We start from the raw sequence: 48,461 nt of genomic DNA on the forward strand, positions 1-48,461 counted from the left end.
TCTGACCAACCGCTACGTACACACACTTAACGCCTGTGTCTTTTTGGTTGATGATGGCATCGATTGCTAATGCTGTTTTACCAGTCTGACGGTCACCGATAACTAGCTCACGCTGACCACGACCAACTGGGATCATCGCATCGATAGATTTATAACCAGTTTGTACTGGCTCGTCTACTGATTGACGCTCGATTACGCCAGGTGCGATTTTTTCTACAGCTTCGAAGCCATCGTTATCGATAGCGCCTTTACCATCGATTGGTGCACCTAGAGTGTTAACAACACGACCAAGTAGACCGTTACCAACAGGTACTTCAAGGATACGACCAGTAGATTTAACTTTTACGCCTTCTTTAAGGTCTGCGTATGGACCCATAACTACTGCACCTACTGAGTCACGCTCAAGGTTCAATGCAATAGCATAACGGTTGCCAGGAAGCTCGATCATCTCACCTTGCATACAGTCAGCTAGACCGTGGATGCGGATGATACCGTCGGTAACAGATACGATAGTACCTTCGTTACGCGCTTCACTTACAACTTCAAACTGTTCAATGCGTTGCTTGATCAGTGCAGAAATTTCTGTGGAATTAAGTTGCATGCTCTTTTTCCCAATTACGATTGTAGCGACGTAGTAAGACGTTCTAGTTTGCCGCGCACAGAACCGTCAATAACGGTGTCGCCAGCTTTAATTACTAGACCACTTACGATAGCTTCGTCGATGCTACAATTCAGCTTAACTTTGCGTGCGAAACGTTTCTCAAGTGCCGCGACCAATTTTGCTTGCGCGTCATCGGCAAGCGCTGTTGCTGAAACCACATCTACTTCGATTTCTTTTTCATAGTCTGCTTTTAATTCAGCAAACAACTCTGCAACAGCTGGAATGGCGGCTAAACGCTCATTTTCGGCCATCAGCTTGATAAGATTTTGACCTTGTTCATTGAGTTGCTCAGCACATAGCTTGATGATGACATCAGACTGCTCAGCTTCAGTAGCAATGCTACCTAATAGCGTCTTAACCTGTTCATCGCTGGTCACTTGACCGGCGAAGAACAGCATATCATTCCAAGCTTCAACTGTGCCTTTATCAACGGCAAGTTCAAAAGCCGCTTTAGCGTATGGGCGAGCGATAGTAGTCAATTCAGACATGCTCATACCCTCCTACTTAAAGCTCAGCGACAAGTTTTTCAACGATGTCACTGTGTGTGGCTTGATTGATTTCACGCTCTAAAATCTTCTCAGCGCCAGCGATAGAAAGGGCCGCTACTTGAGTACGTAGTTCTTCTTTCACACGGTTGCGCTCAGACTCAATTTCAGAGTGTCCCTGAGCAATGATTTTTTCACGCTCTTGCTGACCACGAGTAGTCTCTTCGTCAACAATTAGCGCAGCACGCTTCTTAGCTTGTTCGATGATTTCGCTAGCCTGTGCTTTTGCTTCTTTAAGCTGCTCTTGCGCTTTTTCACGCGCAAGCTCAAGGTCTTTTTCAGCTTTGTCAGAGGCAGCTAAACCATCTTCAATTTTTTTCTGGCGAGCTTCAATCGCACCATTTAGTGGTGGCCATACGAACTTCATACAGAACCATACGAAGACCACAAATGCGATTAATTCACCTATTAGAGTGGCGTTTAAGTTCACGACCGCTCCTCCTTACTTGACAGTTGTTCGTTTCAGGTATTTTCTAAAAAATTAAAGAGCGAACAACATGTACATAGCGATACCTACACCGATCATTGCTACGGCATCGATAAGACCAGCTAGGATGAACATTTTAACTTGTAGTTGAGGCGCAAGTTCAGGCTGACGAGCACATGCTTCTAGGAACTTACCACCCATGTTACCGAAGCCTAGTGCAGTACCGATAGCACCAAAACCGATTAGTAGTGCAACAGCGATAAGTTTAATAGCAACTGCGATTTCCATTTTTATCTCCAAAGTTTTAATAGTAAATTAAAGTTAAAGTTTAAGTATAAAAAATCTTTATTATTCAGCTTGTTAGTGGCCTTTCGAGCTGGCCATGCTGAGGTATACAATGGTAAGCATCATAAATACAAATGCTTGCAATACGATTACCATGATGTGGAATACGGCCCACACAAAGTGCAGTGGTAATTGCATTAGTCCAACTGCACCGATCAAGATGAAAATCATCTCACCAGCGTACAAGTTACCGAACAAACGCAGTGCTAGCGAGAATGGCTTAGCAACCAAAGCAATTGTTTCAAGTATCAAGTTACACGGGATCAACACTAACATCATTAGTTTATTTTTCGAGCTAAATGGATGAAGTGTTAATTCTGCGATGAAACCACCAACGCCTTTGATGCGGATTGAGTAACCGATCATCAAAATAAATACACCTAGCGCAAGCGCTGCAGTCATGTTTACGTCTGTGGTTGGTACGATTTTCATGTAGACATCGTGTGGGTCCATACCAAACGCTTGCTCACCAACGAAGCCGGCGAAAGCAGGTAGGAAATCTACTGGTACCAAGTCCATCAAGTTCATTAAGAATACCCAAACGAAAATCGTTAGGGCCAACGGCGCGATTAGCTTGCTGTTACCGTGATAAGTGTCGCGTACGTTGCTAGCAACGAGCTCAACAATCATCTCAATAAAGCACTGGAATTTACCAGGAACGCCGGTAGTGGATTTATTAGCGGCACTTCGGAAGATCCATAAGAAAATAAGACCTAAACCGATTGACCATGCGAGGGTATCTATATGCCATGTCCAGAAACCACTGTCCGCACATGCTTTGTTGAAGGCAAGACCGGTGTCGGTCGAGCACATCTTGGCATTGGTCAAGTGGTGCTGAATATGGCTCGATAGAGTAACTTCTTCTGCAGCCATGTTTTATCCCAAAAGTTAATGATTAAAAAAAATCAGGACTAACCATTGTGTCAGCATCACCAGCAAGTAAGTGCCAAAAAAAGGCCACATAACTACCGAAAAGTGCTTAAAAAACAGTGCAAATAGCACAACAGTTAGTAAAAATTTTAATCCGTTTCCTCGTTTTATCGAGGAATACACTTGATTTGCCTTGCTTGCGCCCATAAACCGAAACGCATAGGCGGCAAATACAAAATTAGGGAGTACCAATACCATTCCGCCAGCTAATGCTGAAACTCCGGCTTGTACTCCCCAACCTACAAAAACGATTACTGCAGCGACTAATGCTACGATACCCTGAATGAAAACACCTTTTAATGCGGCTCGGCGATATGGCTGAGCTAACGAATGAGTCACTCTATATTAACCTTAATGACGTTAAATTTTATCAGGGTATGAAAACTGGCGAAATTATACTTGTTTCTACTGATTTTGCAACTTGACGGCAAGAAATGTGACCCTTTTTAGACAGGATTTTTACCCCACCCAATACCATAGCCGAAGAGCGTCCCGAGCCGTGACCGCAAGAAAAAATATAAAATCAAATTAACTGCATATTTACCCAGGGCTGGGAAAGAGAAGAGGGTGATGTCATCACAACATCACCTTAGGAAGGTTACTCAGGCGAGCCGTTCATTTCGGCATTAATGCGCCCTAAAATACCATCGAGCTCGTCCAGGTTTGCATAAGAAATCACCAACTTACCTTTGCCTTTTTGGTTATAGTTGATTTCCACTTTAGCGCCTAGGTTTTCTTGCAATTGCTGCTCTAACAACTGCACATCTGGGTCTTTTGCTTTGGGTTCTTTTTTCGCCACCGGCTCTAAAATACTGCGCACTAGCTTTTCTGTTTCACGTACCGTGAGGCCTTTCGCTACCGCGGTACGAGCGGCTTCTGATTGCGGCTCACCAGTGAGGGCTAGCAAACAACGGGCATGGCCCATCTCAATGTCGCCGTGCTCCAACAATATTTTAACATCGTCGTTAAGATTATTGAGGCGCAACAGGTTGGTCACTGTGGTGCGAGACTTGCCTACGGCATCTGCCACTTGTTGGTGAGTAAGCTCAAACTCATTAAGTAAACGGTCTAATGCGATGGCTTCTTCCATGGCATTGAGGTCTTCACGCTGTATATTTTCGATAAGCGCAATGGCAACAGCGGCTTCATCCGGTACATCCTTGATAATACAAGGAACCGACTCTTGTTTTGCTAATTGCGCAGCACGCCAGCGTCTTTCACCAGCAATGATTTCATAGCTTTGCTCTGCAACTTTGCGCACCACAATCGGCTGCAAAATGCCTTGCGAGCGAATGGAGCTAGCAAGCTCTTCGAGCGCTTGCTCTGACATATCTTTACGCGGCTGATAGCGACCAGGCTTAAGCCACTCAATCGCCAAGCGCTGTAATTCTTGTTCTGTATTATTGGTGCTTGGGGTCGGTGCTGGGGTTGCGCCAGCATCTTGCTCAGGCTGCTCAGAAACTGCTTTAGGTGTCGTTGGGTCAGGTTTGGCAGAACTCAATAGGGCGTCCAATCCTCGGCCTAAACCGCGTTTTTTAACCGACATGTTTTTCTTATCCTCTTTGGCAACTTACGCTACAGCGGCTGCTTGTTTTTCTTTACGTCTTAGCATCTCTCCAGCTAACGCAAGGTAAGCTTTAGCGCCACTGGAAGCTCTATCATAGTACATCGCAGGGGCACCGAAGCTCGGTGCTTCCGCCAACCGCACATTACGGGGGATCACGGTGCGGTACACTTTATCACCGAAGTGCTGCTTTAGCTGTTCAGAAACATCATTAGCTAGGCGGTTGCGCGGGTCATACATAGTGCGCAAAATGCCTTCAATTTGCAATCCTGGGTTAACCAGTTTGCTTAACTGAGTAATGGTGTCCATTAAAGCGGTTAACCCTTCCAGTGCATAATACTCACATTGCATCGGCACTAATACCGCATCGGCTGCTGCCATGGCATTAACGGTTAACATGTTCAAAGAAGGAGGGCAGTCAATAAAAATAAACTCGTATTTATCTTTTACTGCTTCAAGGGCGTTTCGCAACCTAACTTCTCGGGCAAACAGTTCCATTAACTTTACTTCGGCGGCCGTAACGTCACCATTGGCAGCAATAAGGTGATACTCACCACTGGTTTCAGTAGAGATCACCTCATCCATTGGTTTTTCATCGATCAAGAGATCGTAAATAGTGGCTACGTCGTCATACTTATCAACGCCACTGCCCATTGTAGCGTTGCCTTGCGGATCGAGATCGATCAATAACACTTTACGTTTAGTCGCCGCCATGGACGCGGCTAAATTCACCGCGGTGGTTGTTTTGCCAACACCACCTTTTTGGTTTGCGATTGCAATGATTCTTGCCACAATGTCCTCGACTATTAATCTTTAGAAAGAATGATTAAATGGCGCTCGCCTTCAAGTTCAGGCACTACCAAACTAATATCTTGCGCTAAACTGATGCCGCTAGGTAGTTGCTCTAGCTCGTCACTAGGATACTGTCCTTTCAGTGCTAAAAAGGCACCTTGGTTATCAATCAGGTGCGAACACCAGTCAATCATATCTTGTAGGGAAGCAAAAGCGCGACTTAGCACTCCGTCTAATTTAACACTTGGCTGATATTCTTCAACTCGAGACTGGACTGGGGTGACATTTTCGATGCCAAGGCCATGTTTTACCTGCATTAAAAAACGAATGCGTTTGCCTAAGCTGTCGAGCAAAATAAAATTGATGTCCGGTCGAGCGATTGCCAGCACCATGCCAGGGAGACCTGGGCCAGTGCCAACATCGATATACTCTTTACCAGTTAAGTGTGGCGCCACCACCAGTGAATCCATGATGTGTTTTACCATCATTTCTTTGGGATCGCGCACAGAGGTTAGGTTGTAGGCCTTATTCCATTTGTCCAGCAGCTGGACATAATCAACCAGCTGCTGTTTCTGCTGTTCCGTCAGCTCAATGGTTGTTTTGCTTAATAAGTAATTCAGTTGTTCTAGTAACACAGCGTTCCACTGCTATTACGCCGACTTGCGCAATAGCCCTTGCTTCTTCAGATACACTAATAATAGCGAAATCGCAGCAGGGGTGATACCAGAAATACGTGAAGCTTGGCCAATTGTTTGTGGTTTGGCGTCGGTTAGCTTTGCCACCACCTCATTAGATAGACCACTGACTTGGCTATAATCAAACTCGACTGGGATCAAGGTTTCTTCATGACGAAGTTGTTTATTGATCTCATCTTGTTGGCGAGCAATGTAGCCTGCGTATTTGGTTTGAATTTCAACCTGCTCCAGTGCCGCAATATTATCCGAATCCGCTGCAAAGCCCTCAATGGCCATCAGATCATGATAATTCACTTCTGGACGACGGATCAGATCTTCTAAACTGGCTTCACGGGTCAACGGCGATTTTAATAACGCGTTTACTTGCTCAAGGGCAGGATGATCTTTGTGGATCCAAGTGCTACGCAAACGTTGCGTCTCTTGTTCCATTACCTCTAATTTTTGGTTGTAGGCAGCCCAGCGTTCATCATCTACAAGGCCTAATTCACGGCCTTTTTCAGTAAGACGAAGATCAGCGTTGTCTTCACGCAGTAATAAACGGTACTCAGCACGGGAAGTAAACATACGGTACGGTTCTTTTGTACCTAGCGTTGCTAGATCGTCAATCAATACGCCGGTGTAAGCTTGATCACGACGTGGTGTCCAGGCCTCTTTACCTTGCACTTGCAATGCGGCATTGGTACCAGCGATTAAGCCTTGAGCTCCAGCTTCTTCATAGCCAGTAGTACCATTGATTTGTCCGGCAAAGAATAAGCCATTAATAAACTTAGTCTCTAACGATTGTTTTAAATCTCTGGGGTCAAAAAAGTCGTATTCAATGGCATAGCCAGGACGACAAATATGTGCATTTTCAAAGCCTTTGATCGAACGCACAATTTCTAGCTGGATATCAAATGGTAAGCTGGTGGAGATACCATTCGGATACAGCTCATACGAATTTAAGCCTTCCGGTTCAACAAAGATCTGATGCTTTTCTTTATCGGCAAAACGAACAATCTTATCTTCAATCGATGGACAATAGCGCGGACCCACACCGTCAATCACACCTGCATACATGGGTGAACGATGCAGGTTTTCACGAATAACGTCGTGAGTTTGTTCATTAGTATAAGTGATGTAACACGGGATCTGAGTCGGGTGATCCGCTGTTTTTCCCATAAACGAGAATACCGGCGTTGGATTATCACCTGGCTGCTCTTGCATCACAGAGAAGTCTACCGTTCTGGCATCAATACGCGGTGGTGTACCGGTTTTTAGGCGATCCACTCGAAAAGGCATTTCTCTTAGTCGGTCAGCCAAGGCAAGAGAAGGAGGATCGCCAGCACGACCGCCTTTGAAGTTTTCCAAACCAATATGAATTTGACCACCTAAGAAGGTGCCTACAGTGAGTACTACCGAAGCTGCACTAAAGCGCAGTCCCATTTGGGTTACTACGCCTTTTACTTGATCGCCTTCAACAATAAGATCATCACACGATTGTTGGAAGATCTTAAGGTTTTCTTGCTGTTGTAAAATGTCTTGGATCGCTGCTTTGTAGAGCGATCGATCCGCTTGCGCTCGAGTAGCTCGTACCGCAGGGCCTTTAGACGAATTTAGCGTTCGAAATTGGATCCCACCTTTATCAATCGCTTTGGCCATGGCGCCACCAAGGGCATCAATTTCTTTTACCAAATGGCCTTTACCAATGCCACCGATGGCTGGATTACACGACATTTGGCCGAGTGTATCCATATTGTGGGTCAACAACAGGGTGTTCATACCCATGCGTGCTGCAGCAAGTGCTGCTTCAGTGCCTGCGTGTCCACCACCAACAACGATGACATCAAAATGTTCATGATAAATCATTTACGGGATCCTACTTAAAACAACCGAGCAAATTTAGAAAGGATGCGTATTCTACCTAGAATTAACCAGAAGTGAAATGGTTAAACTTTGTACAAAGCAAAAAAGAGATCTTTTAATATAAATAAGGATCTTTTAAAGATCTTTGTTATTCTTACTACTACTGCAGTTTAGATCTGTGAATACTTTTATATTCCTCATTAGATCCAAAGGGTTAATCCAGATCAAATGATGTGAATTAGATCGGATCAAGTGGGGTTAAACCTCTGATCAACTTACCTAGTTATACACATCTCATTGTTCATCGATTTTTATCCAATGGATAACTAGGGTTAGATCAGCAACTAGATCAAGGGTTATCCACATTCAGATCTTAAAAACCATAAATATGTGTATAACTTATGTGTATCTCCGATCGCGTTATTCAGCTGTGCTATCAATAAACGTTGGCAGCCAAGCTAAAGCGGTATCTTCTGGCAGTTCTGGTTCTAATACATCTATCTTTATTACGTCTAAGAGCTGAGTGGCCCCTTTATCTTGTAATAAAGAAGCAATATTGCTCGCAGCATGATTAAAGGTATCGTAGCTGGAATCGCCAATACCAACCACTGCGAAACGCAATCCAGTTAGATCTGGTGCGGCTTGTAACGCCGCAACAAAGTTCAGCAAGTTATCGGGATAATCTCCTGCGCCATAGGTGGATGTGACCACCAGCCATAGTTTTTGTTGGCAATGACTCAGCTCTGGCTGTTCGTGAAGATTTATTGTAAAGCCTTGATCTTCCAGAGACTCCTGCAGCTGCTCTGCAACATACTCTGCGGATCCCATTTGGCTACCAACAATTATGTCTAGCGCTTGCATGATGACCTAACCTCATTCTTAGATGCGCGCCATCTTAGCGTGTAACTTGTATAAGTAAAGAGGCGGAGAAACATTTTGGATAAAAAAGATAGGTTACTAATCCATCAAAATAAAGGGTTTTAATATAAGTTTATGATTTATATATATTAAATAAATTATTCCAATGAGTAACTCGGTGCTAAAGTTGTGGATAATCTCTGGGGTAGATGCGTTTAAGTGTTGTGATAAAAAGCTTATTTCCCTGGATAAGCGATCGAAATTAGGGCGTTGCACTCATAACTTGAGGGGCTGTGGATGGCGGATTGTGGATAAGGATCTAAGTAGGGATATTCGATCCTGATTTATAGATCTATATCATTAGATCCATATAACAAAAGAATCTAAATATTAGGGTTTTTTCTTCACTACTGGGCATATAGTTACCCTTTGCTACACAGCTTACGCATACTAAATGAGCACAAATGCTAGCTATGCAGCTCGATTTTCAACCTTGAAGATAGCTAACTAAGCACTTAGTGTAGCTAGTTTAATGAATCACTTAGCCAGATTTTAGCAGTAAGCCAAGTGCGATCGGGTTTTATCCTGCGAAACACTTAGGGTATCGAGCCTGTGAGCGAAGGTGAGTGCGGAGAAAAGGTGATTGAGAAGTAATGTGAAGCAAGCTTTGCTAGCAATGACAAATGGGCCTAAGAAGGCCCATTTTATGGTGTTATTTACCGATACAGAACGAGCTAAATATCTTACCTAAGAGATCATCGGAGGTGAATTCTCCGGTGATTTCATTAAGGTATTGCTGGGTAAGGCGCAGCTCTTCCGCTAAGATTTCACCGGCCACATGCATTTCTAGCTGCGTTTGGCCTATTTCTAGGTGTTCTGCGGCGCGCTCTAATGCATCTAAGTGCCGACGTCGTGCCATAAAGCCGCCTTCGCTAGCACCAGTGAAGCCAATACAGGCTTTAAGGTGCTCACGCAATATATCCACGCCCTTTGTGTCTTTTGCGCTTAAGCGGATCAGAGTATGTTCTGCGGTTGTATCGGTACCGACCGTTTCACCGCTTAAATCGACTTTATTGCGGATCACCGTGATGTCCATTCCGCTCGGCAGTTGCTCGATAAAGTCTGGCCAGATCTTGGCTGGATCGGTTTCTGCGGTTTCTGTGCCGTCGACCATAAACAACACATGATCGGCACCACGGATTTCATCCCAAGCGCGCTCTATGCCGATTTGCTCAACTTTATCAGGGCTTTCACGTAGACCTGCGGTGTCAATAATATGCAGTGGCATACCGTCGATATGAATGTGTTCACGTAAAACGTCACGTGTAGTACCGGCAATATCGGTCACAATCGCAGCTTCGCGGCCAGCTAAGGCATTGAGTAGTGATGATTTACCGGCATTAGGGCGACCTGCGATCACCACGCGCATACCTTCACGCATAATACTGCCTTGTTTGGCTTGCTTACGTACTTCACTGAGCTGGCTGATGATGGCACTGAGATCGCCGGCGACTTTACCGTCAGATAAGAAATCAATTTCTTCATCGGGGAAGTCGATTGCGGCTTCAACATACATGCGTAAGTGAATGACCTTTTCCACCAGCGCATTAATGTGTTTGGAAAAGTCACCTTGCAGTGAGTGTAGGGCGCTTTTGGCTGCTTGCTCACTGGTGGCGTTAATTAAGTCAGCGATGGCTTCTGCTTGAGTGAGATCGAGCTTATCGTTCATAAAAGCACGTTCAGAGAACTCGCCTGGCTTGGCTAATCGCACCTGTTCAATCTGACTAATTTCTTTTAGCAGCATGTCGAGTACTACCGGGCCGCCGTGGCCTTGTAGTTCTAAGACGTCTTCACCGGTAAAGGAGTTGGGTCCTTGAAAATACAGTGCAATGCCTTGATCAAGTTGCTCACCCGCTAATGTATTGAATGGCAAATATTCGGCATAGCGCGTTTTTGGGCATTTGCCTAGGATCTGCTCGGCAACGTATTTTGCTCTACTACCTGATACGCGGATAATACCCACGCCACCACGACCTGGTGCGGTGGCCTGTGCTGCTATGGTGTCTTGTGTGAACATGATGACTCTATAACTAACCTTTAATGTGCTTAATTGTACAGCAACTGGGCTATCTCAGTATAGTCAGGTATCAAGCCTTATGGCTTTATTAGCAGGCGTGTTGGGCTAGTATCCCATAGACTATTGTCTTTATTCCACTTGCGACTTTGTCACACGTTAAAAACGATTACAGTAGGGTGAGTATGATGAGGGTGTGCCTAGTCACAGTATTAATGTATTAAAGATCGTTCCGGCGGGAAAAAGTGGAGTAAATAAGCTTCAATCTGAAAAGCGAGTTGTTAATAATAAACAACCCGGTTCGAGTTTTAACTTGCCATAAAATCGCTATCAAATTTTATCAGCTGATGTTTTATAGGCATAAAAAAACGGCTCAACAGAGAGCCGTTTTTATCTTATGAGGTTTGCGTTAGCCGCGAACTTTCATGCCTTTTTTCTCCATACCGCGGTAGATGATCAGCATCTGGGCGATAGAGATAAGGTTTGAAACCAACCAATAAAGTACTAGACCTGACGGGAACCAGATAAAGAAGATAGAGAATACCACTGGCATGTAGGTCATTAGCTTTTGCTGCATTGGATCTGTTACTGTCATTGGTTGCAGCTTTTGAGTCAGGAACATACTTGCACCAAACAATACAGGTAATACGTAGTATGGGTCCATGGCCGATAGATCGGTTAGCCACAACATAAACTCAGCATGACGCAGTTCGGTTGATTCTAAGAATACATAGAATAAAGCAAGGAAGATTGGCATTTGTAACAACAGTGGGAAACAGCCACCCATCGGGTTCACTTTTTCTTTGCGGTACATTTCCATCATTGCTTGACCAAACTTCTGGCGGTCGTCGCCATAACGCTCTTTAAGCGCCTGCATTTTTGGTTGCAACATGCGCATTTTCGCCATCGAGGTGTATTGCGCTTTGGTCAGAGGGTACAGTGCCGTTTTAACAATAACGGTGATGGCGATAATAGCCAGACCCCAGTTGCCTAAAATACCGTAAAGGAACTTCAATAACGTCAGCAGCGGCTGTGACAAGAACCACAACCAACCATAGTCTACGGTCAGATCCAGGTCTTCTTGAATGGCTTCTAGCGCTTCAGTGTCTTTTGGACCCATGTAGTAAATTGCATGGATTTGAGCAGTACTGTTGCCTTGAATGGTGGTTGGCTCACCCTTCATGCCAATAAGGCCATTACCATTTCTTAGCGCAGTATAAATATTATTGGTGTCTTGTTGATCGGCGACCCAAGCACTAACAAAATACTTTTGTAGGAAGGCAACATAGCCACCTTGAGTATTTTTATTGAGGTTTCTGTCAGCCATATCTGAGAAGCTATACTTTTCGTATGGCTCTTCATCGGTACCATAAGCTGGACCTAGGTACGTCTGATCGACCATGCTGCCTTTTTCTTGGCGGGTGCGTTTGATTTGCGTGTACAGTTGCACTTGAATTGGGTCGGCAGTGGTGTTGTTTACCTGATACTCGAGGTCAACATCGTATTTTCCGGCTTTAAACACGAAGGTTTTAGTGAACTGCACGCCTTTTTCATCGGTGTAAGTTAAAGGAACACGTAGGGTGTCGCCATTTAACTCATACTGTTGTTGCGCAACCTCGTAAACTGGGCGACCTTTTTGGTTGGCGTCTGGACCATTAAGACCAATTAAGCCACTTTGCGATACGTACTGCTTGCCATCGAATTGGCCTAACAATAGATATGGCTCTTCGCTGCCATGGGTTTCTGCGTGTTGTAGCAACTTAGCTTCAACGATGTCACCGCCTTTAGTATCAATTTTTACCGCGAATACGTCGGTTTTGACACTAATGGTTGAGCGGCTTGCCTGCGTTGCCAAGGCTGGCACATCTGACTGGCTTGATGCCGGAACATCCATTTGCTCTTCTGTTGGGGTTGAGTTCGCCACTTGTTGTGTGGCGGCACTGGTATCAGCAAGTGGTTGGTTTTGTTCTTGTGTCCACTCTTGGAACAAAAGGAACGAAACCAGCAACAGGCCGATAAATAAAAACGTGCGTTGCGATTCCATAACAGCTCTTATTTCTCGTGTTGTTTAACTTTAGTTGACTTCACAGGTACAGGATCATCTCCACCTGCGCTCAAAGGGTGACATTTTAATATGCGTTTAACCGCTAACCAACTCCCTTTTGCAATTCCATGTAAATTAATTGCTTGAATTGCATAGCTAGAACAGGTTGGGTTAAATCGACAGTGCGGACCAAGTAGAGGACTAATCCATTTTTGGTAGCCACGGATCAATAAAATAAGTAAGCGCTTGGGTAACGATAGCACTTCCTTAACCCGATCTTTTTTCTTGCTATGCCCTGAAGTTGTTTTCATGGCACTTCGATATCAATTTCCTCAACCAAATGCCAAGTTCTAACCGTACTTGCACAGGCGGTTTTTCTATTGATATAGCTGATTAAAAGGTGAGCTAACCTTACCTTAATTGGCGTAAAAATACTATGCCAGTGGTCCTGAAAAGGCTGAGAAAAGGCGGTTATCTAAGTTATTGTGGCTTCTTTTTTGACGCCTGTTGTTTTTTTGCGCGTCTTGGGTTATTTCTTGGTTTACGAGGTGGTTTTGGGGCACCAGGCTTGCAACGTTCATTGACTTTGCGCCACATTTTTGTGAGTTGCTTGCTAATTTCTGCATTGGATTGCTCATCTACACCGGTTTTCACCATTAATACAATGTCGATGTTATCGAGCTTATGGCGATTGAGGCGAAAACTTTCTCTGGCGAGTCGCTTAATGCGATTACGTTGACAAGCTTTTTTACAACGTTTTTTAGCAACGGTTAAACCAAGGCGTGGGTGACCGACATCATTGGGTTTCGCAAGAAGAGTAAAATAAGGTGTCGTAGCGCGAGCTGGCTCTTGAAATATGCGGGAGTAATGCGAGGGAGTTAACAGACGTAACTCCCTGCCAAAGCTAAAGTCTTCCACTTATATTAAGCAGAAAGTACTTTACGGCCTTTAGCACGACGACGTGCTATTAGCTTACGACCATTTTTAGTGGCCATGCGAGCACGGAAACCGTGAGTACGCTTGCGCTTTAATACGCTAGGTTGAAAAGTTCTTTTCATAACAATTCCATCCGATCGGTTAAAAGTTAAAACATCCTATGCAGGTCGCGATCCTGGCACAGGTGCCATTGCGAGCGCGAGATATTACTGCTGAGGGGCATTAAAGTCAATCAAAATCTATCCTGAATGACTAAATAATCTACTACAGCGGTCATATTGAGCGGCTTTTGCGCTCAACTCACAGCTCACACTGACTAACACTACCTTTATAGAGGCAGCATCAAGGTGTGAAAAAGATCTGCTACGGATCTGATCATAGTGCTGGTAATTATAACATTTAGTAATAATAGGAAAAGCTCTGGAAAACTAAAATTGATCATTAATAAAGGGTGAGATCGGTGCTTTTTTTTGCTATGATCTTACTTGTGGGTAAAAAATAAAATTTCTTTTGAAACAGTGGTTTACCTTTTTGTGTTGGTGAGATCTTACTTTTTCAAAATGTCAATATTGAACTTGTGGATAAGATCACTTCATAATAGCCCGCTTCCACCAGTAATTTTGTAATAATAAATAAGTATTTCCGGCGATCCTATACATTCTGATCCAGTCATTGGATCTCATGTTGCATTTATATTCCCGGGAATCAAAACTAATTGGAGTTCAGTGTGTATCTGTCAGTTTGGCAAAGTTGTTTATATGTTTTGCAAGATGAGTTGCCATCCCAGCAATTTAGTATGTGGGTGAGACCATTACAGGCTGAAAGTACAGATGATACGCTGACCATTTACGCACCTAATCGTTTTGTGCTGGATTGGGTCCGTGAAAAGTATTTGCACCGTATTAATGAATTACTGGTGGAAATTTGTGGTGATGAAGCGCCAGAATTGCGTTTTGACGTGGGTAGCAAGCCCGCTTTAGCTACGCAAAATAATGGCCTGAGTAATGATAAAGCAACGCCTCTTGCTACTCCTGAGCAGGTTACAGCGACAGCCAACAGTCAGCCAAAAGTTGCCGAGAAGGTCGAGCCTGCCCCCAAATCCGCTCACAAATCCAATATTAAAGAAAACTATACCTTTGATAACTTTGTCGAGGGTAAATCAAACCAATTAGCAAAAGCCGCTGCTACCCAGGTGGCCGATAATCCAGGTTCGGCGTTTAACCCCGTGTTTATCTATGGCGGCACAGGTTTAGGTAAAACGCACCTATTGCATGCCGTAGGCAATGGCATCATCGAGCAAAAGCCAGATGCTAAGATTGTCTATATGCATTCGGAACGATTTGTTCAAGATATGGTAAAGGCACTGCAAAATAATGCCATTGAAGAATTCAAGCGCTATTATCGTAGTGTTGATGCCTTAATGATCGATGACATCCAGTTTTTTGCCAACAAAGAACGCTCTCAAGAAGAATTCTTCCATACCTTTAATGCTTTGTTGGAAGGCAATCAGCAAATCATACTGACTTCAGATCGCTATCCAAAAGAAATTGAAGGGGTAGAAGATCGTTTAAAGTCGCGTTTTGGTTGGGGATTAACCATTGCTATTGAACCCCCAGAGCTAGAAACTCGCGTGGCTATTTTGATGAAAAAAGCGCAGCAGAGTAAAATTAATCTACCGCACGAAGTGGCTTTCTTTATTGCCAAGAAATTACGTTCCAATGTGAGAGAGCTGGAAGGGGCGTTAAATCGGGTAATTGCCAATGCTAATTTTACCGGTCGACCTATTTCTATCGACTTCGTTAAAGAAGCATTACGTGATTTATTAGCGCTACAAGATAAATTGGTGACCATCGATAATATTCAACGCACGGTGGCTGAGTATTATCGCATTAGGGTATCTGATTTATTATCTAAGCGACGTAGCCGCTCTGTGGCTCGGCCAAGACAAGTTGCTATGGCGCTGTCAAAAGAGCTAACCAATCATAGTTTGCCAGAAATTGGCGATGCTTTTGGTGGGCGAGATCACACCACTGTTTTGCATGCATGCAGAAAAGTGAAAGAGTTACGTGACGAGAGTCATGAAGTGAAAGAAGATTATCAAAACTTAATTAGAACGCTGTCTTCTTAAGGGTTAAATGATGCAAATAACAATTCCAAGAGAACTATTTTTAAAACCACTTGTTCAGGTCTCAGGTGCCATTGAGCGCAAACACACCTTACCGATCTTATCCAATGTGCTGCTTGAAGTGAAAGACGGGACCTTATATATGACGGGGACTGATTTAGAAATAGAATTAGTTGCATCGGTAGCGTTAGAAAGCAGCACGCCAGATGGCAAAATTACTTTACCGGCAAAAAAGCTTTTGGATATTTGTAAAAGTTTACCGGACAGCTCAGACTTAGTACTCAGTTCTCAAGAGCATCAGTTACTCCTAACCAGTGGTCAAAGCCGTTTTTCGTTAACCACACTGGCAGCGGAAGACTTTCCTAACTTAGAGCAGTGGGATGGTGAAGTTGAGTTCACCATTACGCGGCTAGAGTTAAGTAAGTTATTGGAAGCGACTCATTTCTCTATGGCTAACCAGGATGTCCGTTATTACCTTAACGGTATGTCTTTTGAAGTCGATAATAATGACATTAAAACGGTTGCTACCGATGGCCACCGCTTGGCTATTGCCCAGCAAACCTTACCTGAGTCACTCAACACGCAAAGACAGCTGATTATTCCTCGTAAGGGTGTACAGGAAATCATGCGCTTATTACCAGCGGACGATGAAGCCGTGACAATTCAGTTCGGTGCTAATCATATTCGAATTATCGATACTGAATTTACTTTTACCAGTAAGCTGGTGGATGGCCGTTTCCCTGATTACCGTCGTGTGTTACCTCGTGGCGGCGATAAATTAGTTACAGCGAACCGCGAATGGTTGCGCAGTGCTTTTCAGCGAGTATCTATATTATCTAATGAAAAGTTTCGTGGTGTTCGACTCAACCTCAGCAGTGGCGTGTTAAAAATTAGTGCCAACAACCCTGAGCAAGAGCAAGCAGAAGAAACCGTCGAAGTGGGTTATCAAGGAGATGACTTAGAAGTAGGCTTTAATGTGTCATACTTACTCGATGTGCTTAACACTATAAAATCTGAGGATGTGCAATTTACTTTGTCTGACTCTAACAGCAGTGCGCTTATCGAAGCGGCTGGTGATGAGCATGCAATGTACGTAGTTATGCCGATGCGTCTATAGATTTATGAGTTTAACTCACCTTAGCCTTAATACATTTCGTAATATTGAGGCGATGGCGCTCTCTCCCTGTGATGATGTTAATGTCATTTTGGGAGAGAATGGCAGCGGTAAAACCAGTTTGCTTGAAGCCATTTACTTCCTTTCTAGCGGCAAGTCTTTTCGTACCAATCTGCAAAAGTTGATGATTAAGCATGACACCCCGCATTGCCTGGTTCATGCCAAAAAACAACTGCATAACTTGTCTATACCGCTTGGCATCAGTAAGCACACCAGTGGTGAAACAAAACTAAGAATACAAGGGCAAGCGAGCCGAAAAGTGGCCGAGCTAGCCCAAATCCTTCCGGTCCAAGTTATTACCCCAGAAAGCTACGAACTGTTTTTTGGTGGGCCTAAAGAACGCAGAAAATTTTTAGATTTAGGCGTGTTCCACGTGGAACATCAATTTTATCCCGTATGGAAAATATTTAACCAAGTACTAAAACAGCGGAACGCTTTGCTTAAATCACGCCCCGCGGATATTAAGTCGCAGCTGAACTACTGGGATAAGGAGTTTGTTCGCTTAGCCGAACAAATAAAAACGTTTCGAGAAGCGTATATAAGTAGGTTTCAGGCGCATTTTTTTGATAAGATAGGGGATATAAGCCCTTTGCTAAAAAGCCTTGAAATACGCTTTCAAGCAGGCTGGAAGGGTGAGCTAGCTGATGTGCTTGAAAAACAGTTAGAACGTGACATAAAACTTGGCTATACAACCAAAGGTCCTCACAAGGCGGACTTTAACTTTTTTACCCAAGGTCACAGTGTCGAGCAAGTTTTTTCTCGGGGGCAATTAAAGCTACTTTTATATGCATTAAAGGTAATGCAAAATAGCTTAATTGACCAAGAGAGTGATAAGCAATCGATATTGCTTATTGATGATTTACCTTCGGAGTTAAGTGATGACACAAAAGAGGCGGTATCGCGTTTATTAATGCAATGCCAGTCGCAATTGTTCATCACCGCTATCACTCCCGAAAGTATAGCAGCGGTCATCGGCCCTATGGAACGAGAAGTAAAAATGTTCCACGTGGAACATGGCAGCTTAATAACAAAATAATTGGAAGAAACCATGTCGGAAAATTACGATTCGTCGAGTATTAAAGTACTTAAAGGATTGGATGCGGTAAGAAAGCGTCCAGGAATGTATATCGGTGACACAGACGATGGTACTGGTTTACATCACATGGTGTTTGAGGTCGTTGATAACTCAATCGATGAAGCACTAGCAGGATATTGTGACGATATTTTCGTTACTATTCACACCGATGGCTCGGTATCGGTTCGCGATAATGGCCGTGGTATCCCAACTTCTATTCATGAAGAAGAAGGGGTTTCAGCGGCTGAGGTTATCATGACCGTACTGCACGCCGGTGGTAAATTCGATGATAACTCCTATAAAGTATCGGGCGGCCTCCACGGTGTGGGTGTGTCGGTGGTAAATGCACTTTCTGAAAAACTACAATTAACAATTCGCCGTGATGGCAAAGTGCATCAACAAAAATACTCTATGGGTGTGCCTGATGCGCCATTGGCCGTTATTGGTGAAGCCGATACTACGGGGACTGAGCTAAGATTTTGGCCAAGTGGTGAAACGTTTTCTGACATCAACTTTCACTATGACATTTTAGCTAAGCGTTTACGTGAACTGTCATTCCTTAACTCAGGCGTTAGTATTATTCTGACGGATGAGCGTGAAGAGAATAAGCGTGATCACTTCAAATACGAAGGCGGTATTCAAGCGTTTGTTGAATACTTAAACCGTAAAAAGAACCCATGCCACCAAAATGTCTTTCACTTTACTCATGAGCGTGAAGAAGATGGCATTAGTGTAGAAGTGTCTATGCAGTGGAACGATGGCTTCCAAGAAAATATTTATTGCTTTACCAACAATATCCCACAGCGTGATGGTGGTACTCACTTAGCTGGTTTCCGTGCAGCGTTAACTCGTACGCTAAACAACTACATGGAAAAAGAAGGCTTTAATAAAAAGCAGAAAACCAGTGCCACAGGCGATGACGCTCGTGAAGGCTTAACGGCAGTTGTGAGTGTTAAAGTGCCAGATCCAAAATTCTCATCACAAACGAAAGACAAGCTAGTATCAAGCGAAGTAAAGAGTGCGGTTGAACAAGCAATGTCTGAAAAGCTCTCTGAGTTTTTGCTTGAGAACCCAAATGACGCCAAGACCGTCGTCAATAAAATTGTCGATGCCGCCCGAGCCCGTGAAGCAGCTCGTAAAGCCAGAGAGATGACTCGCCGTAAAGGTGCCATGGATCTCGCTGGCTTACCGGGTAAACTGGCTGACTGCCAAGAGCGTGACCCAGCGCAATCAGAACTTTATATAGTGGAGGGTGATTCAGCGGGTGGATCGGCTAAGCAAGGCCGTAACCGTAAGAATCAGGCAATCCTACCACTGAAAGGTAAAATCCTGAATGTTGAGAAAGCCCGATTTGATAAGATGCTTTCTTCACAAGAGGTGGCTACACTGATCACCGCGCTAGGCTGTGGTATTGGCCGTGACGAATATGACCCAGAAAAGCTACGTTATCACCGTATCATTGTTATGACCGATGCTGACGTCGATGGCTCGCATATTCGTACTCTGTTGCTAACGTTCTTCTATCGTCAAATGCCAGAAATCATTGAACGAGGCTATGTCTACATTGCTCAGCCACCACTTTATAAAGTGAAAAAAGGCAAACAAGAGCGTTATATTAAAGACGATAACGCCTTAACGGCGTATTTGACCTCTTTAGCACTAAATGACGCGGCGTTATATCCAGCCGAAGGCGCTGAGCCAATCACTGGAAATAAACTAGAAAATCTGGTTCATGACTATCAGAAAACTATCGACACCATTGAGCGCTTAAAGCGTAAATACCCGTCGTCGATTATGAATCGCTTGCTATATCACCCAGAGCTAACCGAAGAGAGCTTAGGCAATAAAGAGAAAGTGACGGAGTGGACAGAGGCGCTAGTGGCAGACTTAGTCGCTAAAGATGAAGACGCGACCATCTTTAATGCTGAGGTGGCGTTTGATGATGAGCGCAATCTGTATTACCCAGTAATCAATATCCGTCAACACGGTGTCGATAAAGCGCATACACTTAACTACGACTTTATCTCTTCGAAAGATTATGTCCGTATTGCCAACACTGGACGTCAAATTGGTAACCTAGTTACCGATGGCGGCTACGTGCAGCGTGGTGAAAAAGTCCATAATATTGACTACTTCGAAGAGGGCCTTGAGTGGCTGATTTCAGAATCAAAGCGTGGCTTGTATACACAACGTTATAAAGGACTAGGTGAGATGAACCCAGACCAGCTTTGGGAGACCACCATGGACCCTGAAGCTCGTCGTATGCTCCGTGTAACCATTGAGGATGCCATTGCCGCAGACCAACTGTTTGCCACCTTAATGGGAGACCAAGTTGAGCCTCGCCGTGACTTCATCGAACAAAACGCACTGCGTGTGGTTAACCTAGATATTTAAAATACTATCTAATTAATAAAAAGGAGGGATTTTCCCTCCTTTTTTTATGCTTAAGAGCTTAAAACAGATTAGCGCACGCGGTATACTGAGCGTAATTTTCAATCATTTGAATTCAGCGTGAGCGCCAATCAAACAGGGTGCTGACACATGATGAGTAGCAGATAAAATAAGCCAACTATGCAAAAATACGATATCAAAACCTTTCAAGGTTTGATCCTGGCTTTACAGGATTACTGGGCGCAGCAAGGCTGTGTTGTTGCTCAACCTCTCGATATGGAAGTGGGTGCGGGTACTTTCCACCCGATGACTTTCTTGAAGTCCATTGGTCCAGAGCCAATGTCGAGCGCCTACGTCCAACCATGTCGCCGTCCTACAGATGGCCGCTATGGTGAAAACCCGAACCGACTACAACACTACTATCAATTCCAAGTGGTCTTGAAGCCATCACCAGAGAACATTCAAGAGTTGTACTTAGGCTCCCTTGAGGCTCTGGGTATCGACACCCTTACTCATGAAGTTCGCTTTGTCGAAGACAACTGGGAATCACCTACATTAGGAGCATGGGGCTTAGGTTGGGAAGTGTGGCTCAACGGTATGGAAGTCACACAGTTTACTTACTTCCAGCAAGTAGGTGGCATTGAATGTGCTCCAGTCACCGGTGAAATCACCTATGGCTTAGAGCGACTTGCAATGTATATACAAGGCGTCGATAGCATTTATGACTTAGTCTGGACTGACGGGCCTATGGGTCGCGTAACCTATGGCGATGTCTTCATGCAAAATGAAATAGAGCAGTCGACCTATAACTTTGAACATGCTGATGTTGAGGCGTTATTTAACCAGTTTGATCAGTGCGAAAAAGAAAGTGAAAAGCTGATTGCCGCAGGCTTACCATTGCCCGCTTACGAGCAGGTAATGAAAGCATCCCATGCATTCAATTTACTTGATGCTCGTCACGCTATCTCAGTAACTGAACGTCAACGCTATATATTAAGAGTGCGTGCGTTATCAAAGGCCTGTGCCCAAGCCTATTATGATGCCCGTGAAGCACTTGGCTTCCCGCTTTGTAAGGATCAATAATGTCGACTGAAAATCTATTAGTAGAAATTGGTACGGAAGAGTTACCGCCAAAAGCACTAAGAAAACTAGCTGAATCTTTTGCAGAGAACACTCAACAAGAGCTAGAAGCACTAGAGCTCGAACACCAAGGGGTAAGCTGGTATGCCTCTCCAAGACGTTTAGGCGTTAAAGTGAAAGCGCTGCAAACGAAACAAGCGGATAAGGTGGTTGAAAAGCGTGGTCCAGCTATAAAAGCAGCATTTGATGCTGATGGTAATGCCACTAAAGCAGCGTTAGGCTGGGCTCGTGGTTGTGGTATCGATATTGCTGATGCTGAGCGCCTAGAGACCGAAAAAGGGGTTTGGTTACTACATAAAGCGAAAGTCGAAGGACAACAAACGTTGGCTTTGCTGAATGACGTTATCAACAAAGCGCTGGCTAAACTGCCAATTCCAAAGCCTATGCGTTGGGGTGCCAATAAAACACAATTTATTCGTCCCGTACATACTGTCGCTGCATTGCTTGGTGACCAGCAGGTGTCAGGTGAAGTATTAGGCAAGGCGATCAGCAATGAGTTACAAGGGCATCGTTTTCATCACCCTGAGCGCGTTCGTGTGAACCATGCTGATGATAGCTTTGCGGTATTAAAAGACGCCTACGTCATGGCTGACTATGAAGCACGTAAAGCGCTTATTCGCAGTCAAATTGAAGCTGAAGCACAAAAGCTAGATGCTCAAGTGGCCATGGACGAAGATTTGCTTGAAGAAGTCACTTCATTGGTTGAGTGGCCAGTGACATTGGTTGCATCGTTTGAAGAGTCGTTCTTAGAAGTGCCTGACGAAGCACTGATTTATACCATGAAAGACGACCAGAAATATTTCCCACTGCTGGATAAGCAGGGAAATCTGATCAACAAATTCTTATTCGTTTCAAACATCGAAAGTAAAGATCCTAGCGTGGTGATCTCTGGTAATGAGAAAGTCGTGCGTCCACGTTTAGCTGATGCGCAATTTTTCTTTGAAGCCGACAAAAAGAAAACCTTAGAAAGTCGTTTAGAGTCTTTAGGCTCGGTGCTGTTCCAAAAGCAGTTGGGTACGCTAAAAGATAAGTCAGAGCGGATCTCCGCATTAGCCGGCTACATTGCCGAACAGCTTGGTGCTGATAAAGCCATGGCTGAGCGTGCAGGCTTACTAAGCAAAACCGACTTAATGACCGAAATGGTCATGGAGTTTACCGACGTGCAAGGGGTAATGGGTATGCATTATGCCCGCATTGATGGCGAAGCAGAAGAAGTTGCACTGGCACAAAACGAGCAATATATGCCTCGTTTTGCTGGCGACGATTTGCCGTCAAACCCAATTAGCTTTGCAGTGGCGCTGGCTGATAAGTTCGACACCCTAGTGGGGATCTTTGGTATTGGCCAGACTCCTAAAGGGGATAAAGACCCATTTGCGCTTCGTCGTGCTGCCATTGGTGCATTGCGCATCATGGTGGAGAAAGCGTTACCGCTGGACATTAAAGATATCGTGGCGAAAGCAATGACACTCTTTGCAGACAAGCTAAGCAACGATAATGTCGCGGAAGATGTATTCGAGTTTATGCTAGGTCGTTTCCGTGCCTGGTACCAAGAAGAAGGCTTCAGCGTTGATGTGATCCAAGCTGTGTTGGCACGTCGACCCACCAGCCCAGTTGACTTTGATCGTCGAGTGAAAGCCGTTAGTCACTTCAGAACTCTAGCCGAGGCAGAAGCGTTGGCTGCTGCCAATAAGCGCGTAAACAATATCTTAGCGAAAAATAATGTTTCAAGTGACTCTGCCGTTGACCAAGCGCTACTGCAAGAGGCTGCAGAGCAGCAGCTAGCACAACAGGTTGCCGCACTGACTACGGAACTGCAGCCGGTGTATGCCGCTGGCGACTATCAGCAAGCGTTAACACGTTTAGCGAGCCTGCGCGCTGCCGTTGATGACTTCTTCGATAATGTTATGGTGATGGCTGAAGACCAAGCGGTGAAACAAAACCGGTTAGCATTATTAAGCCAATTAAGCCGATTATTCCTTAATACTGCTGATATTTCTGTATTACAAAAATAATCGAGCATTTCAAAGCCAGCGCTAGCTGGCTTTTGTTTAATATTAAAAAGGCTATGAACTATGATCACAAAGCAAAGTTTTATTGCACTGCTTGTTGTTGCTGTTTCTGGTTGTAGTAGTAACTTTCAATTGCCAGTAGAGGTCGGAGGCGGACAGTCCAGTACCATTGCTCAACTTGATAGGACGCTATATCTGCGCGGTGATTTCACTTTATGGGATGCCGAGCCACAATATAGGTTGATACAAACGCAGCCTGGAGTCTATGCAGCAAAAGCTAATTTTCCTATTCCTGGTAAGGTGTATGAATTTAAAATTGCTGATAACAAGTGGAGCGAAGGGTATAACTGCGGTTATAAAAGTGAAGGGCAGCTAACATTGGGTGTGCCACTCAATGCCGATTGCAATACGGTGTATAACTACTTTAGTTTTAAGCCAAGCCGTAAAGGTTGGTATGAAATTCAATTTGATTACCGTAATCCACAACAACCGAAAGTACTGCTAGTGAAACTGTAATATCGATTTACTTAGTTTCAATGGTGAGTATAAAAGAGCGGCTTAAGCCGCTTTTTTATTGGCCCTTTTTAATGACATAGCGGTAGGGGGAATCGCTAATTGCTTTGGCCACTAGCGTGTGGTCCATAAATTCGCAAAAGCTGGGAATATCGCGAGTTGTTGAAGGGTCGTCGGCAATCACTAATAAGGTCTCACCCAAATTCATTTTTCTTACCATACCTCGGATCATCATGACCGGCTCAGGGCAGCGTAAGCCTAAGGCATCTAGGGTGTGATCGGTATTGTCAAAACTCATTTCAATGGCCTCACGATAGTAAAGCCGCTATTTTAAACGTTTGTGCTATGGAATAGCAATTTTGCACAATAAAAAAGGCAAAACAGCGAGGCCGTTTTGCCTTGGTCACCAAGTTGAAACTATATTGCCGGAACTAAAGCCTTAAGCCTTAGTCCCAGCGGGTTGGAACGAGTTAGCTATCAACACGCTCAAATACAGTGGCAATGCCTTGGCCTAAGCCAATACACATGGTTGCTAAACCATATTTAGCGTCTTTTTCTTCCATCAGGTTAATCAGCGTGGTGCTAATACGTGAACCTGAACAGCCTAATGGGTGGCCCAGTGCAATGGCACCACCATTAAGGTTTACCTTTTCGTCCACTTTATCGAGTAAGCCGAGGTCTTTTAGTACTGGCAGCGATTGAGCCGCAAAGGCCTCGTTAAGCTCGGCAACGCCAATATCATCAATGCTGATACCAGCTTGTTTCAATGCTTTTTGCGACGCCGGTACTGGACCATAACCCATGATAGATGGATCGCAGCCTGCAACGGCCATTGACTTAACTCGAGCACGGATGGTTAACCCTAACTCTTTGGCCTTCGACTCACTCATTACTAGCATGGCCGATGCGCCGTCAGATAGTGCTGATGAAGTACCAGCAGTGACGGTTCCCGATGCCGGGTTGAATACTGGGCGCAGTTGGCTTAATCCTTCCACACTGGTTTCAGGGCGAATAACTTCGTCATTCTCAACCAAAACCGGTGCACCATCAGCATCGTGGCCTTCCATCGGTAGGATTTCTTTGGCAAAGCGACCTTCAACCGTGGCGGCATGCGCACGCTGATGAGAACGAGCTGCAAACTCGTCTTGTTGCTCACGGCTAATACCGTGTAGTGTTGCTAGGTATTCCGCCGTAAGACCCATTACGCCAGCCGCTTGAGCAACTGAGGTGGAAAGTCCTGGGTGGAAATCATTACCGTGAGTCATAGGCACATGACCCATGTGCTCAACACCACCAATTAAATAGGTATCGCCAGCGCCGGTCATAATCGCTCGGGCAGCATCGTGCAGCGCTTGCATTGAAGAGCCACATAAACGGTTTACTGTTACCGCTGGCACTGTATGAGGAATGCCTGCTAGTAGCGCAGCATTACGGCCAACATTAAAGCCTTGCTCTAAAGTCTGTTGCACACAGCCCCAGTAAATATCATCAATTGAGTCGGGTGCGACTTGTGGGTTACGTTCAAGTAAGCCTTTCATCAAGTGAGCACTTAAATCTTCGGCACGTTTATTTTTAAATACACCGCCTTTTGAGCGGCCCATTGGGGTACGAATACAATCTACGATTACCGCGTTTTCCATGTTACTGGCCCTCCACTTGATAGAACACTTTACCTTCATCTGCCCACTGTCTAGTTTGCTCTGACACTTGGTAGATTTCACCTAGATGCGCATACTTATCAGCCATAGCAACAAAGTTGCTTAAGCCAATTTGGTCTAGGTAACGGAATGCACCGCCTCTAAATGGTGGGAAGCCGATGCCATATATGAGTGCCATGTCAGCTTCTTGTGGCGATGCCACGATGCCTTCTTGTAGACACAGCAATACTTCGTTAATCATCGGCACCATGCAGCGCTCAATGATGGTTTGCTTATCAAACTCTTGAGTGGCTTCGCAGATCTCACTTAACAGTGATAAAGCGGCTTCATCTTTGCTCTTCTTCAAGCGACCTTTTCGATCTGGTGCATATTGATAGAAGCCTTTTTGGTTCTTCTGACCAAAACGTTCCGCATCGGCTAGGAGTGCAACTGGGTCTTTATCCTTACGAGCCATACGCGTAGGGAAGCCATCTGCCATTACACCAGTACAGTGGTTAGCCGTATCAATACCGACAACATCCAGTAGGTAAGCCGGGCCCATTGGCCAGCCAAAGACATTCTCCATCACCTTATCTACTTTAGCGAAGTCAGCGCCTTCAACCACTAGTTGGCTAAAGCCGGCAAAGTAAGGGAATAGTACACGGTTAACAAAGAATCCTGGGCAGTCGTTAACTACAATCGGTGATTTACCTAGCTTAAGGGCATAATCCACAACTGCTGCCACGGTTTCATCAGACGTTTTTTCGCCGCGAATGATTTCAACCAGTGGCATTTTTGGTACTGGGTTGAAAAAGTGCATACCACAGAAGTTTTCTGGCTTGTCCAGTGCGGTAGCAAGTTCATCAATGCGAATAGTCGAGGTGTTGGACGTTAGAATGGTCCCCTCAGGCAATTGCGACTCAAGGCTCGCCAGTACCGTCTTTTTCACTTTCGGGTTTTCGACAACCGCTTCTACGATAATGTCTGAGCCAGTCAGGTCATGGTCGTTTAAGGTTGGTTTAATCTTACCTAGGGTAGCAATCATTTTGTCCATTGCCATATGGCCACGTTCAACTTTTTTACCCAGTAATTTCGCCGCTTCACCCATACCCAGATCCAGCGCATCCTGTTGGATGTCTTTCATCACGATAGGTGTGCCTTTATAGGCTGATTGATAGGCAATACCTCCGCCCATAATACCAGCACCTAGTACGGCGGCTTGTTTAATGTCGGTATTGCTTTGCTTAGCTTGCTTTTTGGCAACCGTCTTAATGTATTGATCTGCCAAGAAAATACCCGTTTGCGCAGCGGCTTCGGATGTTTTCGCCAGCTTAGCAAAGTTCTGGTTTTCGATGGCCATGGCTTCAGTGCGACCAAGTCCCGCGGCTGCTTTTAGGGTTTTCACTGCCATCATTGGCGCCGGGTAGTGGCCTTTGGTTTTCGCCATCACCATGCCTTCAGCCATACCAAAGCTCATGCCTTGCTCAACACGGTTTAGCTTTAATGGCTCAAGCTTCACTTGACGCTTAGCGCGCCAGTCTAGTTTACCTGCAATGGCTTGTTCTAGAGTGCGAACGGCAGCGTCCATCAGCTTATCTGCAGCAACCACAGCATCCACAGCGCCCACTTTTAGGGCATCTGCTGCGCGGTTCTCTTTACCTGTGGTGATCCAAGTCATTGCGTTGTCGGCGCCAATAATGCGTGGTAAACGCACTGTGCCGCCAAAGCCTGGCATGATACCAAGTTTGACTTCCGGTAAACCAATCTTCGCGGCATCAGTAGCAATACGATAATCGGTAGCTAGTAACCACTCACAACCGCCACCAAGCGCTAAACCATTGACGGCAGAAACGGTTGGGAAAGGTAAGTCTTCGATGGCATCAAATACGTCAGTGGCGTTTTTGATCCAACCAACTAGCTCTTCTTCAGGGCGTTGGAAGGTGGGAAGGAATTCATAGATATCAGCACCAACAATAAAGTGATCTTTGTCGCTGGTAAATACTAAGCCTTCGATATCATCACGTTGACTTAGCTCGATAAGGGCCTCATGGCTTTCCTTAAGTACTTGCTGAGATAATTTATTTACTGAGCCTGATAGGCAAAATTTAAACTCAGCGATCTTGCCTTTGCAAAAATCTACTACAAAGGACTCGCGTTTGATTAACATACATGTTCTCCCGTGCTTTACACTGGTACGATGAGTTGCTATTTCAATCAGTGTGGATCTTTCGGCGGCAAATTGCAATGAAAAATTTACCGCACATTTACTGAAATACCGCGGTCGGTTTGCTATGGTGGCTTGGCACACCTGGTTTTTTAAGCACTCAGCGATATCCGTCGCTGTTTACAAGCCGAGCGTCTGTTCTTCAGCGCCATCTTTAGAAAAGCACAAATCGGCTTTATTTCAATTTCGGTGTGTATTTTATTTGGCAGATTGAGAAGGCTTTACATGACACATTGGTTACGTCGTGTTGTAGTGAGCAGCTTATGCGCAGTAAGCAGCTTGTGCACTGCAGCCAGCACACTTGACGATTTTAAACAGGCTGAGCGGATCGCTTGGTCTGGCAATTACAGTAATTTTAAAGCGGCCATTGCGCAGCTCGACCATCCGTTAAAACCCTATGTTGAAATGGCGTTTTATAAACGTCATCCGCGGTTACGCTACCAACAAGAGATTGAGCATTTTCTCACGGTGTATGAACATACGCCGTTGGAATGGCCGGTGCGCTCAGCCTGGCTTGAATACTTGCAGCGGCATGAGAAAAAAGCGCGTTACATCGAATTTTATCGTGATACCAGCGATGCCGAAAAACAGTGCACGTATTTGCAATATCAGTTGGATTTAGGCGCGCCACAGAAGCCTATTTTAGAACAGGTTGCAGCAATATGGACGGTTGGTGAGTCACAGCCCCGTGCCTGTGATGAGCTTTTCTCGAGATGGCAACAAGCCGGTTATCGCACCCCAGAATTAGTGTGGCAACGGGTAACGAATGCGGCACAACATGGCCAAACATCCTTATTGCGTTACTTAGCGACTTTGCTGCCAGCAGAGCAGGCCTACTTAGCGACCCTATACAAAAAGGTGCGCCAAGACCCTAGTGCGGCTGCTGGTTTATACCGCTTTAAAAAGCGCTCTGCGAAAGAGGCTGAAATCGCAGTGTACGGAGTGCGACGTCTAATTTGGCGTGACCCAGACTTAGCGCTAAGAGCATGGCAAAAAATGCAAGGCATGTTTCGCTTTACGCAGTCGCAAAAAGACAGCGTTGCTTATCGCTTTGCGTTAGCTTTGGCATCAAAGGGTCATGAAGATGCTAAGTTCTGGCTCAACAAAGTGCCCAAACAAATGCAGGATAAAACCCTGTTACAGTGGTTGATGAGCAATATGCTTAAAGAGCAAGATTGGGCGGGGATCTCAGCCTTATTTGTTGGCCGCGAACAATTAAGTAATGGTCAACAGTACTGGCTGGCCTTTAGTTTGGCACAGCGGCAACAACTCAGCGAAGCCAATGCCATTTGGCAACGCCTTGCCAAAGAGCGCGATTATTACGGCTTTTTAGCGGCGGCACGCTTGGGGCAACCTATATCTTTGAATGCTGAGCCGTTGAATATTGCTCCTGAGTTATTACGTCAGGTATCGAATGCCCCAGGGTTTAAGCGAGCTCGGGCATTGTATGAGCTAGAGCGCTTCACTCAAGCGCGCAGAGAGTGGAACTACTTAACCAATACCTCAAGCAAAGAAGAGAAATTGGCCGCCTCCATCTTAGCGGCGGAGTTTGACTGGTATGACAGCACCATTTTTACCCTGGCTCAGATCAAGGCATGGAATTACGTCGATTTGCGTTTCCCACTGGCATTCAAAGAGTTGTTCGATAAATACAGTAAACGTAACCGCGTCGATATGGCTTGGAGTATCGCCATTGCTCGACGTGAAAGTTCATTTGCACCGGATGCCCGTTCGCGCGCTGATGCCCATGGGTTAATGCAACTACTCCCCAGCACAGCGAAGTATATTAATAACCGCAAAGGGGTTTCGAAACGGCGCTTATATCAACCCGCCACCAATATTCGATTAGGCACTAACTATTTAGAGTATCTCAAGCGTAAAAATGCCGGCAATGAGATCCTCGCCACGGCTTCATACAATGCCGGTTATCATCGCATTAAGCGTTGGTTACCGTCAGAGGCTATGCCTGCTGAATTATGGATTGAGCTGATCCCATACCGTGAGACACGAGACTACGTCAAGAATGTCATGGCTTACCGTCAGGTTTACCATACTAAGCTGGGTCGAGAGGGAAATATTTTAGCCAGCATATTGGATATGAAAATTGTCAAATAACCATCAAAGGGGCAGCTTAAGCGCATCGCGTCGTTTTTAGTTAGCAGCTATGATAGACTTTATAATATGTGAATTTTTGAAAATGGGTACACCATGGATAAGTTAGCAAATTTATACGCTGAGCATATTTCTACTTTGCAACAGCGTACTCGAACCATAGTAGAACGCGAAGGGCTCGATGGCCTAGTGATCCACTCAGGGCAGGCAAAACGCCAGTTCTTGGATGACATGTACTATCCGTTCAAAGTGAACCCGCAATTTAAAGCGTGGTTGCCTGTTATCGATAATCCACATTGCTGGCTGGTGGTGAATGGCAACGATAAGCCTAAGCTTATCTTCTATCGCCCCGTTGACTTTTGGCACAAGGTGCCTGATGAACCGCGCGACTTCTGGGCCGAGTATTTCGATATTGAGCTCTTGGTTAAGCCGGATCAGGTTGAGCAATTATTGCCATACGACAAAGCCAGCTATGCTTACATTGGTGAGTATTTAGAGGTGGCTCAGGCACTTGGGTTTACGCAAATGAATCCAGAGCCGGTGATGAACTATCTTCATTTCCATCGTGCTTACAAAACCCAATACGAGCTTGAGTGCATGCGTGAAGCAAGCCGTTTAGGGGTGTTAGGCCATCAAGCGGCTCGCGATGCATTTTACGCTGGTCGCTCTGAGTTTGAAATTCAACAAGCGTATTTGAATGCCACTCACCATATGGAAAGTGACACTCCGTACGGCAATATTGTGGCGTTAAATGAAAACTGCGCTATTTTGCATTACACCCACTTTGAACGCAAAATGCCGAATCAGCACTTATCGTTTTTGATTGATGCCGGAGCAAACTTCCATGGTTATGCATCAGACATCACGCGTACTTACGACTTCGCGCAAAAAGGCGAGTTCGCTGAATTAATCAAGGTGATGAATGCCCACCAAATCGAATTGGGCCAAGCGCTGCAACCTGGTAAGCTTTATGGTGAGCTGCACATTGACTGCCATAACCGCGTAGCTCAGGTGCTGAGCGACTTTGGTATTGTAAAACTACCAGCCCAAGACATTGTCGCAAAAGGCATTACTTCAACCTTCTTCCCACATGGTTTAGGCCATCATATTGGTTTGCAAGTGCACGATATGGGTGGTTTCATGGCCGATGAGAGTGGGGCACACCAAGCGCCACCAGAAGGTCACCCATTCTTGCGTTGTACGCGTAAGATTGAAGCGAATCAGGTGTTCACCATTGAACCTGGGTTATACTTTATTGATTCGCTATTAGAAGATTTAGCGCAAACAGACAATAAACAATATATCAACTGGGATAAGGTTGATCAATTTAAGCCATATGGTGGTATTCGCATCGAGGATGACATCATTGTGCATGAAGATCGCCTAGAAAACATGACGCGAGATTTAGGTCTCGAGTAACCTTTAAGGTGTTATGTTTATTGCCGCGCAACTGATGCGTATTGGGAGCCTGTCGGCTCCCTTTTAGTTTGGAAGAGTTATGTCAGAGTATTTAATTCCTAATGAAAGCATTAGCCATCACGAGGAAATCAAAAAAAGTACCTTTATCGTGCATCTGGCGCATACCCCCACCTTGGCCGATGCCAAGGCGTTTATTAAGCAAGTTAATGAGGACTATCCAGATGCTCGCCACAATTGTTGGGCGCATATTGCTGGCGCCCCGGGTGGCAGTCATGTGTTGGGTTTTTCCGATGATGGTGAGCCCAATGGCACAGCCGGAAAACCCATGCTGAATGTGCTAATGGGCTCTGGCATAGGTGAAGTTACGGCAGTCACCACCCGTTACTTTGGTGGGATAAAGCTAGGTACTGGCGGCTTGGTTCGGGCCTATGGCGGGACGCTCAATAATGCTCTGGCGCAGTTGCAGACCGTCAAAAAAATCCCCGCCACGACCTTGGTTGGGCAGTCGGACTATGCCATGCAAGGCAATATTGAGCAGTTATTAAGTAGTCAGTTCACGCTCTTAGACCTACATAAGGATTATGGTGCTAACATTGATTGGCAGCTATCGGTGGACAGTCGTGAAGTGCAAGAAATCATCGATGCTGTTTATGAATTGACGAATGGTGTTGTATTATTGAAAAAACAGGAGAAATAACAGGTCATGACTTGTTATTTTCGCTCTCTTAATTACTAAAAGCGCAGCATAGACATGCAATTTCGTACCATAATAAAAATACTTGGGCAGTTAGTAGCTTTATTCAGTATCACTATGGTGCCACCGGCCATTGTGTCTTTGATCTACAAAGATGGTGGTGGTGTGCCCTTTGTGTTGGCCTTTATTTTCAGTGTGTTGATGGGGTTGTTTGCCTATTATCCCAATCGCAAGCAGCGCGGCGACTTAAAAGCCAGAGAGGGCTTCCTTATCGTGGTGTTGTTTTGGCTGGTGCTGGGGAGCTTTGCTTCTTTGCCGCTGATATTTTTAGACAAGCCGAATCTGTCTTTTGCTGATGCCGTGTTTGAAGCCTTTTCAGGGCTGACCACCACAGGGGCAACGGTGTTAACCGGTATCGAACACTTGCCTAAGTCGGTGCTGTTCTATCGCCAACAGCTGCAGTGGCTCGGTGGTATGGGGATCATTGTTTTAGCGGTAGCGGTGCTGCCGATGCTAGGGGTGGGTGGTATGCAGCTCTATCGGGCTGAAACCCCGGGGCCTGTGAAAGACTCTAAAATGACACCACGCATAGCCGATACCGCTAAGCACCTGTGGTATATCTATGTGTCGCTAACGGCCGCCTGTACGCTTGCTTATTGGTTTGCTGGCATGAACTGGTTTGATGCTATCTGTCATGCCTTTGCCACCATTGCGATTGGTGGTTTCTCTACTTATGATGCCTCCATCGGGCACTTTGATAATCCGTTGATCAATATTATCTGTGTGTTCTTCCTGCTCATTGCTGCGATAAACTTTTCTCTGCATTACGCTGCGGTGTCGAGCCGCAGTATTCGCGCGTATCTACGAGACCCAGAGTTCAAAGCGTTTTTGTTTATTCAATTGGCGCTGGTGGTTATCTGCTTTGCCGTGCTGTCGTCTAATAATGTCTATGAGACCGGCGATGAAACCTTAGATCAAGCTATGTTCCAAGCGGTGTCTATTAGTACCACTGCGGGATTTGCTACCGACAGCTTTGCCAGCTGGCCGTTGTTCTTACCAATACTGTTAATTTTCTCTAGCTTTATTGGTGGCTGCGCCGGCTCCACGGGTGGGGGAATGAAAGTGGTGCGGGTATTTTTACTTTACTTGCAAGGGATCCGCGAACTCAATCGCTTAGTTCACCCAAGAGCGATTTACTCCATTAAATTAGGCCGCAAAGCATTACCCGATAAGGTCGTTGAAGCGGTATGGGGATTTTTCTCCGCCTATGCTCTGGTGTTTGTCATCATTATGATTGCGCTGCTAGGTACTGGGTTAGATAACATTACTGCGTTTTCAGCAACTGCGGCTTGTCTTAACAACTTAGGCCCGGGACTCGGTCAGGTGGCCTCTCACTACGGTGACATCAGTGACTCGGCAAAGTGGATACTCACCTTGGCGATGGTATTTGGACGATTAGAGATTTTTACCTTGCTGGTGTTGTTCACTCCTACCTTTTGGCGCGGTTAGCGCTTCTTGTTGGGCTGCTCACTGGCAGCCCAACACCTATCTAGACTCAGCCTATGGCAACAAACAATTGCTCTCCCTGACGGTTTAACAAAGCGTAGTAGGCGGTTTAGCGCAAAAATCCGTGCTTTTATCTCACTTGGTTTTAACTAATCTCTATTTTTATTAATAAAAATTTTAAAAACTCGGATTTTCGGGGTTTTCAAATGTCAATATTTTTACAAGGATTTAACTTGGAGGCGAAAACATTGCTTGCCACACGCTTTTCAGATAAAGGGTTTAAAGTGATTAAAGGATTTGCAGCGAGCCAGGAGCCAAGCTCTGGCATGCAGCTTATTGAGCGAAGCGTATTACAACTTAACAACTTAATTGATGAGGTCGGTTACTTGCACAGTAACGAAGTAGAACTTAGTAACGCTAAGACCTATGACTTATTTCATCAGATTGGTTGTGAGAGTGGTGCACGTTTCGTGGTACAAGTTATCTCAGAAAATGAGCTATGGCAGAAGCGTCAAATCCCAGCTATTGCCGATTACCAAGAGCTTGAAGGCTCTGGTTGCCTATATCGCCACGATGTTTCTGGTATTTTGTTTGTTGCTAAGCGTAATAGCGAACCCATGATGCTGTTTGTTGCGGGTGAGGAGCTGGCGATGCCACTCAGCTCACTTGAAATTCAAAGCCGCATGATGACATTACGTGATGGGGCTTTACTGCTGCGCAGCCATTTTCTAATTAAGTAAAGGTCCTTTTCTAGGAAATGGGCTGTTGTATTCGAGATAGAATCGGTTTTTAATACTCTTCTAATCGAACCGCTGCAATGCCATTGTAGCGTCGTACTCAGGAAGGGTCGCAGCCATGTTAAAAACTCAGGAAGTAGGGCAAGATACCCTGCTCACTGCCATTAATGCAGGCAGTATTATTGATTTAGAAATTTGCTTGCCGGCAAACAGTAAAAGAATAAAAACAGAATACGTCGGCATGCTAAAAGATGCTTACCTAATTCTCAACCACCCAAACCCTAAGCGATTAGGCGCGGCGCTGGACTATGTTACGGAAGGCACGACAGTGATTGTTAGAGCATTGCTCGAAAACGGTGACGGTCAAGTTATTGCCTTTAAATCGCAAATTAAAGCGGTTTCAGTCCATCCCGCGCGGCTTATTTTCCTCTACTTACCAGAAAAAATACAAACCTATAAGTTACGCTCAGAAAACCGAGTACCAACGTTAATTCCAGCTCAGTTTCACTGTGAAGGTGTTAATGATGTTGGTGTCATTAAGGACATCTCCTTAACGGGTTTGCAACTGGACTTGAATTCAGTGGCCCCGGAAAAGGTGGCTGAAGGCACAACTTGTGAGGTGTTAATTGCCGGCAAAGAGGGCAATGAAATTGCCCTCGAGGGAAGTGTTCGGCGGATTAAATCTCATGATGATATTTTGGCCCTAGGTATTCGTCTTAATTCCAAGCCTGACACCATTCGCGGTGTTTTAAAAGACTACCTTATCGACTTATCTATTTTGCAAGATCAACAAAACTAACGAAGGCCAGCTAGACAAACAGGGCGCTGACCTGGAATAGCTTTTCTACCACACCAATTTGTTTTTTATCGATCAGGAACATAATAACGTGGTCGCCAGATAAAATAACCGTGTCATCATGAGCAATAAGCACGTCTTCATCGCGCACGATGGCGCCAATGGTGGTGCCCACCGGTAGTTTGATGTCTCTGATGGCGCGGCCAACTACCTTGGAGGTGTTTTCGTCGCCGTGTGCCACCGCCTCTATGGCTTCAGCAGCGCCTTTTCGCAGCGAGTAAACGTTAACAATGTCACCACGGCGCACATGGGTTAGTAACGCTGAAATGGTGGCCTGCTGCGGTGAAATGGCAATATCAATGTCACCGCCTTGAACTAAATCTACATACGCACCGCGTTGGATCAGTGCCATGGTTTTTTGCACGCCCATGCGTTTCGCTAGCATGGCGGCCATGATGTTGGCTTCGTCATCGTTGGTGACGGCAATAAAGACATCAACCTGTTCAATATGCTCTTCAGAAAGGAGCTCTTGATCTGAAGCGTCGCCACTGAATACCACGGTATTGTCTAGCATTTCTGACAGCTGTGCGGCTCGAGACTGGTTACGCTCAATCAGTTTAACACTGTGATTTTTATCCAATGAGCTGGCCAATCCAGCACCGATGTTACCACCGCCGGCAATCATGATTTTTTTATACGAGCGTTCAAGCTTTTGTAGCTCGTTCATTACCGCGCGAATATGCTTAGTGGCGGCGATAAAAAACACTTCATCATCGGCTTCAATGACCGTGGTGCCCAGTGGCTTAATGGCTTTACCTTGGCGGTAAATGGCTGCCACTCGAGTATCGACATTAGGAATGTGCTCTTTTAATGCCGATAAAGCATAGCCGACTAACAGCCCGCCATAATAGGCTTTTACCGCGACCAAAGAGAGCATGCCCTCGGCAAACTGCAGTACCTGTAAGGCGCCTGGATAGTCAATCAAGCGGCGAATATATTGCGTCACCAGTTGTTCAGGAGCGATGTAGTGATCTACCGGCAAATCGTCATTATGAAACAGCTTTTCCCGATACTTTAAATATTGCTCGGAGCGGATCCGAGCAATTTTGGTTGGGGTATTGAAAATACTGTAGGCCACCTGGCAGGCAACCATATTGACTTCATCAGAGCTGGTTACTGCGATGATCATATCGGCATCTTCAGCACCTGCCTGGCGTAGAATATCCGGGTGTGCGCTGTGGCCTGTTACGCCTTGCAAGTCATACTTATCTTGCAGCTCTCTTAAGCGCTCGCCATCGATGTCGACGACGGTTATTTCGTTTTCTTCACCAACCAAGTTTTCAGCCAGTGTGCCGCCGACTTGGCCGGCGCCTAAGATAATGATCTTCATAGTGATTGCAGTCGATTTCTATTGTTGTTTTGTCAACTTGGCGTAGTAAAAGCCATCGTTTCGTCCTGGTAACAGTTGCAGTCCCGGCTCGCTGTGTTCACCCAGTGGCACTAATTCAGCATCGGGTGTCGCGGATAAGAACTGCGCAACTTGTTGCTGGTTTTCCTCAGGAAGTACCGAGCAAGTAGCATAGACCAGTGTGCCACCTGGCTTTAGCAATGGCCAGATATTCTGCATGATCTGGGCTTGCAAATGCGCCAAATTGGCAATATCGCTGGCGCGTCGTAGCCACTTGATGTCGGGATGACGACGGATCACACCGGTCGCTGAGCAGGGCACATCCAATAAGATGCGGTCAAATTGCTGACCGTCCCACCAACTATCAGGATCGGCGGCATCGCCCTGTTGGCAGGTGGCGCGCAAACCAATACGTGAAAGGTTTTGTTGTACCCGCTGCAATCGCTCGGGGTCAGCATCAATGGCAGTGACTTCGGCATCGGCTAGCTCTAAAATATGGCAAGTCTTACCGCCTGGGGCGGCACAGGCATCAAGAATGCGTTCACCCTTTTGTGGTGCCAATAGTCGTGCTGCTTTTTGTGCTGCGGCATCTTGCACGGAGCAAGCACCCGAGGCGAACTCTGGCAGGTTATAAACATCTTGCGGGGTGAGCAATAAAATGCCATCGGGATAGTCTTCATCGAGCTCGTATTCGATACCAGCCGCCGTCAATAGTTGAGCATATTGTGACGTGCTGTATTGCGATTGGTTTACTCGCAACCACATTGGGGCTTGTTGCTGGTTTGCCTCGAGAATAGTTTGCCACTGCTGCGGGTATGCCGCTTTTAGTTTGTTAATAAACCAGCCGGGGTGGTTGTATAAACAAGCTGGAATAGCCGCTGCGCTGGACTCAAGTGTCTCTTGTTGGCGTTGGAAGTTGCGCAAAATGGCATTGATTAGGCCTTTCATGCCCGGCGCTCTTAGCATGCTTAGGGCATTCACAGTTTCTGCCACGGCAGCGTGTGCTGGCACTCGCATATGTTGAAGTTGGTAAATACCCACATACAGTAAAAACTGGAATACTCGGCGCTTACCTTTTAGCGGCTGCTCAAGAAGCTGTTGGCAATAATGTTCTAACGAAGGCAAGTAGCGTAATACACCATAGCAGATCTGTTGTAATAGAGCTTTGTCTTTGCCATCAAGCTGGCTTGCTGCTAGTGGCAGCTGGGTGCTGAGTGAAGCGCCTTTATCAACCACTTGAAATAGGGTTTGCGCGGCTAGGGCGCGAACATTGCTCACGCGTCACCTACCACAGAGCCGGCAGCGACCCAATCGGCGCGGCCATTGAGAAAATCTTGTGCTGTCATCGGCTTTTTGCCTTGCGGTTGCAGTGATTGAATGGCGAGGGCTTGCTCAGCACAAGCGATCACAATACCGTGTTTATCGGCACGCAACACTTCACCAGGTTGGCCAGACTCATTCACCACTTCGGCTTGCCAAATTTTGACACTGTGGCCTGCCATAGAAGTAAAGCAAACTGGCCAAGGGTTAAATGCGCGAATGCTACGCTCTATTTGTGCTGCGCTTTGTTGCCAATTGATATTGGCTTCTTCTTTACTGAGCTTTTTGGCGTAGTTGGCGAGGTTATCGTCTTGTTTTTGCGCCTGGGCTTCACCATTTGCGAGCGCTGTAAGGGTATCGAGTAATGCCGCTGGACCTAATTCGGCCAATTTATTATACAAATCGGCACTGGTGTCTTGGTTGGTTATCGGGCAGCGGGCAATATGAAGCATGTCGCCGGTGTCTAAACCTTCATCCATTTGCATGATGGTAACCCCAGTTTCTGCATCTCCAGCCCAAATCGCACGTTGGATTGGGGCTGCACCACGCCAGCGCGGCAGTATCGAGCCGTGAACATTTAAGCAACCTAATTTAGGGGTGTCCAAAATCGCTTTTGGTAATAACACCCCATAAGCGACAACCACCATTACATCGGCATTGAGCGTGGCAAGCTCGGCTTGTGCTTCAGCCGTTTTTAATGACTGCGGCTGCAATACTGGAAGGTCATGTGCTTGTGCCAGTTGTTTAACTTCGCAGGCTTTTAGTTTCTTTCCGCGTCCTGCTGGGCGGTCTGGCGGACAGTAAACGGCAACGACTTGATGTTGTGATTGAATAAGCGCGTCTAAGTGGCGGGCAGCAAAATCAGGCGTGCCAGCGAAAACGATGCGTAAAGGATTACTCACGAAATACCCTAAAATCAGTTAGTGATGATTAAGCCAGCTTGGCGGCAAGCTTAGCTTCTTTTTCAATTTTCTTACGAATGCGCTGGCGCTTCAGCGGCGATAGGTAGTCAATAAAGAGTTTCCCCATCAGGTGGTCTAGCTCATGCTGGATGCACACCGCTAACAAGCCTTCAGCGTCAAGCTCATACTCTTCACCTTGTTCATTCTGCGCTTTTACGGTTACCGTTTCTGCGCGGTCGACTTTGGCGTATGAGTGAGGCACTGATAAACAGCCTTCTTCGCTGGTGGTTGAACCGTCACGCTTAGTGATCTCAGGATTAATAAGTACCCGAGGCTCGTTGCGCTCTTCTGATACGTCGATCACCACAATACGCTGATGAATATCAACTTGTGTTGCTGCCAGACCAATGCCGTTTTCATCATACATGGTTTCCAGCATGTCTTTGACTATCTGGCGGGTGTCGTCATTTATTTCTGTAACTGGCTTTGCGACGGTGCGCAAACGCTCATCTGGGAATCTTAAAACTTCTAGTTTGGCCATAATTTCTCTAACTCAATTTATGGTGTAAGCTGTTGTAAGCGAGTGTATGGTCTTATTTTAGCCATTCAAGTTCCCCTTTAACAGGTTTTGGTGGATAATAAACAAAAATAACCTCAAGGAAGCCATCATGAAATATCCTTTTGCTGCATTAATGATCGCTAGCTGTACTATTTTCTCCACTCAAGCGGATACCTTGGCGCTGAATGCTCAGGCACCAAAAAGTTATGTGGTGAAAAAAGGGGATACTTTATGGGATATTTCTAAAATGTATTTACGCTCTCCTTGGAAGTGGAAGCAGTTGTGGCAATGGAATCCAGAAATTAAAAACCCCCATCTGATTTACCCAGGTGATAACCTCAAACTTCGTTATGACAGTGAGGGAAATCCGATACTGACGGTGGAAAAGCAGTTTAAAAAGCTGTCACCACAAGCGCGAGTGGTATCGCAAAAAAGCACCGCTATTCCGACCTTACCGCTTCCTCTTATGGAACCTTTCTTACGCTTTGAGCAAACCCTTAGCGAAGAACAGTTCAGTGCTCATCCCATCGTCTTGGGAGCGAATAAAAACGTCAAAATGAAAACCGAAGGGCACTTACTGTACATTAAAGCTGATCTGGTTCTTGGCGGGCACTATGCCATTTATCGTAAAGGTGAGGTTTACACCGATCCCGACAGTAACGAAAAGCTGGGCATTGAAGCGGTATTGGTGGGCTCTGGGCGCGTTGTAGAGCAAGGGAACCTGGCAAATGGTAGACCCGCCAGATTGTTACTGGATAGCGTTAAGCAAGAAGTGAAAGCGGGTGACATTGTTATGCCGATTGCTACAGGGCAAAGTTTCCCTGCTCAGTTTGCCATGACTCGGCCAGAGCAAGCCACCACGGGTAAAATCATTGCCAGTGATAATAAACTGCGTGAGTTTAGTACCATGAGTGTGGTGGTACTCAATGTTGGTCGTAATGAACAGCTGCAAGAGGGGCACATTCTTGATATCTGGAAGCAATCGCCTACAGTGATAGAAGGGCAGCATGGGCCACGTTACATCGAAGATGCTTCTAGCCTAGAAAAGCTGATGACCGAGGTAGGGTCATGGTTTGGTGAAGAAAACGACGATGACAGCGTAGTTTGGCATATGCCCAAGGAAAAAGTGGGCGAGGTGATGGTGTTTAAGGTATACGACAAGCTTAGTTACGCCATGGTGGTCAGAACCTCGGAGCCAGTTAGGATTGGTGATAGCGTAGAGGTAATGGGGCGCGAGTAAACTCAATAGAGTGCTACCGCTCCTGGCGCTACAGCCAACAACAAGGAGCGAATATGGAGCACTCAAATTTAGCGCGTTCACTGGCGCTAATGTTATGTCCTGGAATGGGCATCAAAACCATCACGGCATTATTGCAACAAATTGAACTCGACAAATTGTTTAGCCTCTCCAAGGCGCAGCTTAGCGCCATGGGCCTCAGCGAAGCCTGTGCCCAAGGAATTGCAAAATGCAATTGGCACCAAGTGGAACAAATCATTTCGCGCTGTCAGCAGCAAAACATCATCACTATCAGTTATTTTGATGCCCAGTATCCGCCACTTTTGCGCGAAATCGCTAGCCCGCCATTAATTCTCTTTTGCTACGGTGATACTGCATTATTACAGCAACCGCAAATCGCCATTGTCGGTAGCCGTAGCTCTACTCAATCTGGCACACAATTAGCGTACGAGTTTGCCCACGGGTTATGCCGCAGTGGTTTAGTTGTGACCTCAGGTATGGCTCGCGGTATCGATGGCGCGGCTCATCAAGGGGCATTAGCGGCGCAGGGGAAAACCATAGCGGTGCTGGGTACTGGTGTCGATAAAGTATACCCCAAGCGCCATCAAACGCTGTACCAAGAGATCGCTGAGCAAGGGTTGTTAGTGAGTGAGTTTTTACCTGGTACCGCAGCTAGTAGCCATAATTTCCCGCGAAGAAACCGGATTATATCAGGCTTATCATTAGGTGTTTTATTGGTGGAGGCGGAAATTAAAAGTGGTTCTCTGATCACCGCTCGATACGCTTTGGAGCAAAATAAAGAAGTGTTTGCTATCCCAGGTTCGATCCGCAATAGGCTAGCAACAGGGTGTCATTATTTACTTAAACAAGGCGCAAAACTGACCGAAAACGTTGAGGATATTTTAGAAGAGGTGAGCTTTTTTTGTGAAAACAGTCTATATAGTATAGAAAGTGATGAGCAAAATGAGGAGTGCTGCCCAGTATTAGAAAACCTTGGTTTTGAGGTGACATCGGTAGACACCTTAACGCAAAGGACCCAGTGGCCAGTTGAGCAAGTAGTAGCAAGATTACTGGACCTAGAACTCGAAGATAAAGTAGAGCGTGTCTTAGACGGCTACATAAAACTCGCGAGGGGTTAAGAAGATGTTTGATATTTTAATGTATTTATTTGAAAACTATATTCATAGTGAGTCAGAAATCTTTGTTGAACAGAATGAGCTCACCGATGAACTCCTCCGCGCCGGCTTCAGTCAGGGTGAAATTTACAAAGCACTAGACTGGCTTGAACAACTCGCTGATCTTCAGCACAGCGATGAGTATCCTTACCTTAATGCCAAGCCCGATCACGCAACGCGAATTTACACGGAATCTGAGTGCAATATGTTAGATGTGCAAAGCCGCGGATTCTTGATGTTTGTGGAGCAAATTGGCGTGATCGATGGCACCACAAGAGAAATGGTTATGGATAGATTATTTGCGTTAGATAAAACCTACATTAGCTTAGATGACTTAAAATGGGTGATTTTAATGGTGCTATTCAACGTGCCCGGCAAAGAGCACGCCTACGCGCAAATGGAAGACTTAATTTTTACTGAGCCTGCCACCGTGGTGCACTAAGCAGCAGAATATAGATAATTGCTGAATTAATTGGCAATTTCCTTGACCCACTAGACTAGGCGATTATATTAGGCGCTGAAAAGTACCTAGGGTGGGAGGACCAATGAGCAAAATTGATCATGCTCTATTTAATGCTGACAAACATGCACTTGAAAAAGAGTATGAAGTTTGTCCGCAATGTGGCTCTGAGCTGGTGATAAAAAACAGTAAAAGCGGACCGTTTATTGGCTGTGCCAGTTACCCCCAGTGCGACTACACCCGTGCTATTGCCCATCATGATAGCCATGTGATCAAAGTGCTTGAAGACGTGGCATGCCCTGAGTGTGGTAAGGACTTAGTCATAAAAAATGGTCGCTACGGTATGTTTATTGGCTGCACTGGCTACCCTGAGTGTCATTATATTGGTCATGAGGAAGAACCTGAGCCCGAGGCTTTGCCTGATTGCCCGAAATGCCAAACTGGGCAACTGACACAGCGCAAGAATAAGTTTGGTAAGCACTTTTACAGCTGCGATAAGTACCCCAGTTGCAAATACACACTGAATTACCCGCCCGTTGCGCAAACTTGTGAGCAATGCGGTTGGCCAGTGCTGGTGGAGAAGACCCGAGCTGGCAAGGCTGTGCTACAATGTCCGCAAAAATCATGTCAAAAGGTCGTGGACAAAGCGTGAGTACTACTGCAAATGGCGACTCGCTCGAAGTTGCTAATCAACTCAGCGTCGAACAGGCATTAACTGACGGGGCTGTGATTTGCTACCCCACGGAAGCTATATTTGGCTTAGGGTGCGACCCTGATAACCAAGCCGCCGTTGCGCACCTGTTGCAGCTAAAAGGGCGGCCGCTAAGTAAAGGTTTGATCCTAATTGCTGATAATTATTCTCAGTGTTTGCCTTACGTTGCAGATGAACATATTCCTTTGCACAAACGCGCTGAGATATTTTCTAGTTGGCCTGGTGCCGTAACTTGGTTGCTTCCTGCTAAGGCTTCAGCGCCGCGTTGGCTTACCGGTGGTCGCCAGACGATTGCCATTCGAGTAACTGCGCACCCGGTGGTGAAGCGTATATGCCAAGCATTTGCAAAACCCATTGTCTCTACCAGCGCCAATTTCAGCGGTGAGATGCCTGTGACGTCACTCTCCCAAGCCAAAGCCCTATTTGCTGATCAAGTCGGCTACTATGTTGACGGCCCTTTAGGCAGCCATTCGAGCCCCAGCGTAATCAAGGACGCCATGACAGGCAAAGTGATCCGAGGAACATAATTACTATGAGTCAAGTAAATTTAGAAACAGTAAAAAGCTTTTTATTACAGCTGCAAGACCATATTTGCCAAGGTCTTGAGCAAGCTGACGGTGGCGCCAAGTTCGTTGAAGATGCTTGGCAAAGAGAAGAAGGTGGGGGCGGTCGTACCCGCGTTATCCGCGATGGTAATGTGATTGAGCAAGGGGGAGTGAACTACTCCCATGTTTTTGGTGCCTCAATGCCCGCTTCAGCCACGGCTCACCGACCGGAATTAGCAGGACGTAGCTTTCATGCTTGTGGTGTGTCCTTGGTGATCCACCCAAAAAATCCCCATATTCCTACCAGCCATGCCAATGTGCGGTTTTTTATTGCCGAGAAAGAAGGTGAAGCACCGATTTGGTGGTTTGGTGGCGGCTTTGATTTAACTCCATTTTATCCGCAAATGGAGGACGTTCAACATTGGCACCAAGTTGCAGCGGATTTGTGTGCGCCATTTGGTGAGCAGGTGTATGATGACTATAAAAAATGGTGTGATGATTATTTCTATTTGAAACACCGCAAGGAAACCCGAGGCGTAGGTGGTTTATTCTTCGATGATTTAAATCAGTGGGGCTTTGATAAGAGTTTTGCCTTTATGCAGGCGGTAGGGAATGGCTTTCTGGACGCCTACTTACCTATTATCGCTAAGCGTAAAGATACGCCCTATGGTGAACAACAGCGACAGTTCCAGTTGTACCGCCGAGGTCGTTACGTCGAATTTAATCTGGTTTGGGATCGTGGCACCTTATTTGGTTTGCAAACAGGTGGGCGCACTGAGTCTATTTTGATGTCGATGCCACCGCTTGCGCGTTGGGAATATGACTTCCAGCCTGAGCCCGGATCCGCAGAGGCAAGGTTAAACGAGTTTTTAACTCCCAGAGACTGGTTAAATAAATAAGGAGCCTTTTGGCTCCTTATTTATTACCCGTTAGTTGAGTTTAAATCCTCTTACCTGTTCATCCAGATCTCTGGCCAGTGTTAGTAGCTCTTCACTGATCTGTTTCGAGCCATGGGCATCAACGAGCGAGGTTTCAGCATTATCACTGATGGCAACAACGCTGCGATTAATTTCTTCTGCTGCAAGGTTTTGCTGTTCAGTGGCATCGGCTATTTGCAAGTTTAAAGCATTTATTTCATGCATTTGCGTTGATATGTCTTTCAGTGCTTGAGCCACTTTTTTCACTTGTCCTGCGCGTTCATCGGCTTCTTCACAAGAGGCACTCATGGCCGCAACGGTTTGCTCTGCCTCGGTTTGTAACTTATCAATGGTTCTTCTGATTTCATCAGTCGAGTCATGGGTTCTGGTGGCCAGAGTTCTCACTTCATCGGCGACCACGGCAAAACCTCGGCCCGCTTCACCGGCCCGCGCAGCTTCAATGGCGGCATTGAGCGCCAGTAAATTGGTCTGCTCGGCGATAGCACTGATCACCTCAAGCACTTTGCCCACCTCCAATGTTTGCGCTTGCAGCTGTGATACTTGCTCGGCTGCTTGGCGGACATCTTGCGCGAGTTGGTTAATGCTTTGCTCTGTATGATTAGCAACCGCCATACTCTCTTCTGCCAAGTGGTTGCTGCTGTCTGACTTCTCAGATGCAAAGTGAGTGGTGTTTTTCACTTCACTGGAAGAGCTTTCCAGCTCATTAATAGCCGCGGCTACCGAGTCAGTTCCTTGCTTTTGTTCTTGGATAGCCAACTCAGTGGTCTCTGCTGAGGCATAGATAGATTCAGCTGAACTAATTAATACCTTCGAAGAGTGAGACAGCTGCGAGATATTTTCTTTGAAGCTGTCCATCATTTTATTGTAGTTATTGGCCAGTCTTCCGAGCTCGTCATCCACGTCGTCGTCAATTCGTAAAGATAGATCCTTATTGCTGGTGGCCAGCCGCATAGTGCGACCCAAGGTTTTTAGGCGCACAATAAAGAGTTTGCGAAATAACACCCCTAAGAGCACAAAGGTGGTGATAAAAATAGCTGACAACAAGGCGGTACTTACCCAAGTGTTGTTATGCACGGTGCTGTCTATTTCTGCTAGGGAGTAACTAATTCTTACTACACCCAGCACATCGCCTTCTTGGGCCTGATGGCAACCGAGGCAATTGGTTCCTTTATAATCTTCCAATGCCACCATCGGCTTTAAGAAGGTCATGATCCGGTTACCATCGCGTTGCTCTATCACGAGGGTTTCTTTGCCGTTTAATGCGGCATATTCAGCATCTGAGCTAGGTGATTGGTTGGCATTGCCGGGACCATACAGTTTATTCACTAACTCTGAGCGAATAATATGAGCATCTTCGATATTTGGGTGATTACGGATTTTTTCACTGAGTATCTCTCGGTTGGCCATGGTGCCGGTCAGCATCATGGTGTTGATAGAGTCAAAGTAGTTATCCGCAAGTAATTTGATGTTGCTCTCGACGGTTTCTTCGGCCAACGTTTTTTGTTGACTACTACTGCTAAGAATACTTGCAATCAGCACCAGTATGCCGGTCACCGCCAGTAGGGCATATATTTTATGTTGGATAGACTTCACACGCATCGCACCTGTTCACTATAAGAACAAACATTATGCTGCTCTAGTGTAGATGGTGATTTGACCTAGCGCAAAACAGTGCTGTAATCCTTACTATCTAATAGTTTTATACTACTCTTGATTGATCATATGGGTGGCCAGTTGGGCTAGTGACTTTCTTAGGCCTTCTCTTAATAGCGGATTATCCACTTCTTCATCTAGCGCTTTGTTCATGCAGTGCATCCATTGGTCGCGCAAATCTTGGTCGATGGCAAAGGGCATATGGCGCATTCTTAATCTAGGGTGACCATACTTTTCAGCAAATAAGTCAGGACCGCCGAGCCAGCCGGATAAGAACTCGAAAAACACTAAACGGATCCGATCCAATGGTTGTGGATGCATTTCGTATAGTGGCTTAGCATAAGGATCTGTTGCCATAATGTCATAGAAGCGGTTGGCTAAATTGCGAGTCCCTTGTTCTCCACCAATAATTTCGTAAGGCGTTTCTTGTGGTGATGGGGCACTATTTGTTGCTTCTGAGGTTGCATCTTTATTGAAGATGCGTTTTATTAACTGCTTCATAATGACTCTTTATAAGGCGCTCTTTAACTATGGATAAATATGCGGTTTTCGGCAATCCGATAAAGCATTCTAAATCTCCTGCGATCCATGTGCAATTCGCACAACAATGTCGACAGCAATTAAGCTATGAGGCAATACTTACTCCACTAGAGCAGTTTCAGCAAACGGTAACCGCGTTTTTTGCTCAAGGTGGTCGTGGAGCGAATGTAACTGTGCCTTTTAAAGAGCAAGCTTATCAGTTTGCCGATAGCTTAAGTGAGCGTGCTGCGTTAGCTGGAGCTGTGAACACCCTTCTTAAAGAGGACAATGGCACAATTAGTGGTGATAACACGGATGGTGAGGGTTTAGTTCAAGACCTCCTAAATCACCAAGTGACGCTTTCAGGAGCAAGCATATTGCTAGTTGGTGCCGGTGGCGCTGCCAGAGGGTGTATATATCCACTCTTTCAAGCTGGAGTGAAACAGATCTGGGTGACAAATCGCACGGAAGAGAAAGCACAGCAACTGGCAACGCAATTCCAGGGCTTTGGCAATATTTCAGCCAGCAGCCTAGAAGCAGTATCGAATAGCGATTTTGATATCATTATTAATTCCACCTCCTCGAGCTTAAATGGTGAGGTGCCGGCATTAGACTCTAATGTGGTTGCAGATTGTAAGGTGGCTTATGATATGTTTTACAGCACGCAGCAGACCAGTTTTCTTCAGTGGGTGGCACAACATAACCGCCAAGCCCAACTGATTGACGGCATTGGCATGTTGGTAGAGCAAGCTGCAGAAGCCTTTTATCTATGGCGTGGGGTACGCCCTGATACCACTGCCAGTGTGCAACTGCTTAGAGGTGCATAATGAATCAAGCCATCTTGTTTAACGATGATGTCAGTTATCACCAAGGGGAACTACGTTTTACCGCGATGGCGAGTGGTCAGCTTATTATTTGTAAGGTAATCACTAAGCTGCCACAACAACAGGCTTTAGAACATTTTGCTCAGCACCAGTTTGACTATGAAATGCAGGCCGAGCAACTTATTGAGGACGAAATGATTAGCTCTGAAGGCGAGGTAATCCTAGACTTCCTCTAGATAATCTTGTTTAAGTTCAACATAGTTTTGTGCTGATACTTTGAGAAAGTTGAGCTCCTGTTCGCTCAGCGGTCTGGCTTGTTTGACAGGGCTGCCGACATATAAGTAGCCTGATTCTAAGGTTTTGTTCGGTGGCACTAGAGCGCCGCCGGCGATGATGACATCGTCTTCGACAATCGCATTGTCCATAACAATAGCACCCATGCCTACTAATATACGGTTACCTAGCTTACAGCCATGGAGCATCACTTTATGGCCGACAGTGACATCATCACCGATGATGAGAGGGTAGCCTTCAGGCACTGCAGCACTTTTTCTTGTTAAGTGCAGCACGCTACCATCTTGAATATTGGTTCTTTTGCCAATCTTAATAAAGTTAACATCGCCGCGTGCCGCGACTAGAGGCCAAACACTGCTGTGTTCAGCGATCTCAATATCACCCACTAATACTGCAGACTCATCGATGTAAACACCGTCTCCAAGCTGTGGTCGCTTTCCTTTATAACTTCTGAGCATCATTAAATAACCTATTAATTCTATCGTTGCTATCAGTGTAGAGCCTTGAGAATGAAATCTCTAGTCTACAAAAAGCACAAAATAAGAAGTAAAACTATACTTTTTACTAGTTTTCGGATGAATTGTGTGCAAACAACCTGTTTTTCTAAGTTTTCTTTAAAAAAGGGGTTGCATCGTTTTCGATTCTCCCTA

47 protein-coding genes are annotated in these 48,461 nt (G+C 45.7%); 21 read left to right on the forward strand and 26 right to left on the reverse strand.

What is annotated here, in order from left to right:
- From ACNKW2_RS13770 to rpmH, 16 genes are all read right to left on the reverse strand, one after another.
- Positions 1-601: F0F1 ATP synthase subunit alpha (locus tag ACNKW2_RS13770; RefSeq protein ID WP_472978006.1), on the reverse strand; the 601-nt coding region annotated here is incomplete at its 3' end.
- 14 nt (positions 602-615) lie between these two features.
- A complete protein-coding gene (atpH, locus tag ACNKW2_RS13775; RefSeq protein ID WP_419149082.1) occupies positions 616-1,149 on the reverse strand; it encodes a F0F1 ATP synthase subunit delta in 534 nt (177 codons plus the stop codon).
- 16 nt (positions 1,150-1,165) lie between these two features.
- Positions 1,166-1,636 carry a F0F1 ATP synthase subunit B gene (gene atpF / locus ACNKW2_RS13780; RefSeq protein ID WP_336568091.1) on the reverse strand — a complete coding sequence of 157 codons (471 nt, stop codon included), beginning with the start codon at positions 1,634-1,636 and terminating at the stop codon, positions 1,166-1,168.
- A gap of 51 nt (positions 1,637-1,687) precedes the next feature.
- Entirely contained in the window at positions 1,688-1,921 is a 234-nt protein-coding gene (gene atpE / locus ACNKW2_RS13785) for a F0F1 ATP synthase subunit C (protein ID WP_008222392.1), read from the reverse strand.
- A 72-nt stretch (positions 1,922-1,993) separates the two neighbouring features.
- Positions 1,994-2,851 carry a F0F1 ATP synthase subunit A gene (atpB, locus tag ACNKW2_RS13790; RefSeq protein WP_336568097.1) on the reverse strand — a complete coding sequence of 286 codons (858 nt, stop codon included), beginning with the start codon at positions 2,849-2,851 and terminating at the stop codon, positions 1,994-1,996.
- Between the two features lie 15 nt (positions 2,852-2,866).
- The gene (locus tag ACNKW2_RS13795) at positions 2,867-3,247 is read right to left on the reverse strand and encodes an ATP synthase subunit I (protein WP_336568098.1); all 381 of its coding nucleotides are present in this window, start codon (positions 3,245-3,247) and stop codon (positions 2,867-2,869) included.
- A gap of 259 nt (positions 3,248-3,506) precedes the next feature.
- A complete protein-coding gene (locus ACNKW2_RS13800) occupies positions 3,507-4,454 on the reverse strand; it encodes a ParB/RepB/Spo0J family partition protein (protein ID WP_419149083.1) in 948 nt (315 codons plus the stop codon).
- Positions 4,455-4,478: 24 nt separating this feature from the next.
- Positions 4,479-5,264 carry a ParA family protein gene (locus ACNKW2_RS13805; protein ID WP_419149084.1) on the reverse strand — a complete coding sequence of 262 codons (786 nt, stop codon included), beginning with the start codon at positions 5,262-5,264 and terminating at the stop codon, positions 4,479-4,481.
- A 14-nt stretch (positions 5,265-5,278) separates the two neighbouring features.
- Positions 5,279-5,899: a 16S rRNA (guanine(527)-N(7))-methyltransferase RsmG gene (rsmG, locus tag ACNKW2_RS13810; protein ID WP_336568104.1), complete on the reverse strand. Its 621-nt coding sequence runs from the start codon at positions 5,897-5,899 to the stop codon at positions 5,279-5,281.
- Positions 5,900-5,914: 15 nt separating this feature from the next.
- Complete coding sequence (gene mnmG, locus ACNKW2_RS13815) at positions 5,915-7,804, reverse strand: tRNA uridine-5-carboxymethylaminomethyl(34) synthesis enzyme MnmG (RefSeq protein ID WP_419149085.1); 1,890 nt, start codon at positions 7,802-7,804, stop codon at positions 5,915-5,917.
- A gap of 417 nt (positions 7,805-8,221) precedes the next feature.
- Positions 8,222-8,662, reverse strand: coding sequence for an FMN-binding protein MioC (mioC, locus tag ACNKW2_RS13820; protein ID WP_419149086.1), 441 nt, complete (start codon positions 8,660-8,662; stop codon positions 8,222-8,224).
- Between the two features lie 709 nt (positions 8,663-9,371).
- Positions 9,372-10,736 carry a tRNA uridine-5-carboxymethylaminomethyl(34) synthesis GTPase MnmE gene (gene mnmE / locus ACNKW2_RS13825; protein WP_419149087.1) on the reverse strand — a complete coding sequence of 455 codons (1,365 nt, stop codon included), beginning with the start codon at positions 10,734-10,736 and terminating at the stop codon, positions 9,372-9,374.
- 406 nt (positions 10,737-11,142) lie between these two features.
- A complete protein-coding gene (yidC, locus tag ACNKW2_RS13830; protein ID WP_419149088.1) occupies positions 11,143-12,777 on the reverse strand; it encodes a membrane protein insertase YidC in 1,635 nt (544 codons plus the stop codon).
- A gap of 8 nt (positions 12,778-12,785) precedes the next feature.
- Entirely contained in the window at positions 12,786-13,088 is a 303-nt protein-coding gene (gene yidD, locus ACNKW2_RS13835; protein ID WP_336568114.1) for a membrane protein insertion efficiency factor YidD, read from the reverse strand.
- 169 nt (positions 13,089-13,257) lie between these two features.
- The gene (rnpA, locus tag ACNKW2_RS13840; RefSeq protein ID WP_419149089.1) at positions 13,258-13,695 is read right to left on the reverse strand and encodes a ribonuclease P protein component; all 438 of its coding nucleotides are present in this window, start codon (positions 13,693-13,695) and stop codon (positions 13,258-13,260) included.
- A gap of 5 nt (positions 13,696-13,700) precedes the next feature.
- Entirely contained in the window at positions 13,701-13,835 is a 135-nt protein-coding gene (gene rpmH / locus ACNKW2_RS13845; RefSeq protein ID WP_336568117.1) for a 50S ribosomal protein L34, read from the reverse strand.
- A gap of 605 nt (positions 13,836-14,440) precedes the next feature.
- Here rpmH and dnaA point away from each other — a divergent pair.
- From dnaA to ACNKW2_RS13880, 7 genes are all read left to right on the forward strand, one after another.
- Positions 14,441-15,841, forward strand: coding sequence for a chromosomal replication initiator protein DnaA (dnaA, locus tag ACNKW2_RS13850; protein WP_419149090.1), 1,401 nt, complete (start codon positions 14,441-14,443; stop codon positions 15,839-15,841).
- A gap of 10 nt (positions 15,842-15,851) precedes the next feature.
- Positions 15,852-16,955, forward strand: coding sequence for a DNA polymerase III subunit beta (dnaN, locus tag ACNKW2_RS13855; protein WP_419149112.1), 1,104 nt, complete (start codon positions 15,852-15,854; stop codon positions 16,953-16,955).
- Positions 16,956-16,959: 4 nt separating this feature from the next.
- Positions 16,960-18,048 (forward strand): DNA replication/repair protein RecF, encoded by a 1,089-nt coding sequence (gene recF / locus ACNKW2_RS13860; protein ID WP_419149091.1) that lies wholly within the window; start codon positions 16,960-16,962, stop codon positions 18,046-18,048.
- 12 nt (positions 18,049-18,060) lie between these two features.
- Positions 18,061-20,481 (forward strand): DNA topoisomerase (ATP-hydrolyzing) subunit B, encoded by a 2,421-nt coding sequence (gene gyrB, locus ACNKW2_RS13865; RefSeq protein WP_336568121.1) that lies wholly within the window; start codon positions 18,061-18,063, stop codon positions 20,479-20,481.
- Between the two features lie 177 nt (positions 20,482-20,658).
- On the forward strand, positions 20,659-21,561 hold the full coding sequence (gene glyQ, locus ACNKW2_RS13870; RefSeq protein WP_419149092.1) for a glycine--tRNA ligase subunit alpha: 903 nt from the start codon (positions 20,659-20,661) through the stop codon (positions 21,559-21,561).
- Entirely contained in the window at positions 21,561-23,630 is a 2,070-nt protein-coding gene (glyS, locus tag ACNKW2_RS13875; RefSeq protein ID WP_419149093.1) for a glycine--tRNA ligase subunit beta, read from the forward strand. Before glyQ ends, glyS begins: the two co-directional genes overlap by 1 nt.
- Positions 23,631-23,690: 60 nt before the next feature.
- Positions 23,691-24,143 carry an early set domain-containing protein gene (locus ACNKW2_RS13880; protein ID WP_419149094.1) on the forward strand — a complete coding sequence of 151 codons (453 nt, stop codon included), beginning with the start codon at positions 23,691-23,693 and terminating at the stop codon, positions 24,141-24,143.
- Between the two features lie 55 nt (positions 24,144-24,198).
- Here ACNKW2_RS13880 and tusA read toward each other — a convergent pair whose 3' ends face one another.
- The 3 genes from tusA to fadB form a co-directional block, all read right to left on the reverse strand.
- Positions 24,199-24,438 (reverse strand): sulfurtransferase TusA, encoded by a 240-nt coding sequence (tusA, locus tag ACNKW2_RS13885; RefSeq protein WP_419149095.1) that lies wholly within the window; start codon positions 24,436-24,438, stop codon positions 24,199-24,201.
- A 172-nt stretch (positions 24,439-24,610) separates the two neighbouring features.
- Positions 24,611-25,780, reverse strand: coding sequence for an acetyl-CoA C-acyltransferase FadA (gene fadA / locus ACNKW2_RS13890; RefSeq protein ID WP_336568126.1), 1,170 nt, complete (start codon positions 25,778-25,780; stop codon positions 24,611-24,613).
- A 1-nt stretch (position 25,781) separates the two neighbouring features.
- A complete protein-coding gene (gene fadB, locus ACNKW2_RS13895) occupies positions 25,782-27,944 on the reverse strand; it encodes a fatty acid oxidation complex subunit alpha FadB (protein WP_419149096.1) in 2,163 nt (720 codons plus the stop codon).
- 282 nt (positions 27,945-28,226) lie between these two features.
- Between fadB and ACNKW2_RS13900 the strand changes: the two genes are divergently transcribed.
- The 6 genes from ACNKW2_RS13900 to ACNKW2_RS13925 all read left to right on the forward strand — a co-directional run bounded on the left by ACNKW2_RS13900 (position 28,227) and on the right by ACNKW2_RS13925 (position 35,268).
- Positions 28,227-30,116 (forward strand): transglycosylase SLT domain-containing protein, encoded by a 1,890-nt coding sequence (locus ACNKW2_RS13900; protein WP_419149097.1) that lies wholly within the window; start codon positions 28,227-28,229, stop codon positions 30,114-30,116.
- A gap of 93 nt (positions 30,117-30,209) precedes the next feature.
- On the forward strand, positions 30,210-31,532 hold the full coding sequence (pepQ, locus tag ACNKW2_RS13905; RefSeq protein ID WP_419149098.1) for a Xaa-Pro dipeptidase: 1,323 nt from the start codon (positions 30,210-30,212) through the stop codon (positions 31,530-31,532).
- Positions 31,533-31,611: 79 nt separating this feature from the next.
- A complete protein-coding gene (locus ACNKW2_RS13910) occupies positions 31,612-32,229 on the forward strand; it encodes a YigZ family protein (protein WP_336568130.1) in 618 nt (205 codons plus the stop codon).
- 54 nt (positions 32,230-32,283) lie between these two features.
- Positions 32,284-33,735, forward strand: coding sequence for a TrkH family potassium uptake protein (locus ACNKW2_RS13915; protein WP_419149099.1), 1,452 nt, complete (start codon positions 32,284-32,286; stop codon positions 33,733-33,735).
- A 203-nt stretch (positions 33,736-33,938) separates the two neighbouring features.
- On the forward strand, positions 33,939-34,472 hold the full coding sequence (locus ACNKW2_RS13920) for a hypothetical protein (RefSeq protein WP_336568132.1): 534 nt from the start codon (positions 33,939-33,941) through the stop codon (positions 34,470-34,472).
- Between the two features lie 115 nt (positions 34,473-34,587).
- Positions 34,588-35,268 carry a flagellar brake protein gene (locus ACNKW2_RS13925; protein ID WP_336568133.1) on the forward strand — a complete coding sequence of 227 codons (681 nt, stop codon included), beginning with the start codon at positions 34,588-34,590 and terminating at the stop codon, positions 35,266-35,268.
- A 10-nt stretch (positions 35,269-35,278) separates the two neighbouring features.
- Here ACNKW2_RS13925 and trkA read toward each other — a convergent pair whose 3' ends face one another.
- From trkA to def, 4 genes are read right to left on the reverse strand one after another with little or no spacing between them, the layout of a single operon-like run.
- Positions 35,279-36,655, reverse strand: coding sequence for a Trk system potassium transporter TrkA (trkA, locus tag ACNKW2_RS13930; RefSeq protein WP_336568135.1), 1,377 nt, complete (start codon positions 36,653-36,655; stop codon positions 35,279-35,281).
- Positions 36,656-36,673: 18 nt separating this feature from the next.
- Positions 36,674-37,951, reverse strand: coding sequence for a 16S rRNA (cytosine(967)-C(5))-methyltransferase RsmB (gene rsmB, locus ACNKW2_RS13935; protein ID WP_419149100.1), 1,278 nt, complete (start codon positions 37,949-37,951; stop codon positions 36,674-36,676).
- Positions 37,948-38,895 carry a methionyl-tRNA formyltransferase gene (gene fmt, locus ACNKW2_RS13940; RefSeq protein ID WP_419149101.1) on the reverse strand — a complete coding sequence of 316 codons (948 nt, stop codon included), beginning with the start codon at positions 38,893-38,895 and terminating at the stop codon, positions 37,948-37,950. The genes rsmB and fmt overlap by 4 nt, the downstream gene beginning before the upstream one ends.
- A 28-nt stretch (positions 38,896-38,923) precedes the next feature.
- Positions 38,924-39,436, reverse strand: a complete 513-nt coding sequence (def, locus tag ACNKW2_RS13945; RefSeq protein WP_419149102.1) for a peptide deformylase — start codon at positions 39,434-39,436, stop codon at positions 38,924-38,926.
- A 127-nt stretch (positions 39,437-39,563) separates the two neighbouring features.
- Between def and ACNKW2_RS13950 the strand changes: the two genes are divergently transcribed.
- The 6 genes from ACNKW2_RS13950 (at position 39,564) to hemF (ending at position 44,482) form a co-directional block, all read left to right on the forward strand.
- Entirely contained in the window at positions 39,564-40,694 is a 1,131-nt protein-coding gene (locus tag ACNKW2_RS13950) for a LysM peptidoglycan-binding domain-containing protein (RefSeq protein ID WP_419149103.1), read from the forward strand.
- A gap of 53 nt (positions 40,695-40,747) precedes the next feature.
- Entirely contained in the window at positions 40,748-41,830 is a 1,083-nt protein-coding gene (gene dprA / locus ACNKW2_RS13955) for a DNA-processing protein DprA (protein WP_419149104.1), read from the forward strand.
- 4 nt (positions 41,831-41,834) lie between these two features.
- Complete coding sequence (locus tag ACNKW2_RS13960; protein WP_336568143.1) at positions 41,835-42,308, forward strand: DUF494 family protein; 474 nt, start codon at positions 41,835-41,837, stop codon at positions 42,306-42,308.
- A gap of 103 nt (positions 42,309-42,411) precedes the next feature.
- Entirely contained in the window at positions 42,412-42,978 is a 567-nt protein-coding gene (locus ACNKW2_RS13965; RefSeq protein ID WP_336568145.1) for a DNA topoisomerase family protein, read from the forward strand.
- Positions 42,975-43,565 (forward strand): L-threonylcarbamoyladenylate synthase type 1 TsaC, encoded by a 591-nt coding sequence (tsaC, locus tag ACNKW2_RS13970; protein ID WP_419149105.1) that lies wholly within the window; start codon positions 42,975-42,977, stop codon positions 43,563-43,565. Before ACNKW2_RS13965 ends, tsaC begins: the two co-directional genes overlap by 4 nt.
- Before the next feature lie 5 nt (positions 43,566-43,570).
- The gene (hemF, locus tag ACNKW2_RS13975; RefSeq protein WP_419149106.1) at positions 43,571-44,482 is read left to right on the forward strand and encodes an oxygen-dependent coproporphyrinogen oxidase; all 912 of its coding nucleotides are present in this window, start codon (positions 43,571-43,573) and stop codon (positions 44,480-44,482) included.
- A 30-nt stretch (positions 44,483-44,512) separates the two neighbouring features.
- Here the strand turns inward: hemF and ACNKW2_RS13980 are convergent, their stop codons facing one another.
- A complete protein-coding gene (locus ACNKW2_RS13980; RefSeq protein ID WP_419149107.1) occupies positions 44,513-46,120 on the reverse strand; it encodes a methyl-accepting chemotaxis protein in 1,608 nt (535 codons plus the stop codon).
- 105 nt (positions 46,121-46,225) lie between these two features.
- Positions 46,226-46,675, reverse strand: coding sequence for a group II truncated hemoglobin (locus ACNKW2_RS13985; RefSeq protein ID WP_419149108.1), 450 nt, complete (start codon positions 46,673-46,675; stop codon positions 46,226-46,228).
- A gap of 29 nt (positions 46,676-46,704) precedes the next feature.
- Between ACNKW2_RS13985 and aroE the strand changes: the two genes are divergently transcribed.
- Both aroE and ACNKW2_RS13995 read left to right on the forward strand, forming a co-directional pair.
- A complete protein-coding gene (gene aroE, locus ACNKW2_RS13990) occupies positions 46,705-47,520 on the forward strand; it encodes a shikimate dehydrogenase (protein WP_419149109.1) in 816 nt (271 codons plus the stop codon).
- Positions 47,520-47,753, forward strand: coding sequence for a DUF1488 family protein (locus ACNKW2_RS13995; RefSeq protein WP_419149110.1), 234 nt, complete (start codon positions 47,520-47,522; stop codon positions 47,751-47,753). Before aroE ends, ACNKW2_RS13995 begins: the two co-directional genes overlap by 1 nt.
- On the opposite strand, the gene ACNKW2_RS14000 is transcribed toward ACNKW2_RS13995, so the two are convergent.
- The gene (locus tag ACNKW2_RS14000) at positions 47,739-48,272 is read right to left on the reverse strand and encodes a gamma carbonic anhydrase family protein (protein WP_419149111.1); all 534 of its coding nucleotides are present in this window, start codon (positions 48,270-48,272) and stop codon (positions 47,739-47,741) included. The two genes, ACNKW2_RS13995 and ACNKW2_RS14000, sit on opposite strands and share 15 nt — an antisense overlap.
- Positions 48,273-48,461: the final 189 nt, after the last annotated feature.

Source organism: Pseudoalteromonas 'SMAR' (assembly GCF_048515945.1).
In the GTDB taxonomy this organism is placed as follows: Bacteria; Pseudomonadota; Gammaproteobacteria; order Enterobacterales; family Alteromonadaceae; genus Pseudoalteromonas.

Bases quoted from the DNA above. Each gene is read 5' to 3' on its own strand.
- ACNKW2_RS13950 (WP_419149103.1), top strand. From the start codon at position 39,564: ATGAAATATCCTTTTGCTGCATTAATGATCGCTAGCTGTACTATTTTC.
- dnaN (WP_419149112.1), top strand. From the start codon at position 15,852: ATGCAAATAACAATTCCAAGAGAACTATTTTTAAAACCACTTGTTCAG.
- ACNKW2_RS13900 (WP_419149097.1), top strand. From the start codon at position 28,227: ATGACACATTGGTTACGTCGTGTTGTAGTGAGCAGCTTATGCGCAGTA.
- atpE (WP_008222392.1), bottom strand. From the start codon at position 1,921: ATGGAAATCGCAGTTGCTATTAAACTTATCGCTGTTGCACTACTAATC.
- ACNKW2_RS13965 (WP_336568145.1), top strand. From the start codon at position 42,412: ATGAGCAAAATTGATCATGCTCTATTTAATGCTGACAAACATGCACTT.
- mnmE (WP_419149087.1), bottom strand. From the start codon at position 10,736: ATGTTCACACAAGACACCATAGCAGCACAGGCCACCGCACCAGGTCGT.
- ACNKW2_RS13800 (WP_419149083.1), bottom strand. From the start codon at position 4,454: ATGTCGGTTAAAAAACGCGGTTTAGGCCGAGGATTGGACGCCCTATTG.
- ACNKW2_RS13920 (WP_336568132.1), top strand. From the start codon at position 33,939: ATGTCAATATTTTTACAAGGATTTAACTTGGAGGCGAAAACATTGCTT.
- aroE (WP_419149109.1), top strand. From the start codon at position 46,705: ATGGATAAATATGCGGTTTTCGGCAATCCGATAAAGCATTCTAAATCT.
- ACNKW2_RS13925 (WP_336568133.1), top strand. From the start codon at position 34,588: ATGTTAAAAACTCAGGAAGTAGGGCAAGATACCCTGCTCACTGCCATT.
- ACNKW2_RS13980 (WP_419149107.1), bottom strand. From the start codon at position 46,120: ATGCGTGTGAAGTCTATCCAACATAAAATATATGCCCTACTGGCGGTG.
- glyS (WP_419149093.1), top strand. From the start codon at position 21,561: ATGTCGACTGAAAATCTATTAGTAGAAATTGGTACGGAAGAGTTACCG.
- glyQ (WP_419149092.1), top strand. From the start codon at position 20,659: ATGCAAAAATACGATATCAAAACCTTTCAAGGTTTGATCCTGGCTTTA.
- ACNKW2_RS14000 (WP_419149111.1), bottom strand. From the start codon at position 48,272: ATGATGCTCAGAAGTTATAAAGGAAAGCGACCACAGCTTGGAGACGGT.
- yidC (WP_419149088.1), bottom strand. From the start codon at position 12,777: ATGGAATCGCAACGCACGTTTTTATTTATCGGCCTGTTGCTGGTTTCG.
- ACNKW2_RS13960 (WP_336568143.1), top strand. From the start codon at position 41,835: ATGTTTGATATTTTAATGTATTTATTTGAAAACTATATTCATAGTGAG.
- gyrB (WP_336568121.1), top strand. From the start codon at position 18,061: ATGTCGGAAAATTACGATTCGTCGAGTATTAAAGTACTTAAAGGATTG.
- def (WP_419149102.1), bottom strand. From the start codon at position 39,436: ATGGCCAAACTAGAAGTTTTAAGATTCCCAGATGAGCGTTTGCGCACC.
- atpH (WP_419149082.1), bottom strand. From the start codon at position 1,149: ATGTCTGAATTGACTACTATCGCTCGCCCATACGCTAAAGCGGCTTTT.
- mnmG (WP_419149085.1), bottom strand. From the start codon at position 7,804: ATGATTTATCATGAACATTTTGATGTCATCGTTGTTGGTGGTGGACAC.
- pepQ (WP_419149098.1), top strand. From the start codon at position 30,210: ATGGATAAGTTAGCAAATTTATACGCTGAGCATATTTCTACTTTGCAA.
- recF (WP_419149091.1), top strand. From the start codon at position 16,960: ATGAGTTTAACTCACCTTAGCCTTAATACATTTCGTAATATTGAGGCG.
- ACNKW2_RS13910 (WP_336568130.1), top strand. From the start codon at position 31,612: ATGTCAGAGTATTTAATTCCTAATGAAAGCATTAGCCATCACGAGGAA.
- fadA (WP_336568126.1), bottom strand. From the start codon at position 25,780: ATGGAAAACGCGGTAATCGTAGATTGTATTCGTACCCCAATGGGCCGC.
- rpmH (WP_336568117.1), bottom strand. From the start codon at position 13,835: ATGAAAAGAACTTTTCAACCTAGCGTATTAAAGCGCAAGCGTACTCAC.
- ACNKW2_RS13995 (WP_419149110.1), top strand. From the start codon at position 47,520: ATGAATCAAGCCATCTTGTTTAACGATGATGTCAGTTATCACCAAGGG.
- atpB (WP_336568097.1), bottom strand. From the start codon at position 2,851: ATGGCTGCAGAAGAAGTTACTCTATCGAGCCATATTCAGCACCACTTG.
- ACNKW2_RS13915 (WP_419149099.1), top strand. From the start codon at position 32,284: ATGCAATTTCGTACCATAATAAAAATACTTGGGCAGTTAGTAGCTTTA.
- trkA (WP_336568135.1), bottom strand. From the start codon at position 36,655: ATGAAGATCATTATCTTAGGCGCCGGCCAAGTCGGCGGCACACTGGCT.
- ACNKW2_RS13985 (WP_419149108.1), bottom strand. From the start codon at position 46,675: ATGAAGCAGTTAATAAAACGCATCTTCAATAAAGATGCAACCTCAGAA.
- mioC (WP_419149086.1), bottom strand. From the start codon at position 8,662: ATGCAAGCGCTAGACATAATTGTTGGTAGCCAAATGGGATCCGCAGAG.
- dprA (WP_419149104.1), top strand. From the start codon at position 40,748: ATGGAGCACTCAAATTTAGCGCGTTCACTGGCGCTAATGTTATGTCCT.
- yidD (WP_336568114.1), bottom strand. From the start codon at position 13,088: ATGAAAACAACTTCAGGGCATAGCAAGAAAAAAGATCGGGTTAAGGAA.
- hemF (WP_419149106.1), top strand. From the start codon at position 43,571: ATGAGTCAAGTAAATTTAGAAACAGTAAAAAGCTTTTTATTACAGCTG.
- fadB (WP_419149096.1), bottom strand. From the start codon at position 27,944: ATGTTAATCAAACGCGAGTCCTTTGTAGTAGATTTTTGCAAAGGCAAG.
- tusA (WP_419149095.1), bottom strand. From the start codon at position 24,438: ATGAGTTTTGACAATACCGATCACACCCTAGATGCCTTAGGCTTACGC.
- ACNKW2_RS13880 (WP_419149094.1), top strand. From the start codon at position 23,691: ATGATCACAAAGCAAAGTTTTATTGCACTGCTTGTTGTTGCTGTTTCT.